At 61.2% G+C, this 57,202-nt stretch carries 54 protein-coding genes (1 of these 54 only partly in view); 24 read left to right on the top strand and 30 right to left on the bottom strand.

Annotation, left to right across the window (positions count from 1 at the left end; genetic code table 11):
* Positions 1–111 precede the first annotated feature (111 nt).
* A complete protein-coding gene (locus tag VC35_RS17700; RefSeq protein WP_046041720.1) occupies positions 112–564 on the top strand; it encodes an Lrp/AsnC family transcriptional regulator in 453 nt (150 codons plus the stop codon).
* A 133-nt stretch (positions 565–697) separates the two neighbouring features.
* On the opposite strand, the gene VC35_RS17695 is transcribed toward VC35_RS17700, so the two are convergent.
* The 3 genes from VC35_RS17695 to VC35_RS17685 form a co-directional block, all read right to left on the bottom strand.
* The gene (locus tag VC35_RS17695; RefSeq protein ID WP_046041719.1) at positions 698–1,303 is read right to left on the bottom strand and encodes a 3'-5' exonuclease; all 606 of its coding nucleotides are present in this window, start codon (positions 1,301–1,303) and stop codon (positions 698–700) included.
* 22 nt (positions 1,304–1,325) lie between these two features.
* Complete coding sequence (locus VC35_RS17690) at positions 1,326–1,805, bottom strand: LabA-like NYN domain-containing protein (RefSeq protein WP_007990686.1); 480 nt, start codon at positions 1,803–1,805, stop codon at positions 1,326–1,328.
* A 124-nt stretch (positions 1,806–1,929) separates the two neighbouring features.
* Positions 1,930–2,712 (bottom strand): DUF2076 domain-containing protein, encoded by a 783-nt coding sequence (locus VC35_RS17685; protein WP_046041718.1) that lies wholly within the window; start codon positions 2,710–2,712, stop codon positions 1,930–1,932.
* 178 nt (positions 2,713–2,890) lie between these two features.
* On the opposite strand from VC35_RS17685, the gene VC35_RS17680 reads away from it, so the two are divergent.
* Both VC35_RS17680 and VC35_RS17675 read left to right on the top strand, forming a co-directional pair.
* On the top strand, positions 2,891–3,565 hold the full coding sequence (locus tag VC35_RS17680) for a YciC family protein (RefSeq protein WP_046041717.1): 675 nt from the start codon (positions 2,891–2,893) through the stop codon (positions 3,563–3,565).
* Positions 3,566–3,631: 66 nt separating this feature from the next.
* A complete protein-coding gene (locus VC35_RS17675; RefSeq protein WP_046041716.1) occupies positions 3,632–4,711 on the top strand; it encodes an endonuclease/exonuclease/phosphatase family protein in 1,080 nt (359 codons plus the stop codon).
* Between the two features lie 44 nt (positions 4,712–4,755).
* On the opposite strand, the gene VC35_RS17670 is transcribed toward VC35_RS17675, so the two are convergent.
* From VC35_RS17670 to VC35_RS17650, 5 genes are all read right to left on the bottom strand, one after another.
* On the bottom strand, positions 4,756–5,589 hold the full coding sequence (locus VC35_RS17670) for an ABC transporter ATP-binding protein (RefSeq protein WP_046041715.1): 834 nt from the start codon (positions 5,587–5,589) through the stop codon (positions 4,756–4,758).
* The gene (locus tag VC35_RS17665) at positions 5,577–6,380 is read right to left on the bottom strand and encodes an ABC transporter permease (RefSeq protein ID WP_007990681.1); all 804 of its coding nucleotides are present in this window, start codon (positions 6,378–6,380) and stop codon (positions 5,577–5,579) included. The genes VC35_RS17670 and VC35_RS17665 overlap by 13 nt, the downstream gene beginning before the upstream one ends.
* Before the next feature lie 8 nt (positions 6,381–6,388).
* Complete coding sequence (locus tag VC35_RS17660; RefSeq protein ID WP_046041714.1) at positions 6,389–7,375, bottom strand: ABC transporter substrate-binding protein; 987 nt, start codon at positions 7,373–7,375, stop codon at positions 6,389–6,391.
* A 395-nt stretch (positions 7,376–7,770) separates the two neighbouring features.
* Positions 7,771–9,141, bottom strand: coding sequence for an aspartate aminotransferase family protein (locus VC35_RS17655; protein ID WP_046041713.1), 1,371 nt, complete (start codon positions 9,139–9,141; stop codon positions 7,771–7,773).
* 21 nt (positions 9,142–9,162) lie between these two features.
* Positions 9,163–10,653, bottom strand: a complete 1,491-nt coding sequence (locus tag VC35_RS17650) for an aldehyde dehydrogenase (protein ID WP_046041712.1) — start codon at positions 10,651–10,653, stop codon at positions 9,163–9,165.
* A gap of 226 nt (positions 10,654–10,879) precedes the next feature.
* On the opposite strand from VC35_RS17650, the gene VC35_RS17645 reads away from it, so the two are divergent.
* Positions 10,880–11,800, top strand: a complete 921-nt coding sequence (locus VC35_RS17645; protein WP_046041711.1) for a LysR family transcriptional regulator — start codon at positions 10,880–10,882, stop codon at positions 11,798–11,800.
* Between the two features lie 129 nt (positions 11,801–11,929).
* Here VC35_RS17645 and hrpB read toward each other — a convergent pair whose 3' ends face one another.
* The gene (gene hrpB, locus VC35_RS17640) at positions 11,930–14,446 is read right to left on the bottom strand and encodes an ATP-dependent helicase HrpB (protein WP_046041710.1); all 2,517 of its coding nucleotides are present in this window, start codon (positions 14,444–14,446) and stop codon (positions 11,930–11,932) included.
* A 109-nt stretch (positions 14,447–14,555) separates the two neighbouring features.
* On the opposite strand from hrpB, the gene VC35_RS17635 reads away from it, so the two are divergent.
* Together VC35_RS17635 and VC35_RS17630 are read left to right on the top strand one after the other, a co-directional pair.
* Complete coding sequence (locus VC35_RS17635) at positions 14,556–14,975, top strand: hypothetical protein (RefSeq protein WP_046041709.1); 420 nt, start codon at positions 14,556–14,558, stop codon at positions 14,973–14,975.
* Between the two features lie 41 nt (positions 14,976–15,016).
* On the top strand, positions 15,017–15,910 hold the full coding sequence (locus VC35_RS17630; RefSeq protein ID WP_046041708.1) for a cation diffusion facilitator family transporter: 894 nt from the start codon (positions 15,017–15,019) through the stop codon (positions 15,908–15,910).
* 53 nt (positions 15,911–15,963) lie between these two features.
* On the opposite strand, the gene VC35_RS17625 is transcribed toward VC35_RS17630, so the two are convergent.
* Entirely contained in the window at positions 15,964–17,010 is a 1,047-nt protein-coding gene (locus VC35_RS17625) for a DUF6515 family protein (protein ID WP_046041707.1), read from the bottom strand.
* 437 nt (positions 17,011–17,447) lie between these two features.
* On the opposite strand from VC35_RS17625, the gene VC35_RS17615 reads away from it, so the two are divergent.
* On the top strand, positions 17,448–17,927 hold the full coding sequence (locus tag VC35_RS17615) for an Lrp/AsnC family transcriptional regulator (RefSeq protein ID WP_007937367.1): 480 nt from the start codon (positions 17,448–17,450) through the stop codon (positions 17,925–17,927).
* A 254-nt stretch (positions 17,928–18,181) separates the two neighbouring features.
* On the top strand, positions 18,182–18,391 hold the full coding sequence (locus tag VC35_RS17610; RefSeq protein WP_007937369.1) for a DUF2788 domain-containing protein: 210 nt from the start codon (positions 18,182–18,184) through the stop codon (positions 18,389–18,391).
* Here the strand turns inward: VC35_RS17610 and VC35_RS17605 are convergent.
* From VC35_RS17605 to VC35_RS17590, 4 genes are all read right to left on the bottom strand, one after another.
* Complete coding sequence (locus tag VC35_RS17605; protein ID WP_046041705.1) at positions 18,386–19,021, bottom strand: pseudouridine synthase; 636 nt, start codon at positions 19,019–19,021, stop codon at positions 18,386–18,388. The genes VC35_RS17610 and VC35_RS17605 overlap by 6 nt on opposite strands.
* A gap of 71 nt (positions 19,022–19,092) precedes the next feature.
* On the bottom strand, positions 19,093–20,592 hold the full coding sequence (gene amn / locus VC35_RS17600; RefSeq protein ID WP_185754805.1) for an AMP nucleosidase: 1,500 nt from the start codon (positions 20,590–20,592) through the stop codon (positions 19,093–19,095).
* Between the two features lie 175 nt (positions 20,593–20,767).
* Positions 20,768–22,417 carry an acyl-CoA dehydrogenase family protein gene (locus VC35_RS17595; RefSeq protein WP_046041704.1) on the bottom strand — a complete coding sequence of 550 codons (1,650 nt, stop codon included), beginning with the start codon at positions 22,415–22,417 and terminating at the stop codon, positions 20,768–20,770.
* A gap of 74 nt (positions 22,418–22,491) precedes the next feature.
* Positions 22,492–24,876, bottom strand: coding sequence for a hybrid sensor histidine kinase/response regulator (locus VC35_RS17590; protein ID WP_046041703.1), 2,385 nt, complete (start codon positions 24,874–24,876; stop codon positions 22,492–22,494).
* A 383-nt stretch (positions 24,877–25,259) separates the two neighbouring features.
* Here VC35_RS17590 and VC35_RS17585 point away from each other — a divergent pair, with 383 nt between their 5' ends.
* From VC35_RS17585 to VC35_RS17570, 4 genes are all read left to right on the top strand, one after another.
* Complete coding sequence (locus tag VC35_RS17585; protein WP_046041702.1) at positions 25,260–26,057, top strand: hydroxymethylpyrimidine/phosphomethylpyrimidine kinase; 798 nt, start codon at positions 25,260–25,262, stop codon at positions 26,055–26,057.
* 30 nt (positions 26,058–26,087) lie between these two features.
* Positions 26,088–26,711 (top strand): thiamine phosphate synthase, encoded by a 624-nt coding sequence (gene thiE / locus VC35_RS17580; RefSeq protein WP_046041701.1) that lies wholly within the window; start codon positions 26,088–26,090, stop codon positions 26,709–26,711.
* A gap of 28 nt (positions 26,712–26,739) precedes the next feature.
* A complete protein-coding gene (gene hemL / locus VC35_RS17575; RefSeq protein WP_046041700.1) occupies positions 26,740–28,023 on the top strand; it encodes a glutamate-1-semialdehyde 2,1-aminomutase in 1,284 nt (427 codons plus the stop codon).
* Between the two features lie 225 nt (positions 28,024–28,248).
* Entirely contained in the window at positions 28,249–28,803 is a 555-nt protein-coding gene (locus tag VC35_RS17570) for a tetratricopeptide repeat protein (RefSeq protein WP_046041699.1), read from the top strand.
* A 183-nt stretch (positions 28,804–28,986) separates the two neighbouring features.
* Here the strand turns inward: VC35_RS17570 and VC35_RS17565 are convergent, their stop codons facing one another.
* Positions 28,987–29,316: a DUF1820 family protein gene (locus VC35_RS17565; protein ID WP_008052403.1), complete on the bottom strand. Its 330-nt coding sequence runs from the start codon at positions 29,314–29,316 to the stop codon at positions 28,987–28,989.
* Positions 29,317–29,452: 136 nt separating this feature from the next.
* Here VC35_RS17565 and miaB point away from each other — a divergent pair, with 136 nt between their 5' ends.
* The 5 genes from miaB (at position 29,453) to lnt (ending at position 34,868) form a co-directional block, all read left to right on the top strand.
* A complete protein-coding gene (gene miaB / locus VC35_RS17560; protein WP_046041698.1) occupies positions 29,453–30,781 on the top strand; it encodes a tRNA (N6-isopentenyl adenosine(37)-C2)-methylthiotransferase MiaB in 1,329 nt (442 codons plus the stop codon).
* Between the two features lie 215 nt (positions 30,782–30,996).
* On the top strand, positions 30,997–32,004 hold the full coding sequence (locus tag VC35_RS17555) for a PhoH family protein (RefSeq protein ID WP_046041697.1): 1,008 nt from the start codon (positions 30,997–30,999) through the stop codon (positions 32,002–32,004).
* Positions 31,997–32,491, top strand: a complete 495-nt coding sequence (ybeY, locus tag VC35_RS17550; RefSeq protein ID WP_046041696.1) for an rRNA maturation RNase YbeY — start codon at positions 31,997–31,999, stop codon at positions 32,489–32,491. The genes VC35_RS17555 and ybeY overlap by 8 nt, the downstream gene beginning before the upstream one ends.
* Positions 32,492–32,496: 5 nt before the next feature.
* Positions 32,497–33,336 (top strand): HlyC/CorC family transporter, encoded by an 840-nt coding sequence (locus VC35_RS17545; protein ID WP_027924283.1) that lies wholly within the window; start codon positions 32,497–32,499, stop codon positions 33,334–33,336.
* An 8-nt stretch (positions 33,337–33,344) separates the two neighbouring features.
* Positions 33,345–34,868 (top strand): apolipoprotein N-acyltransferase, encoded by a 1,524-nt coding sequence (lnt, locus tag VC35_RS17540; RefSeq protein WP_046041695.1) that lies wholly within the window; start codon positions 33,345–33,347, stop codon positions 34,866–34,868.
* 48 nt (positions 34,869–34,916) lie between these two features.
* Here the strand turns inward: lnt and VC35_RS17535 are convergent, their stop codons facing one another.
* Together VC35_RS17535 and VC35_RS17530 are read right to left on the bottom strand one after the other, a co-directional pair.
* Positions 34,917–35,678, bottom strand: coding sequence for a YdcF family protein (locus VC35_RS17535; RefSeq protein ID WP_046041694.1), 762 nt, complete (start codon positions 35,676–35,678; stop codon positions 34,917–34,919).
* A 105-nt stretch (positions 35,679–35,783) separates the two neighbouring features.
* On the bottom strand, positions 35,784–36,104 hold the full coding sequence (locus tag VC35_RS17530) for a hypothetical protein (protein ID WP_046041693.1): 321 nt from the start codon (positions 36,102–36,104) through the stop codon (positions 35,784–35,786).
* Positions 36,105–36,385: 281 nt separating this feature from the next.
* On the opposite strand from VC35_RS17530, the gene leuS reads away from it, so the two are divergent.
* From leuS to VC35_RS17505, 5 genes are all read left to right on the top strand, one after another.
* Positions 36,386–38,992: a leucine--tRNA ligase gene (leuS, locus tag VC35_RS17525; protein WP_046041692.1), complete on the top strand. Its 2,607-nt coding sequence runs from the start codon at positions 36,386–36,388 to the stop codon at positions 38,990–38,992.
* Positions 38,993–39,079: 87 nt separating this feature from the next.
* Positions 39,080–39,685, top strand: coding sequence for an LPS-assembly lipoprotein LptE (locus VC35_RS17520; protein ID WP_046041691.1), 606 nt, complete (start codon positions 39,080–39,082; stop codon positions 39,683–39,685).
* 40 nt (positions 39,686–39,725) lie between these two features.
* Positions 39,726–40,763 (top strand): DNA polymerase III subunit delta, encoded by a 1,038-nt coding sequence (holA, locus tag VC35_RS17515; RefSeq protein WP_046041690.1) that lies wholly within the window; start codon positions 39,726–39,728, stop codon positions 40,761–40,763.
* 210 nt (positions 40,764–40,973) lie between these two features.
* Entirely contained in the window at positions 40,974–41,138 is a 165-nt protein-coding gene (arfA, locus tag VC35_RS17510; RefSeq protein ID WP_046041689.1) for an alternative ribosome rescue factor ArfA, read from the top strand.
* A gap of 61 nt (positions 41,139–41,199) precedes the next feature.
* Positions 41,200–42,522, top strand: coding sequence for a lytic murein transglycosylase (locus VC35_RS17505; RefSeq protein ID WP_046041688.1), 1,323 nt, complete (start codon positions 41,200–41,202; stop codon positions 42,520–42,522).
* Between the two features lie 131 nt (positions 42,523–42,653).
* Here the strand turns inward: VC35_RS17505 and VC35_RS17500 are convergent, their stop codons facing one another.
* From VC35_RS17500 to VC35_RS17440, 13 genes are all read right to left on the bottom strand, one after another.
* The gene (locus VC35_RS17500) at positions 42,654–43,604 is read right to left on the bottom strand and encodes a S66 peptidase family protein (protein WP_046041687.1); all 951 of its coding nucleotides are present in this window, start codon (positions 43,602–43,604) and stop codon (positions 42,654–42,656) included.
* A 173-nt stretch (positions 43,605–43,777) separates the two neighbouring features.
* Positions 43,778–44,776, bottom strand: a complete 999-nt coding sequence (lipA, locus tag VC35_RS17495) for a lipoyl synthase (protein ID WP_162130451.1) — start codon at positions 44,774–44,776, stop codon at positions 43,778–43,780.
* 25 nt (positions 44,777–44,801) lie between these two features.
* The gene (gene lipB, locus VC35_RS17490; RefSeq protein ID WP_046041686.1) at positions 44,802–45,449 is read right to left on the bottom strand and encodes a lipoyl(octanoyl) transferase LipB; all 648 of its coding nucleotides are present in this window, start codon (positions 45,447–45,449) and stop codon (positions 44,802–44,804) included.
* Positions 45,449–45,724, bottom strand: a complete 276-nt coding sequence (locus VC35_RS17485) for a DUF493 domain-containing protein (RefSeq protein WP_046041685.1) — start codon at positions 45,722–45,724, stop codon at positions 45,449–45,451. The genes lipB and VC35_RS17485 overlap by 1 nt, the downstream gene beginning before the upstream one ends.
* Before the next feature lie 87 nt (positions 45,725–45,811).
* Positions 45,812–46,969, bottom strand: a complete 1,158-nt coding sequence (locus VC35_RS17480) for a D-alanyl-D-alanine carboxypeptidase family protein (RefSeq protein WP_046041684.1) — start codon at positions 46,967–46,969, stop codon at positions 45,812–45,814.
* A 336-nt stretch (positions 46,970–47,305) separates the two neighbouring features.
* Positions 47,306–48,316: a septal ring lytic transglycosylase RlpA family protein gene (locus VC35_RS17475; RefSeq protein WP_046041683.1), complete on the bottom strand. Its 1,011-nt coding sequence runs from the start codon at positions 48,314–48,316 to the stop codon at positions 47,306–47,308.
* Positions 48,316–49,326, bottom strand: coding sequence for a lytic murein transglycosylase B (gene mltB / locus VC35_RS17470; RefSeq protein WP_046041682.1), 1,011 nt, complete (start codon positions 49,324–49,326; stop codon positions 48,316–48,318). Before mltB ends, VC35_RS17475 begins: the two co-directional genes overlap by 1 nt.
* 17 nt (positions 49,327–49,343) lie before the next feature.
* The gene (rodA, locus tag VC35_RS17465; protein ID WP_046041681.1) at positions 49,344–50,447 is read right to left on the bottom strand and encodes a rod shape-determining protein RodA; all 1,104 of its coding nucleotides are present in this window, start codon (positions 50,445–50,447) and stop codon (positions 49,344–49,346) included.
* A 31-nt stretch (positions 50,448–50,478) separates the two neighbouring features.
* Positions 50,479–52,374, bottom strand: a complete 1,896-nt coding sequence (gene mrdA / locus VC35_RS17460; protein WP_046041680.1) for a penicillin-binding protein 2 — start codon at positions 52,372–52,374, stop codon at positions 50,479–50,481.
* Positions 52,375–52,384: 10 nt separating this feature from the next.
* Positions 52,385–52,852 carry a 23S rRNA (pseudouridine(1915)-N(3))-methyltransferase RlmH gene (gene rlmH, locus VC35_RS17455; RefSeq protein WP_008052376.1) on the bottom strand — a complete coding sequence of 156 codons (468 nt, stop codon included), beginning with the start codon at positions 52,850–52,852 and terminating at the stop codon, positions 52,385–52,387.
* A 9-nt stretch (positions 52,853–52,861) separates the two neighbouring features.
* Positions 52,862–53,356 (bottom strand): ribosome silencing factor, encoded by a 495-nt coding sequence (rsfS, locus tag VC35_RS17450; protein WP_046041679.1) that lies wholly within the window; start codon positions 53,354–53,356, stop codon positions 52,862–52,864.
* A 72-nt stretch (positions 53,357–53,428) separates the two neighbouring features.
* Positions 53,429–54,118, bottom strand: a complete 690-nt coding sequence (gene nadD / locus VC35_RS17445) for a nicotinate-nucleotide adenylyltransferase (protein WP_046041678.1) — start codon at positions 54,116–54,118, stop codon at positions 53,429–53,431.
* A 1-nt stretch (position 54,119) separates the two neighbouring features.
* Positions 54,120–55,391 (bottom strand): glutamate-5-semialdehyde dehydrogenase, encoded by a 1,272-nt coding sequence (locus VC35_RS17440; RefSeq protein ID WP_046041677.1) that lies wholly within the window; start codon positions 55,389–55,391, stop codon positions 54,120–54,122.
* Positions 55,392–55,580: 189 nt separating this feature from the next.
* Between VC35_RS17440 and VC35_RS17435 the strand changes: the two genes are divergently transcribed.
* Entirely contained in the window at positions 55,581–56,279 is a 699-nt protein-coding gene (locus VC35_RS17435; protein ID WP_046041833.1) for a DNA-3-methyladenine glycosylase, read from the top strand.
* A gap of 194 nt (positions 56,280–56,473) precedes the next feature.
* On the top strand, positions 56,474–57,202 hold the 5' portion of the coding sequence (locus tag VC35_RS17430) for a bifunctional DedA family/phosphatase PAP2 family protein (RefSeq protein WP_046041676.1). It continues 588 nt past the right edge of the window; only the first 729 of its 1,317 coding nucleotides appear in the window; it begins with the start codon at positions 56,474–56,476; the stop codon falls past the right edge of the window.

The following is a 57,202-nucleotide window of genomic DNA, read 5'->3' as shown; positions in this document are numbered from 1 at the left end:
CGGAAAATAAGTTACAAAACCTGTTTAAAGCGCCGGTACACTTTTCAAAACACGGAGTTCAGCGCTATAAACCGTGTTTTCGAAAGTCGGCCATTTTCAGGAGTTTCCCCGATGGATAAGTACGACCGCATGCTGCTCAGCGCCCTGCTGGAAAACGGTCGCGCGTCCTACGCGGACCTGGCGCGCAAGGTCAACCTGTCTGCCCCGGCCGTAGCCGAGCGCGTGGCCAAGCTCGAAGCCAGCGGCGTGATCACCGGCTATCAGGCGAAAGTCGACATGGCCAAGCTCGGCCTGCCGATCCAGTGCGTGATCGAACTGCGCCTGAACCAGCACGGCAACCAGAAAGCCTACGACGACCTGATCAAAATCCCGCAATTGACCGAGTGCCATCGGGTGACCGGTGACCCGTGCGTGATCATGCAAGCGGCGGTGGGCTCGATGCCGGAGCTGGAGGACCTGATCAACCGGATCGCCACGTTCGGATTCAGCAAGACGTCGATTGTGTTGTCGAGTGCGATAGAGAAGCGGGTGCCGTTGGGGCATATCGAGGGGAATGGCAAGTAACCCAAGGACACAGCAGCCCCCCTGTAGGAGCGAGCCTGCTCGCGATAGCGGATTAGAATTCACAGGCGTGTTGACTGACACTCCGCCATCGCGAGCAGGCTCGCTCCTACAGGGATTTGCGGTGTTTGCGGGATCAGCGATAGCGTTTGAGGTGTTCGCCCACTTTCGCCGCCGGGACCTTCTGCAACTTGCACAGCAAGTCATGGGACAGCTCGCGCAAGCCATGCTTCTGGCGCAACTCTTCAGCCAGGTGCGCGGTCAGGTTGGCCGCCATCTCGGCATCGGCCATGGCCCGGTGGGCCTTGCCGGTGTGGGGCAGGTTGGCGAAGGTTGTGAGGGTGCCGAGTTTGTGGTTCGGCGCGGCGGGCATCAGGCGGCGGGCCAGCAGCAGCGAGCAGGCAAAGTTCTGCAAGCGGGTGCGTTTGATTCGCCCGAGTTCGAAGTCCCAGAACTTCTGGTCGAACGCGGCGTTGTGCGCGAGCAACGGGGTGCAGCCGACGAATTCATTCACTTCGTTCATCACCTGCTCCGCCGACGGCGCGGTGCGCAGCATGGCGTTGCTGATGCCGGTGAGTTGCTCGATGAAGGCCGGGACGCGCACGCCGGCGTTCATCAGGCTTTGGTAACGCTCGACGATGCGCCCCTGTTCAAGGATCACCACGGCGATTTCCGTGGCCCGGCAGCTGCTGCTCGGGGAGATCCCGGTGGTTTCAAAGTCGATGACTGCTATGCGTTCCAAACCTGGTTCAACTCCGTAAAAATCAATTCTTGAGCAGCAACGCGCCTTCGATCGGCACGTAACGGCTGGCGGCGCGGATCAGCGAGTTGGCGGTCAGGCCCGGCACGCCGTAGGCCACCGCTTGCACCCCGTGCTTGCTGATGATGCGTTCCAGCAGCATGTCGAAATCACCGTCGCCGGAGGCCAGGACGATTTCATCGACATGGTCGGCGGCATCCATGATGTCGAGGGTAATGCCCACGTCCCAGTCGCCCTTGGCCGAACCATCGCTGCGCTGGATGTACGGCTTGAGCTTCACGGTGAAACCGAGGTTGCGCAGGATCTGCTGGAACTGCTGCTGTTTGCTGTCGCCACGGTCGATGGCGTAGGCGTAGGCTTCGACGATCTCGCCCTGTTTGCTGATGTCAGCCCACAGTGCGGCGTAGTTGAAGTGGCAACCATAGGCCTGACGCACGGTGTAGTAGAGGTTCTGGACATCGGCGAACACTGCGATTTTTTTCACCGGCTTTCCTCAAGGCTGAATCAGGCACCAGGCCCGAAAAGTTGCCCAGTATGCCAGCCCGAAGGATTGTTCCGCGAATAATCAGCTATGTGGCAAGGGAGCAAGCTCCCTTGCCACTGACGTGTCAGACGAAGGAATCGTCGTCGCCGCCGAAGAACGATGAGTTGTCATCGCTGTAATCAGCGTCGCTGAACCCGCCCTGATCGTTGCTGTAGGAGTCGTTACCAGCCATGCGCTGGTCATCGCCCCAGCCATTGTTGCCCTGGTCGTTGACCTGGACGGGCTCTTCCTTGATGACTTCGACGACTTCCGGTTGCTGATTGTGATGGAACAGGCTGCTGATGCCTTGTGCCAGCATTACGCCACCCGCCACGCCGGCGGCGGTTTTCAGTGCACCACCGAGGAAACTGCTGCCGGCCGCTGCCGGAGCCTGTTGCTGGGGTGCATAGCCCTGCTGTGGAAAGTTCTGCGGCGGCGCGCCGAAGTTCTGCTGTGGCGGTTGCGCACCGAACGACGAGCGTCCCGGCTCACGCCAGCCACCGCTCGATGGCGGTGCGCTCTGGGTTGGCGCGGGCTGCGGCTCACGAGAGCTGCCGCCAAAGATGCTCGACAAAAAGCCACCACTACCCGGCGCAGGAGCCGGGGTCGCCTGGGCCTTGGCCTGTTGCAGTTCGGCCTGCAACTGCTGGACTTGCTGGGTCAATTGCCTGTTCTGTTCATCGAGGCTCTTGATCGCCGCCTCTTGCACCAGAATCGCCTGGGTCATGAAATAACCTGCCGCGGGCTGGTGCGTCAGGTGCTCCTTGATCCGCGCCTCTGCCTGGGCGTCGCGCGGGGCTGAGTCCGTTTCGGCCTGTTGCAGCCGGGAAAACAGTCCATCGATCAGGGTTTGTTCTTCGCTGTTCATGGCGACCTCGTAGATTGCCGGGAAAATCGTTGCCTTTATCCAATGAGAATAAGGTGCTCAACCTTAATGGAGGCTGAAACAAGATGTTTCAATGTCCTTTACCGAACGTTTACGTTTGCGTTCCCGAGCGCTTGATCGGTTAAAGTGAGCCACTGCTTCCAACCTGCGATACCAACTGATGAATCCGTTAGATGTTCTGCGTGACTCCCTGTATTTCTTCAAGCGCAATCTGGGCCAGATCGCGCAGCTGTGCCTGCCGCTGATAATGCTTGAGGCACTGTTGCAACAAGTGGTCGACCACTCCACGGAGCCGGACAGTTTCCCCGGCATCAGCGTGATTGTAGGTTTGCTGGTGTACCCGTTGTATACCGCCGCGCTGATCCTGTTTCTCGACGCCCGCAGCCGGGGCGAGTCGCCGCGCAACCGCGACCTGCTGGCGATGGCGGCGAGCCTTTGGCCGCGCTTCGCCTTGCTGACGGCGCTCAATACCGTGTTGATTCTGCTGGGCCTGTCGCTGTATTTCCTGCCGGGTATCTACCTGATGGTGACCCTGGCGTTTGGCGAATACCTGCTGGTGTTGCGCGGCCTGGCGCCGCTGGCGGCCATGAAGGAAAGCCTGCGCATGACTAAAGGTCACTTCCTGCGCATCCTGCTGTGCATTCTGTGTGTGATGGGGCCACTGTGGCTGCTCAAAGGGGCCACCCTGGCGGTGTACCCGGAACCTCAGAACCCGGTGGTTTCAGTGCTGATCGACAGCGCCCACAGCTTCCTGCAGCTGTTTACCAGCGTGGTGCTGTTCCGTCTGTTCATGCTGATCAACCCGTTGCCTGAGAAAAATGACTCACTGCTCTGACCTTGGGCGCGACCATCGCTCTCGGGTATGCTCGGGAACAATTTTGTAACGCTAATAAGCCGAGCCATGACCCGTCTACTGCGCTACACCCTGCTGGGCCTGCTGATCGTGATCGGCCTGATCACCGCGATGATCTACAGCCTGACCTGGCACCCCGATGCCAAAGAAGTGTTGCCTGTCAGTTGCAGTGCCCAGGCCCCCTCCCTGGTCCCCGGGCAGGCGTTGAAGGTGATGACCTGGAACGTCCAGTACCTGGCCGGCAAACGCTACGTATTCTGGAATGACCTGGCCGCCGGCACCGACGAACGCCCCACAGCGGAAGACATGGCTTTCAGCCTCGACGAAGTGGCGCGGGTGATTCGCGACGAACAGCCGGACATCGTGCTGTTGCAGGAACTGGACGACGGCGCCAAGGCCAGCGATTACCAGCACCAGTTCAAACTGCTGCAAGAACGGCTCGCCGACTTGTATCCGTGTGGCATCAGCGCGTTCGACTGGAAAGCAGACTTCGTGCCGAACCCGCACATCTTCGGCAGTGTCGGCCGGCAACTGGCGACCCTGAGCCGTTACCAGATCGAACATGCCGAACGGCTGCAACTGCCCATCACCTCGGGCAATCCGCTCAGCCGCCAATTCAAACCCAAAGACGCCTTGCTGGTGAGTTATTTGCCATTGAGTGACGGTGGGCAAATAGCGGTGCTCAATACCCATCTGGACCGCGCCAATCGAGCCGACAACACCTTGCAGAACCAGGTGAACGCCGTGGCCAAGGCCCTCGATAAATTTGAAAGCCGTGGCACGCCGTGGCTGATCGGTGGGGATTTCAACCTGTTGCCGCTGGGCCAGTATCGACGCCTGTCCGATGCGCAACGCGCGCCCTACTCCGCCGACAGCCCGTTGCACCTGCTGTGGGACAAGTACCCGATGATCCCGAGCAACAACGAAGCCAGTGGTATCGACCGCGAGCGCTGGCTGACCCACTACCCGAACGATCCCGGGCTGAAAGGCCCGGACCGGACCGTCGACTACCTGTTCTACAGTCCGCGGATCAAAGGGGTCGAGGCCATGGTGCGGCAGGATGATACGTTGCGTATCTCCGATCACCTGCCGGTGATTGCGCGGTTCCTGTTGCCGGCTGCGCCGTAGCACCTCACTCAAGCCCGCTCCCACAGGGTCTGTGCAAACCTGACTTAATGCACCTCCTCCAGATCATCATGCAGCAGCCCGAAGATCTCGCGTTTCATCTCGATGAACGAGCGCTCCATGACCATGTCCAGGTTGCGTGGACGTTCGATCGGCACATCCAGAATCTGCTTGATTCGCCCCGGTCTGGCACCCATGACGTAGACCCGGTCGCCGAGCAGGATCGCCTCGTCGATGTCGTGAGTCACGAACAACACCGTCTTCTTGCTGTTGCCCCACACCCGCAGCAACAACTGCTGCATTTGCAGGCGCGTCTGGCTGTCGAGGGCGCCGAAGGGTTCGTCCATCAACAGGATCTGCGGGTCATTGGCCAGTGCCCTAGCGATGGCGACGCGCTGCATCATGCCGCCGGACAACTGCTTGGCGTAGTTGTCGGCAAATCCGCTCAGGCCCACTTCGTTGACGTAGTAATCGACGATGTCCTTGCGTTGCGCCGCCGGCATACCGCGCCGCTTGAGGCCGAATTCGACGTTCTGCCGCACCGTCAGCCACGGGAAGAGCGTGTAGCTCTGGAACACCATGCCGCGATCCGCACCGGGGCCTTCCACCTGCTGGCCGCCGACGTAGATCTCGCCAGAGGTCGGTTCGGCCAGGCCGGCGGTGAGGTACAGCAGGCTCGACTTGCCGCAACCCGAAGGTCCGACCAGTACGGCGAATTGCTGGTCCGGCACCTCGAACGACACTTCCTCCAACGCGGTAAAGGTACCGCCATCGGGTTTCTTGTAACTCAGGCTGACCTTGTCCACCTTCAGCCGAGGCGCGTTCACCGGGGCAGCATGAGGGGCGGTAAAACGATGAGTGGCGGCGGTTACTGAGCCCATGCGGTGATCCTCAGACGTAGGAAACGGAACAGTTGATCGGTGACCAGGCCCAGCAGGCCGATGATCGCGATGGCGAGGAAAATCACATCCACCTGGAAGCCACGCATTGCCTTGAGGCTCAGGTAACCCAGGCCACTGGAAGCGGCGACCAGTTCAGCCACCACCAGGTAAGTCCAGGCCCAGCCCATGGTCACGCGCAGGGTGTCGAGCACACCTGGCAGGGAAGCCGGAGCGATCACATGCAGCACCGCATCGCGGCGGTTCGAACCTAAGGTGTAAGAGGCGTTGATCAGGTCCTTGGAGATGCCTTTGGACACGTCCGCGATCATCACCAGTTGCTGGAAGAACACGCCGAAGATGATCACCGACACCCGCTGCTCCAGACCGATGCCGATCCACAGGATGAACAGCGGCACGAACGAGGTCACCGGCAGGTAGCGAATGAAATTCACCAGTGGCTCAAGGAACGCCTGGACGATGCGGAAGCTGCCCATCAGCAGTCCCAGCGGCACCGCCACCAGGGACGACACGATGAAACCGACCATCACCACTTCGACGCTGGCCCATACATGCTGGCCGAGTGTGCCATCGCGCCCCAGGCGCACGGCGGCCTCGACCACCGCGCCCGGCGTCGGCAGGAACATGCCCGGCACCACGCCACCGTAGGACAAGCCGGCCCATAGGCCGACCAACAGCACCCAGGCCAGGCCGCTCGCGCTCCAGATCACCGAGACTGGCAAACCGGTCTTGGGCGTGATGCAGCGGCTCAGCCATGAATTGCGCTTGAACATGCAGCCTCCTAGAGCGGGGTGACGAAGCGGTTGTCGATCAGGTCGTCATTGCTGACGTTGTAGGGCTTGCCTTGCAGCTCACTGGCGGTCTCGTTGGCCAGTTTGATCAGCGGTGCGCTGTCACCCGGTTTACCCGGCGCGCCCAGGAGTTTTTCGCTCATGGCCTGATCGTAGAAACGCACGCCTTGCGCTGCGGCTTCCAGTTCCTTCGGATCGGCCAGGTAACCGCCGACACCCTTGGCCATGATTTTGTAGGCTTCCTGTGGATGATCCTTGGTGTACTGCACGGCTTTGTACAAACCGGCCACCAGCGCCTTGACGTCCTCCGGCTGCTTTTCGATCACGGTGCAGTTCAGTGCGACCACATCGACGATCACCCCCGGCGTGCTGCTGCTGTCGACCAGCACCTTGCCTTGCTTCTTGTCGCGAACCATCGACAGGTGCGGCTCCCAGGTCACGGCAGCCGGTACGCGACCGGCGATGAATGCGGTGGCGGCGTCGTCGGCCGTCATGTTCTGCACGGTGATGTCGCTCATTTTCATGCCGTTCTTTTTCAGCAGATACGACAACCAGAACTGCGAGGTCGAACCTTCATTCACCGCCACGGCCTGGCCTTTGAGCTCTTGCAGGCTCTTGACGTCCTTGCCTACCAGCACGCCGTCGCCACCATGGCTGTCGTCCAGCGCGGCCACGGCCTTGAAGCAGAATTGCGGACGGTACTTGAGCACCTCGTCGATGGTCGACGCCGAGCCGGACAACTCGCCGGACGCTTGGGCGGCCATGTACATCGCCGCTTCTTCGACCACCGGCAACTCGACGGTCAAACCGTTTTCCTTGAAGTAGCCAAGGTCCTGGGCCAGGTACAGGGTGCCGTAGCCGACCCAGGTGGTATGACCGATGGACAGGGTGCCGGCCTGGGCGCTGGTGGCGACCGTCGCGGCGATGGCGGTGACCGCCAGTGGATGGGCAACGCGGGTAAGCAAGGACTTGATCATGGAGCACTCCCAAAGCTGTTGATTTAGTTTTGTCATGGGCAGTACGGCGAGCCCTGAATCGGCTGCAACCTGTGATCTCTCGGGGACCCTTCGGCGGGCAGCATTCGGCGGGCTGACGAGATCGATGTTGGCCCAAGGGCGGGATTAGGAAAATGAGGAAATATGTGGATGCGAACGATGAAAAAACTGGTTAGCGCGCACTGTGAAAGGGCGCTACGGGCAGGGATGCCCGAGGTGGGTGCAAGACTTGAGAAGTAGTTTGATTCGACAAAAGCAATCGCGAGCAGGCTCGCTCCTACAGGGGGTCTATGTCGCCCTCGTTTCCGATGATCGACACAAATCCAATGTAGGAGCGAGCCTGCTCGCGATAAGGTCCGCAGGACCTTCCAGCAAGATCAGAGCCGGCCGTATTCCTGCGCCGTACGATCCATCGCTTTCAGGGTCTTGCTGATCAGCTCATCAATCTCTTCACGGCTGGCAATCAACGCCGGCGCCATGATCATCCGGCCCAAGGTCGAGCGAATGATCACCCCCTCCTCGAAACCAATCGTACGGCAGCGCCAGGCGATGTCGTTCTCGTTGGCAAAACGCTTGCGAGTGGATTTGTCTTCGGCCAGTTGTAGCGCCGCGACCATGCCGGTGCCCTGGATATCACCCACCAGCGGGTGCTTGCCGAACACTTCGCGCAGGCACTGTTGCAGGTACGGACCGATGTCGTCCTTGACCCGCGTCACCACGCCTTCATCACGCAGGGCCTTGAGGTTGGCAATCGCCACCGCCGCCGCCACCGGGTGCCCGGAGTAGGTCAGGCCGTGGGCGAACACGCCGCCCTGCTCCACCAGCACCGAAGCCATTTTCTTCGACAGGATCAAGCCACCCATGGGGATATAACCTGAGGTCAGGCCCTTGGCGATGGACAGGGTGTCCGGCTCGAATCCGAAGTACTCGTGGGCGAACCATTCGCCGGTACGACCGAAGCCGCCGATCACTTCATCGGCACACAGCAGCACATCGTACTTGCGGCAGATGCGCTGGATTTCCGGCCAGTAGCTTTCTGGCGGGAAGATCATGCCGCCGGCGCCCTGGAACGGTTCGGCGATAAAGCCCGCGACCTTGTCCGCACCCAGCTCGAGAATCTTCGCTTCCAGTTGCTGGGCCGCGCGCAGACCGAATTCAGCCGGGGTCAGGTTGCCTTCGTGGGCGAAGAAGTACGGCTCGTCGATGTGCTCGATGTCCGGAATCATGCCGCCCATTTCGTGCATGAATTTCATGCCGCCCAGCGCCGTCGCGGCCAGGGTCGAACCGTGGTAACCGTTCCAGCGGCCGATCATGATTTTCTTCTCGGGCTTGCCGAGCACCTGCCAGTAGCGACGCACCGTACGGATCAATACCTCGTTGGCTTCGGAGCCTGAGTTGGTGTAGATCGCGTGGCTGTAGTGAGCCGGCAGCAGGCTGAACAGCAGCTCGGACAGCTCGATCACCTGCGGGTGGGTGGTGTGGAAAAACATGTTGTAGTACGGCAGCTGTTCCAGTTGCTGGCTCGCAGCAAAGGCCAGGTCCTTGCGCCCGTAACCGAGGTTGGTGCACCACAACCCGGACATGCCGTCGAGGTAGCGCCGGCCATCGTTGTCCCACAGGTGCAGGCGTTCGCCACGGACCATCACCCGTGGCCCCTCTTCGTTGAGGGCTTTCTGATCGACGAACGCATGGATGTGGTGCGCAGCGTCGGCGGCCTGGTAGTCGCGGGTGTCACGTGATGTGGTCATCGCCAGTTCTCCGTTTTGTTATCAGCGCAATTGAAACCAGGTGGTCTTCAACTGGGTGTATTTATCGAATGAATGCAGGGACAGGTCGCGGCCGAAACCCGACTGCTTGCCACCGCCAAAAGGCACGGTCACGTCCAGCGCATCGACGCTGTTGACCGACACCGTACCGGCCCGCAATTGTCGCGCCACACGGTGGGCGCGGTTGAGGTCGTCGGTCCACAGCGAAGCCGCCAGACCGTAGACACTGTCGTTGGCCAACTGCAAGGCGTGGGCCTCGTCGTCGAATGGCGTGATCGCCAACACCGGGCCGAACACTTCATCGCGAAACAGCGGCATGTCCGGCGTCACGCCGGTGAAAATCGTCGGCTGGATGAAGTTGTCCGAGCCGTTGAAGATCGACTGCCGACCGCCACAAACCTTGGTCGCACCTTGCAGTTCGGCCTGCTGGATGAACTTCATGATGCGCGCGGTCTGACGGCTGTCGACGATGGCCCCGGCGGCGCTCGACGGGTCCAGCGGATCGCCCGGCAACCAGCGTTCGGCCTGGACCTTGAGGCGTTCGACGAACTCGTCATGAATCGAGCGCTGCACCAGTAACCGCGAATTCGCCGAGCAAACTTCGCCCTGATTGAAGAAGATGCCGAATGCGGCTTTCTCGGCCGCCAGATCCAGATCCTGACAATCGGCAAACACCAGGTTGGCGCTCTTGCCGCCGCACTCCAGCCACACCTGCTTGAGGTTCGACTGGGCCGAGTACTGCATGAAATATTTGCCGACTTCGGTGGAGCCGGTGAACACCAGGCAATCGACGTCCGGGTGCAGGCCGAGTGCCTTGCCGGTCTGCTCGCCGAGGCCCGGCAGTACGTTGAGTACGCCTGGCGGAATCCCCGCCTCCAGCGCCAGCTCAGCCAGTCGCAGGGCAGAAAACGGCGACTGCTCGGCCGGTTTGAGGATTACCGAGTTACCGGCGGCCAGGGCCGGGGCGAGTTTCCACGCAGCCATGTCCAGAGGGAAATTCCACGGCACCACGGCAGCCACTACGCCCAAGGCTTCGCGAGTAATGGTTGCCAGCACGTTCTGCGCACTCGGCGCGACCTGATCGTAGAGTTTGTCGAGGCTTTCGGCGTACCAGCGGAACACGCCAGCGGCACCCGGCACGTCGATGTTGTAGGCATCGGTGACGGGCTTGCCCATGTTCAGCGAATCGAGCAGCGCCAGCTCTTCACGGTTTTCCAGGATCAAGTCGGCCAGGCGCAACAGTACTTGCTTGCGTTCGCTCGGCGAGCGTGCAGCCCAGGTGCCAGCCTCGAAGACCTGCCGCGCATTGTGCACCGCCGCGTTCACATCTTCTTCGCCGCAGGCGGCAACGTTGGCCAGGCATTGCCCGGTGGCAGGGTTGATCGCGGCGAAAGTCTGCCCCGATTGCGCCGCGCGGCGCTGGCCGTCGATCACGGCCTGGTCGGGAAACCGCAGGGAAGCGGCCTTGCGTTGCCAATACTCAAGCTCGAACACGTTCAGATGCTCCAGAGGACATTCTTGTGTATTGGATAGTCGCTCAGGCCCGAGCGGTGGAAAACCAGTAAAAATGTGTTCGCAGGCCAAGAAAAAACTACGTAGCCAATCTCCCTTCTGGCGCAGCATGTGGTTATTGTTCAAACACAACAAATCGCTACCCGAGCGGATAGGGGTGGCGCGCAAATTGCCAGGATGCCTGATCCGTTCTCCCCCGAGGTTTGCTGTGGCTGCCTACAATCTGCGTCAACTGAAATACTTCATCACCACCGTCGAGTGCGGCAGCGTTGCCGAGGCCTCGCGCAAGCTATACATCGCCCAGCCTTCGATCTCCACGGCCATCAAAGGGCTGGAAGACAGTTTCGGCGTGCAACTGCTGATTCGTCACCATGCACAGGGCGTGTCATTGACCCCCAGCGGTGCACGCTTCTACCGCAAGGCCCAGGAACTGCTGCGCATGGCCAAGGAGTTCGAACAGAACGCCCTGGCCGACAACGATGTGGTGTCCGGGCAGATCGATATCGGCTGTTTCGAAACCGTCGCGCCGCTGTACCTGCCGCAATTGATTGCCGGTTTTTCGGCGCTGTACCCGGGAGTGGAAATCCGCATCCGCGACGGCGAGCAACAAGAGCTGGTGCAGGGCCTGACCTCCGGCGCTTTCGATCTGGCGATCCTTTACGAGCACGATCTGGACGGCACCATCGAAACCGAACCGCTGATGCCGGCGCAACGACCTTACGCGCTGCTGCCGGCGGATCACCGCTTTGCCCAGCAGGCGCAGGTGTCGCTACGGGATTTGTGCCTGGAACCGATGATTCTTCTGGACGTGCAGCCGAGCCGCACCTACTTCGTCAGCCTGTTCGAGGAGCTGGGCCTGACCCCACGCATCGCCTTCAGCTCGCCATCCATCGAGATGGTGCGCGGCATGGTTGGCCAGGGCTTCGGGTTCTCTATCCTGGTGACCAAGCCGCATTCGGAGTGCACCTACGACGGGCAGAAAGTGGTGTGCGTGGACATCGCCGAGGACGTCACCGGTTCCGGGCTGGTGGCGGCATGGCTCAAGCGTGGGCAACTGACCAAACCGGCGCAGTTGTTTGCTGATTACTGCCGCGAACAACTGACCGCCAAATCCGAAAATCCACAGTAATCCCCTGTGGTGAGGGGGCTTGCCCCCGTTGGACTGCGCAGCAGGCCCTGCTTTTCAGGTGAAGAGTTGGGGCCGCTGCGCGACCCAACGGGGGCAAGCCCCCTCGCCACAATGTCCAGCGTTCAGCCGTTATTTACGGGGTTTGATCCGCGCAGTCGCCTCCGCCACCAGCGGATCATCCGGCCAGTAATGCTTCGGATAACGCCCCTTCAAATCCTTCTTCACCTCGGCATAGGTGCTGCGCCAGAAGTTGGCCAGGTCCTGAGTTACCTGCACCGGCCGGCGCGCCGGGGACAACAGATGCAGCTTGACCACCTGCCGGCCCCCGGCAATGCGCGGAGTCTCGGCCAGACCGAACAACTCCTGCAATCGCACCGCCAGAATCGGCGGCTGTTCGCTGTAGTCCAGACGAATCGACGAGCCCGACGGCACGCTCAAATGATGCGGTGCCAGCTCGTCCAGGCGTTGTGGCAGCGGCCACGGCAGCAGATTGTGGACGATGTTCGACAGGTCCAGGTTGGCAAAGTGACTGAGCCGCGAAACCTTGCCCAGATACGGCATCAGCCAGTGCTCCAGACTCTTGAGCAATGCCGTGTCGCTGACATCCGGCCACTCACTCTCGCCCTTGCCGGCGAGATCCAGTAGCCGCAACAAGGCGACCCGCGCCTGCCACTGACGCAGCTCCGGAGTCCACGGCAACAGTTCCAGGCCTTTGCGCCGCACCAGGTTCGCCAGCGCCTGGCTGCGGGCGGTTTCGTCGAGACCGGTCAGTGGCTCGCGGCTGAGGATCAGTTCACCAACCTTGCGCTGACGCTCGGCCCGCAGCACGCCTTCACGTTCATCCCAATCCAGTTGGTCGACGCAGCGCACCTGCTCGGCCAGCACGGAGTCGAAGAGCGCCGGATCGAAGTCCGTCGCCAGATAAATCCGCTCCTCACGCTGGCCCTGGCGACTGCCCAGATCAGCGATCACCAGCCACGCTTGCTTCATGAGGCTGTCGGCCTCGGCAAACAGTGCGGCACGTCCGTTGGCCAGGCGATACTCCGCACCACCGGCCCGCCGTTGCTGGGCGACGCGGTCGGGATAGGCCAGTGCCAGCAACGCACCGAGCCAGCGCGGGTGATCCGGATCGCTGACCGGCTCCGAGGCTTTGCCGCGCAGGTATCCACGATACTGCCGCGCCAGTTGCCGTGCGCGCTGCACACCGCCCTGGGCACCGCGTGCGGCGCGCTCTTCGCCAGACAGCAGCACTAGTCGGCTGTGCAGATCCGCCCCGGCGCCGCGCAAGATATCGCGCTCGCCGAGCAGTGCCGCGACATCACAGGCCATGTCCGCCAGACCCAGCGCCTGGCCGCGCAACAGCAAATGCGCGATGCGCGGATGCGCCGGCAGTTCGGCCATGGCCTGGCCGTGACGGGTCAGTGCCTCACCCTCCATGGCCCCCAGGCGTTCGAGCAGGTCCTGAGCCTGTGCATAAGCGGCGGCCGGCGGCACGTCGAGCCACACCAGTTGTCCGGGCGTCACGCCCCAACGTCCCAGCTGCAAGGCCAGCCCGGCGAGGTCCGCCGAGAGGATTTCCGCACTGCCATAGGCCGCCAGTTGCTCGTGTTGGTCCTGGGACCACAAGCGATAACACACGCCCGGTTCCAGTCGCCCGGCCCGGCCCGTGCGCTGGGTGGCGCTGGCCTTGGAGATGCGTTGGGTGTCGAGGCGGGTCATGCCGCTGCCGGGGTCGAAACGCGGTACCCGCGCCAGCCCGGCATCGATCACCACCCGCACTCCGTTGATGGTCAAACTGGTTTCGGCGATGTTGGTGGCCAGCACCACTTTGCGTTTGCCCGCAGGAGCCGGATCGATGGCCGCACGTTGCGCGGCCAGGTCCAGTTCACCGTGCAACGGGCACAGTAGAACCTGAGTGCTTTCGCCCAAGGCTTCGGCCAGTTGCTGATGCACGCGGCGGATTTCTGCCTGCCCCGGCAGGAACACCAGCACGCTGCCGGTCTCGTCGTTCAAGGCTTCGAGGATGGTCTGCACCAGACGCGGCTCGATGAATTCTCCGGCCTGGAACGGCCGGCCCCAGCGCATCGCCACCGGGAACATGCGCCCTTCGCTGCGCAGGATCGGCGCGTCGTCGAGCAGCCCGGCCAAGCGTTCGCCTTCCAGCGTGGCGGACATCAAGAGGATTTTCAGCGGCTGATCGTCCCGGAACAGCTCCCTGCCATTAAGGCTCAGGGCCAAGGCCAGATCAGCGTCGAGGCTGCGCTCGTGAAATTCATCGAAGATCAGCAGGCCCACGCCCTCGAGCGCAGGGTCACCCTGCAAACGCCGGGTGAGGATGCCTTCGGTGACCACTTCGATGCGGGTGTTGGGACCGACCTTGCTGTCGAGCCGAATGCGATAGCCCACGGTTTCGCCCACCTTCTCCCCCAGCTCACTGGCCAGCCGTTCCGCTGCTGCGCGTGCGGCCAACCGGCGGGGTTCGAGCATCAGGATGGTCTGCCCGGCCAGCCACGGCTCGTTGAGCAAGGCCAAAGGCACCCGGGTGGTTTTACCCGCGCCGGGCGGCGCTTCGAGCACGGCTTCGTGGCGTGTAGCGAGGGCTTCACGCAGGGCGGGTAAAACTTCATCGATCGGCAAAGAAATCATGCTGGCTCCAAAACAGAGCGGCGAGTATAACGGCGAACTGCGTGGCGTTAATCACGGTCCTAATTCATACCGACGACGTTTCGTTTCGAGATTACCCAGGAGATTTCATATGCATGTTCCCTTTCGCCTGATTGGCGGTGTTCTGGTCGCAACCTTGCTGACTCAAGTGACCGCCTGCGGTTCGATCTTCTACCCGGATCGCCGTGGCCAGATCGAAGGCAAGATCGACCCGGCCATCGCCGCGCTCGACGCCGTGGGCCTGCTGTTCTACATCATCCCCGGCCTGATTGCGTTTGCCGTGGACTTCGCCACCGGCGCGATTTACTTCGAGCCGGGCAAGACCGCCCAGGTCGACCCGCAAAAACTCAAGGACGCCATCGGTCCCGACGGCAAGGTCGATAACCACAAGTTGCAGACTATTCTGGAAAGTGAACTGGGCCGCAGCTTCCCGCTGGATGATCCACGCCTGATCCAAAGCAAAGGCAGTGCCCAGCAACTGGCGATGTTCGGCCTGCAACCCGCCGCATAATCCCTGCGCGCTAAAGGACTCTTCAAGGAACGATGGCCTCCATGACCTCCAGCTCCGAACACGCCCGCCTGCTGCGGCTGGCGACCCGTGCCTCGGTGGCGGTGGCGTGCATCCTGATCGTCGCCAAAGCCATCGCCTGGTGGCTGAGCGGCTCGGTGAGCATGCTCGCCGGGCTCACCGACTCGACACTCGACGGCGTCACGTCATTGCTCAACCTGCTGGCGGTGCATTACGCCCTGCGCCCCGCCGACAATGATCATCGCTACGGGCACGGCAAGGCCGAGTCATTGGCGGGCATGGCCCAGGCGCTGTTCATTGGCGGCAGTGCGGTACTGATCGCGTTGCAGGCCTTTGAACGGCTCAAACATCCCGAACCGATCGGCGCGCCGTGGATCAGTATCGGCGTGATTGTCTTCTCCCTCGTCCTGACCTTGGCCTTGCTGTCGCTGCAACATCGGGTGATCAAGGCCACGGGTTCCAACGCCGTGCGTGCCGACTCGCTGCACTACCGTTCGGACCTGCTGCTCAACGGCAGCATTCTGCTGGCGCTGGTACTGGCCGGGTTTGGCTGGTTTCAGGTCGACGCCTGGTTTGGTCTGGGAATCGCCGCCTACATTCTGTGGAGCGCAGTGCAGATCGCCCGTGAGAGCTTTGCGGTGTTGATGGATGAAGAACTGCCGCCGGAGGTCAGCCAGCACATGCTGGAATTGGCGTGCAGCGTCCCCGGCGTGCTGGGTGCCCATGACCTGCGCACGCGGATCTCCGGCAACCAGTGGTTTGTGCAGTTGCATCTGGAGCTGCCGGGGGAGCTGACGTTATCCGTTGCCCATGGCATCAGCGATCAGGCCGCAGCAGCCATTCACACCGCCTACCCGCGAGCCGAAGTGCTGGTGCACGCCGATCCTGTAAAAGCAGCTTCAAGCTCCAAGCTTTAAGCTGCAAGTTTGAAGCTTGCCGCTTGTAGCTTGTAGCTTGTAGCTTGTAGCTGCTACTGAACCTGATAACCGCGACTGCTCAGGCAGTTGCCCTGGGCCTGTCGGTAGGCTTGCACCACCGACGGGTCTGGCTGGTAGGTGGCGGTTCGTGGATCGAAACCACTCTGCTGCACCGCGTATTGATAACACTCGTAACCGTCCCGACTGACCTGCTCCGGCGACTGACCGTTGGCTGGATAGGCCTCCACGTCATAACCATTGCTGCCGGCGGGTGGTTGCGGTTGCGACTGGCCAACCGGCGGCTCGACCACAACGTAGTCCTGAGTGTTTTCCTGATAGGCGTAATACGAACCGGCAGCGAGGAACAGCAATGCCCCGCCGATCCACACTTGCTGGGCGTAATCGGGCAGGTATCTGACGCGAATCCCGCGCGGTGGCTCTACCACCTCATAACGGGGGCCCAGCGGGCGATACCAGTAGCCACCGGAATAGTAGTAATCCATGCCACGGTAAGGCACGCGGAAGTTGCGCTCGGGGAAGCGGTCGATCACCTGGCCGGGGCGATACCTGGGGCCTGGCCCCCAGCCGCTACCATGGCCATTCGGGCGCCCCTGCCCATGATTGTCATAGGACGGTGCGCCTATGTAGCCATTCCAGTGCTGGTTGTAATCGTTGCGACGCGGCTGATCCTGATAGTAGCCACGCTGCGGCTGCTGGGTCTGGCGCACGGTGTCGGGCCGGGGCTGGATTGGCATGTCAGTGGCCGGCATCTGCGGCGGCGGTGGCGGCGAGCGCACCCGGCTGTTGAAATCCGGCGCTGGACGGTTCTGCCACTGGCCATTGTCCTGATGCTGATTCTGGCCGTTGTGATCGTACTGGCGATTGTCGTTGCTCTGCGCCCGGGGCTGATTCTGCTGCTGGCCGTTTTGCGGATGCGGCTGATTGCTGCCACCATGGCCCTGGTTATCGCCCTGATGCCCACCCTGGCCGTGTTGCTCGCCATCATGACCACGGTTTTGCGGCTCATCGGCCATCGTTTGCGCAGTGACACTGACACACAGCAAACCAACACCGGCCAAACGCCAGATGCGCGATTTCATGCTTTTCCTCATTACGGATAAGGGCCTGTACGTAAGACTGAGAAAGCAGTGGCCGGTTCTGCGACAGGTTATCAGTCACGCAACTTATTTATTGAGGGTCGGGGGGCAAATTCCGCACAAGAAAAAGGGGAGACCCGTCGGCCTCCCCTTAGAGAACTTCGTCCTGGCTCGACACTTGTGGCGTCGGCTCACCTCACGCCGTCTTCTGGACAGTGTGTAGCTCGGGGGTCGGCACATCCCCGGTGGGGGTGGCGACCGCGGCGGGCCTGATTCGGCGAGCCGCACTGGACTGTTTGTCCGAGCAGTGATTCTGGTGATAAGAATAGGCCGGGAGCGCCGGCAGAGGATTGCGAAGATTGCCGAATTAAACATCACTTGCGCAATTTTTAACCCCGGATACATAATCCTTCGCAATAGTTACGACAAAGGACCGTTTGATGAGCAAACTCGACCGTTACGACCTGAGTATTCTGGCGGAACTGCAGCGCGACGCACGCATCTCCAACCAGGAGCTGGCCGAGCGCATCGGCCTGTCGCCTTCGCCGTGCTCGCGGCGGGTGAAGCAACTGGAAGACGACGGCTACATTTCCCGCCAAGTCGCCCTGCTCGACCGCAAGATGCTCGGCCTGAGCCTGACCGCTTACGTGCTGATCGGCATGGACCGCCACACGCCGGAGCGTTTCGAGAATTTCGAAGCGGCCATCCGCACCCTGCCCCAAGTGCTCGAATGCAGCCTGGTGACCGGGATGGATGCCGACTATCAACTCAAGGTCGTGGTGCCGGACATGGACCACTACCAGAAACTGCTGCTGGGGCATCTGACGCGGATTGAAGGCGTGACCAGCGTACGGTCGAGTTTTGTGCTGAATCAGGTGCTCAACAGCACTGAGTTGCCGTTGACTCATCTGCGTAGCTGATCGAGATTGCGGGGCACCAACTGTTTTTGTGGCGAGGGGGCTTGCCCCCGTTGGGGTGCGAAGCAGCCCTGAAATCAGCATGCAGGTTGTATCTGACACACCGTATTTTCTGCGTTTGCGACTGCTTCGCAGCCGAACGGGGGCAAGCCCCCTCGCCACAGGTGCGACACACCGACGCAGGTCAATACAGCGCGAACCCGCGCAGGCGTATACTCCCCGCGCCCTTTTAGCCAAGCCCGCGCTGGAGATGTTCGATGGATCCTGCCGTTTTCGAAGAGTGGATGATGACCGGTCTGGTCAGCATCCTGATCATTTTCATGGGTTTCATCGTCTGGGATCTGGCGAAGAAGTCCAAGGCCGGGCGCTTTGGCTCATTCATTCTGTTCTTCGTGCTGGGCCTTGGCGTGGCGGCGTTCGTGATCAAGAGCGTGGTGATCGGCCTGATCGAATCCGGCACGTTATAAGCGCGCCGGCACTTCCTTCCACTGGCCCTGATCGAGCCCTTCGATCGTCCAGTCACCGATCCTGACTCGCACCAGACGCAAGGTCGGCAACCCGACCGCCGCGGTCATGCGTCGCACCTGCCGGTTGCGCCCTTCGCGAATCACCAACTCCAGCCAGCTGGTCGGCACGCTTTTGCGAAAGCGCACCGGCGGATTGCGCGGCCACAGTTCGGGCTCGTCCAGTTGCCGCGCCTCGGCGGGCAAGGTCATGCCGTCATTCAACTCGACGCCATCACGCAAGCGCTGCAACTGCTCGGCGTCCGGCTCGCCCTCGACCTGTACCCAATAGGTCTTGGCCAGCTTGTGTTTCGGGTCGGCGATCCGCGCCTGAAGCTGACCGTCGTTGGTCAGCAGCAACAAGCCTTCGCTGTCGCGGTCCAGCCGTCCGGCCGGATAGATTCCCGGTACATCGATGTAATCCTTGAGCGTTGCACGCCCTTCCCCGTCGCTGAATTGCGTCAGCACATCGAAAGGTTTGTTGAACAGGATCAGTTTCGGCTCGGACGGCGGTGCCTTGGCGACACGACGCGGGGCTGCAGGAGAGGGTTTCGCGCCAGGGCGGCGGGAAACGGGGCGTTGAGGACGGGACATGGCGACGTGAGCATCTAGCGATCAGGGCTGCTAATGCTAGTGCCCTGACCGCCAAATGACCATGACAACTGTTAGCGGAACGGCGGCTCGTCGAAACTGCGCAGTTTGCGCGAGTGCAACGAGTTGAGTTCGGTGCGCAATAGGTCCACCGCCTCGATACCGATCTTCAGGTGCTGGCTGACCGCGCGCTCATAGAAAGCGTTGGCCGAGCCCGGCAGCTTGATTTCGCTGTGCAGCGGCTTGTCCGAGACGCACAGCAACGTGCCGTACGGCACCCGCAAGCGATACCCCTGGGCGGCGATGGTGCCGCTTTCCATGTCCACAGCCACGGCACGGGACAGGTTGATCAGTGGCCGTTCCTGCGCCCAACGCAGCTCCCAGTTACGGTCGTCGTAGGTCAGCACGGTGCCGGTACGCAGGCGTTTCTTCAGTTCGTCGCCCTTCTCGCCGGTGACGTTGGCCGCCGCTTGCTGAAGCGCGAGTTGCACTTCGGCCAACGCCGGAATCGGAATGTTCGGCGGCACCACCCGGTCGAGAATCCCGTCGCGACGCATGTAGGCGTGGGCCAGCACGTAATCGCCAATGGTCTGCGACTGACGCAGGCCACCGCAGTGACCGATCATCAGCCAGCAGTGCGGACGCAGCACGGCCAAGTGGTCGGTGATGTTCTTGGCGTTGGACGGGCCGACACCGATGTTGACCAGAGTCACGCCGTGGCCGTCACTGGCGATCAGGTGATAGGCCGGCATCTGGTAGCGGTGCCAGACCACACCGGCAGCAATCGCCGAGGCTTCGCCGTGGTCCATGCTCTTGTCGATGATCACATTGCCCGGCAGCACCATGCGCACGAAACGCGGGTCTTTGCGCAGTTGTTCCAGGCCATGGACGATGAACTGGTCGACGTAGCGGTGATAGTTGGTCAGCAGAATCCACGGCTGCACATGTCGCCAGTCGCTGCCGGTGTAATGCACCAGTCGGCGCAGGGAGAAATCCACCCGGGCAGCATCGAACAGCGCCAGTGGCAGCGGATCGGTGTTTTCCCAATCGTACAAACCGTCGGCAATGCCGTCGGTCGCCGCCGACAGGTCAGTGCTCGGGAACACCCGCGCCAGCACCGCGGCGGTGACGCCGGAACCCGCCAGCTCATCTCCCTGCTCGACCACATACGGGTACGGGATGTTCTGCTGGCTGACACCGACTTCCACGGTCACGGTGAAGTCGTGCATCAACGGAACGAGCTGTTCCAGCAGGTATTTACGGAAAGCCGACGGATGGGTAACGGTGACACTGTAGGTGCCCGGCAACTGAACCTTGGCGTAAGCGCGAGTGGTCTGCGGGACTTCGCCCTGGCAGCGGTAGGTCAGGCGCAATTCGGGATAGCGGAACATCGCGCGCTGTTCGGCATCGGGCTCGACGCGATCCTTGAGGTAACGCTTGAGCGCCTGGCTCAGCGCGGTGGTTGCACGATTGTGCAAGAGTGCAAGCCGATCCACGGCTTGCTCGGCGGTTTGAACGACAATAAAAGCTTCGGTCACGATCAGCATCCTGTGTTCTGACTTGCAGACCTTCATCTTGCCTGCATCGTCGCTTCACGGGAACAGTGGCTTTGACTATGTACAGAGAACAACTGTGGGAGCGAGCTTGCTCGCGATAGCGGCGTATCAGTCAACATCACTGTTGAATGTTAATCCGTCATCGCGAGCAAGCTCGCTCCCACAGGGGTTTGCGGTGCCGGGTCACTCGTGATCAGAAGCCTTGTGGAGTCGAGCGGGCGACAATCGCTTCCACATCCAGGCCGCGTGGCAATGCGCCGTACACTCGGCCGCAGCCATCCAGACGACTGGCAATAAACGCATCACTGACCACCGCATTCCCGGCTTCCAGCAACAACTTCGCCTGCAACCCCAGGGCAATGTCTTCGGTCAATTGCCGCGCGCGATACTGAATATCGCTGGTGTCCTTGAAGGCCGCCTGTAACTGGCTGATGTGCGCCGCCAGACGCTTGTCGCCATGGCCATCGCCCAACTCGCTGAACAGCGCATCGAGCACACCCGGCTCTTTCGACAGGGCACGCAGCACATCGAGGCACTGCACGTTACCGGAACCTTCCCACGTAGAATTCACCGGCGCCTCACGGTAAAGCCGCGGCAGGATGCTGTCTTCGACATAACCCGCACCACCCATGCATTCGGCCGCTTCGTTGATCATGGCCGGCGCCCGCTTGCAGATCCAGTACTTGCCCACCGCCGTCACCAGCCGGGCGAATTTGGCTTCCTGCGAATCGTCCAGATGATCCAGCGCCCGGCCCATTCGCAAGCTCAAGGCCAGGGCGGCTTCGCTTTCCAGGGCCAGATCCGCCAGCACGTTCTGCATCAACGGCTGCTCGCTGAGCAGCTTGCCGCCAACGGAACGGTGAGCGCAGTGATGGCTGGCCTGGGTCAGCGCCTGGCGCATCAGCGAACTGGAACCGACCATGCAATCGAAGCGGGTCATGGCGACCATCTCGATGATCGTCGGAACGCCACGGCCCTCCTCACCGACCATCCACGCCAGTGCGCCACGGAACTCCACTTCGCTGGAAGCGTTGGAGCAATTGCCGAGCTTGTTCTTCAGGCGCTGGATATAGAACTGATTGCGCGTGTCGTCCGGACGATGGCGCGGCAACAGGAAACAGGTCAGGCCCTTGTCGGTCTGCGCCAAGGTCAGGAAGGCGTCGCACATCGGCGCCGAGCAAAACCACTTGTGCCCGACCAGTTCATAGGCCTGGCCCGGACCGCTGGCACCGACCGGATAGGCCTTGGTGGTATTGGCCCGCACATCGGTGCCGCCCTGCTTCTCGGTCATGGCCATGCCGATGGTAACCCCGGCCTTGTGGGCCATACCGACGTTGTGCGGGTCGTATTCGGTGGCGAGGATTTTCGGCAGCCACTTTTCCGCCAGGTCCGGTTGCAGGCGCATGGCCGGAACGCTGGCGAAAGTCATGGTCAGCGGGCAGCCACTGCCGGCTTCGGCCTGGCTGTGCAGGTACGACATGCTAGCGCGGGCGACATGGGCGCCGTCCTGCGGGTGCGCCCAGGGCAGCGAGGTCAGGCCGTGCTCGACCGCGGTGCGCATCAATTGGTGATAGGCCGGATGAAATTCCACCAGGTCGATGCGATGACCAAACCGGTCATGGCTGTTGAACACCGGCTTGTTCTGATTGGCCAGGAACCCCGCTTCCATCAACGGGCCACCGGCCAGCGCGCCATAGGCGTCGATCCGCGATTCGGCCCAACCGGCCCCGAACCGCCGCGACCACTCCTGCAACGGCAAGTCGATGCGGTACAGGTTGGCGCCGTCCAGTGACGGTGGCTGGTTGGTGACTTCGTGGGTTTCGGCGAACTGATGCAGGTTCATGACAGGGCTCCTTTGGTCGGCCAAGGAACTTCAGTTAAGCACCGCCCCTCGGCCGATCAAAGTGTCATATCCGCCTAACTGCCGGCGCTTTCGCCCTGCTGTGAACAAAGCACGCGGCGATAGAGCGCGGCCTGCAAGTCTTCGAATTTCACCGGTTTGTTCAAATGATCAATCACCGCGCCGGTCGGGCAGCGCTCACGGTCACCGCCCAGGGCGATCAAGAACAATGGCAGTTCGGCATAACCGGGTAACGCGCGGATTTGGCAGCACACCGACTCACCGTCCAGCAGCGGCAACTGACAATCGACCAGCACCGCGTCAAACACTTCGTGCTGCAAGAGATCGAGCGCGGCATCGACGCTGTCGGCCGTACGTACGCGAAAGCCCAGCTTGAGCAACATGCCGCGCATCACCAACTGGCTGATGCCGTTGTCATCCACCAACAGCACGGCACAATCCTGAGGCAAGCGCAGGCGCGGAAAGTCCCGGGTCATCAATGGCACCACCGGACGCTCTACCACCGGCAACCCGACTTCCACATCCAGCTGAAATCGGCTGCCGCGTCCTGGCTCGGAGCGATGAGTCAGGCGTCCACCGAGCAATTCGACCAACTGTCGGCAAATCGCCAGGCCAACCCCCAGGCCACCGTATTCACGAGTCATTGAGCCATCGAGCTGGAAGAACCGTTGATACATCGTGGCCTCCCCCAAATCGGTGAAACCAATGCCCGTGTCGATCACCGCAAAGTTCAAGGCCAGCCGGTCGGGCTCGATGGTCTTGCCGGTCACTCGCAGGGCCAGGCCGCCGACCTTGGTGAACTTGATGGCGTTATCCAGCAGGCATTCCAGGCACTGCGCGATCTTGACGTTGTCGCCGTGCAAACGATCCGGCACACCTGGCGCGACATCGACCTTGAAGTCCAGCGACTTGCTCGATGCGTTGCCCTCGAACTGCGTGCGCAGTGCCTCGACCACGCCACGCAAGCTGAAGGTGTCGGCCGAGGCCTTGAGTTTGCCGGCCTGCAATTCGGTGAGGGTGAGGATGCCGTTGACCATGCGCATCATGTCCCGCGCCGACCCCGAAGCCGTCTGCTGGTACTGCTCGAGCTCCGGGTCCATATCGACCGTCTGCATCAGCTCCAGCGAACCGATCACACCGTTCATGGGCGTGCGCAATTCGTGGGTCAGAGTGGCAAGGAACTCGTCCTTGAGCTTGTTACTGCGGGCCAGTTGCTGGTTGAGGACTTCAAGCTTCTGGCTGGCGTCGAACAGGGTTTGAGCCTGTTGCTCGCGCATGGCGTTGATGCGGTCGGCCAGTGCCAGGGACAGCAACGCCACTTCGATGGCCGAGCCGATCTGGCTGGAGTACATGGTCAGGAACACATTCGGCAGGTATCCCAGCACCATCAGCGTATTGACGATGCCACCGAGCAAAAACGCCGACCAGGCAATGATGAAATACCGCGCCACCCGCAGGCCCCGCAGCCAGGCAAAGATCCCGGAGGCAAAAATCACCACGGTGAATGTCAGCGCCAGGGCCGTGGCCAGGCGCAAGGCCAGGGCATAGCTGGTCATCAACGACAGGCCGACCACCAGCGCACCGAAGCCAACCAGCACCAGCAACAGGCGGTCGAGCCAGCGACTGTGGGTAGCCATTTGCAGGAAACTGCGGGCGAACTGACTGCCGAACAGCCCCGCACAACCGATGAAAAACGGCGTCGCGGCGTTGGCCCACCATGGATTGTCCGGCCAGAAATACTGCACGGCCGCACCATTTACCGACAGCTGATACAAGCCGAACGAGGCGATATAGAAGATGTAGTAGAGGTAACTGGTGTCGCGCACGCTGAGGTAGATGAACAGGTTATAGACCAGCATCCCCAGCAGCACGCCATAGATCAGCCCCAATACGTAGAGGCGCACGGGCTGTTCTTCGAGGTAGGCGGTGCTAGACCACAAGGTGACCGGCGCCTGGATCGAACCTTCGCTTTGCAAGCGCATGAATACGGTTTCGGCCTGATCCGGCTTGAACGTCAGGTCGAACAGATAGTTGTTCTGACGAATCTCGCGGCTAGCGAAGGGCAAGGCATCGCCGGTCTGCCTGACCAACTGATAGTTGCCGGCCGCATCGGGCAAATAGAGATCGAGATGATCAAGGGGTGGATAGGCCAGTTCCAGCAGCCAGGTCCTTTGCGCCGCCGGATTGGCCGGACGGTAATGCAGGTCGATTTTCAGCCAGAACACCGAACGCGAGTACCCGGCGTTGAGCGTGTCCTTGTGGTGCGGTTTGAAGTTGCCGGCCGCCGCTTGCGCACGGATATCCTCGATGGTCGCCTGACCACCTGCGTCCTCATAGACCTGCAGGGTACGGCCCAAAGGGAGGCTTTGAGTGAACTCATCGAACTCGACGGCGTTTGCCAGGAGGGGCAAACATAACAGCAACATCAGCAAATAGCGCATTGAAGCCCCAGCGTGGCCTGTCCGGTTCTGTCAGGAAGCCCCCCATTCCTTTTGAGCAGACGTAAAACCGGCATCACCTGTTATTGGTTTGGATCCACTCTAGCATAGCCGTTGATGGCCATTAAACACCATTGAAATTTTTCCAGAAAAGGCTCTAGGACGGGCGTTTCAGCGATACCTCTGAACGATTATCAATGGCAGGAAAATCACTGTGGCAAGGGGGCTTGCCCCCGTTCAGCTGCGAAGCAGTCGTAAAACCAGTCGACGCAATGAACGTGAAGGTTTTTTGGGGCCGCTTCGCGACCCAGCGGGAGCAAGCTCCCTCGCCACAATGGAGTGTCGCTGCACCCGAAAAAGAATGTTTGGTGGTAAGCTCGCGCACCATGAATATCTACAGCTCTCGCCCCGTTGTCCTCTGTCTCTCCGGCCACGACCCAAGTGGTGGCGCCGGCTTGCAGGCAGATATCGAAGCCCTGCTCGCTCAGGGTTGCCATGCGGCTCCGGCCGTCACCGCCCTGACCGTGCAAGACACCGTCAATGTCACGGACTTCCGCGTCCTCGACCGTGAGTGGGTACTGGCCCAAGCCAATGCCGTGCTCAACGACTCCGAAGTCGCGGCGGTCAAACTGGGCATGCTCGGTTCTCTGGAAATGGTCGACACCGTGGTCGAACTGCTTTCGGCGCACCCGCACTTGCCGGTGGTCTGCGACCCGGTACTGCGCGCCGGCGGCGGCGGACGCCTGGGCAAGGACGAGGTCGGCTACGCCATGCGCGAACGCCTGCTGCCCCTATCGATCATTGCGACCCCCAACCTTCCCGAAGCCCGCATCCTCGCCGAACTGCCCGAAGGCACCGCGGACGAGTGCGCTGAAAAACTCTTGCCGTTCGTCAAACACCTGCTGATCACCGGCGGCCATGGCGACGAAACCGAAATCCACAATCGCCTGTACAGCCGCGATGGTCTGCGCGAAACCTATACTTGCCAGCGTTTGCCGGGCAGTTATCACGGTTCCGGTTGCACCCTGGCCAGTGCCCTGGCCGGTCGTCTGGCCCATGGCGAAAACCTCGCCAGCGCCGTGCAGACCGCGCTTAACTACACGTGGCGCACACTGCGTGATGCCGAGCAACTGGGCAAAGGCCAGTTCGTGCCGCGCCGCTTGCCGCTGGATTTCTGTTCGTAACTTCTATTTGTATGCGGTGAGGCTTGTCCGATGAAACTACGTGGCCTGTACGCCATTACCGACAGCCATTTGCTGGACGGTAAGTTGCTCAAGTACGTGGAGGCGGCGCTGGAAGGCGGCGTCACCTTGCTGCAATACCGCGACAAAAGCAGCGACGAGGCCCGCCGCCTGCGTGAGGCCGAAGCCTTGCGCGAGCTGTGCGAACGCTACAAGACGCATCTGATCATCAACGATGACGCCGAGTTGGCGGCGCGCCTGAATGTAGGCGTGCACCTGGGCCAGACCGACGGCCCACTGACTCCGGCCCGTGCACTGCTCGGGCGCCAGGCGATCATCGGCTCGACCTGCCACGCCCAGCTCGAACTGGCCGAACAGGCCGCCAGGGAAGGCGCCAGCTACGTCGCCTTCGGCCGCTTCTTCAATTCGAACACCAAACCCGGCGCCCCGACCTGCAGCCTCGACCTGCTCGACCAGGCCCGCAAGCAGTTGCACTTGCCGATCTGCGCGATTGGCGGCATCACCCTGGATAACGCCGCCCCGTTGGTGGCCCATGGCGTCGATCTGCTGGCGGTGGTGCATGGCCTGTTCGGTGCCGAGAGCACGGCTGAGGTGACCCGCCGCGCCCGCGCCTTCAACGAATTGTTTTCTATTTAAGCTTTAAATCTGATTTGAGAGCCCGATCATGTCTCGTTCCGAAACGCTGTTTGCCAATGCCCAGAAACACATTCCCGGTGGCGTGAACTCGCCGGTTCGCGCGTTCAAGAGCGTCGGCGGCACGCCGCTGTTCTTCAAACACGCCGAAGGCGCCTACGTCACCGACGAAGATGACAAGCGCTATGTGGATTACGTCGGTTCCTGGGGTCCGATGATTCTCGGCCACAGCCACCCGGACGTACTGGACGCGGTGCGCAAGCAGCTTGAGCACGGCCTGTCCTACGGTGCCCCGACCGAGATGGAAACCCAGATGGCCGACCTGGTCTGCTCCCTCGTACCGTCGATGGAAATGGTGCGCATGGTCAGCTCCGGCACCGAAGCGACCATGAGCGCCATTCGCCTGGCCCGCGGCTTCACCGGTCGCGACAGCATCATCAAGTTCGAAGGCTGCTACCACGGTCACTCCGACAGCCTGCTGGTCAAGGCCGGTTCCGGCGCACTGACCCAGGGCGTACCGAGCTCGGCCGGTGTACCGGCAGCATTCGCCAAACACACCCTGACCCTGCCGTTCAACGACATCGACGCGGTAGAAACCATGCTCGCCGAAGTCGGCCAGGACGTGGCCTGCATCATCGTCGAGCCAGTGGCCGGCAATATGAACTGCGTGCCGCCGGCACCAGGCTTCCTCGAAGGCCTGCGGACCCTGTGCGACAAGCACGGCGTGGTGCTGATTTTCGACGAAGTGATGACCGGTTTCCGTGTCGCCCTCGGCGGCGCCCAGGCGTACTACGGCGTGACGCCGGACCTGACCACCTTCGGCAAGATCATCGGTGGCGGCATGCCGGTCGGCTGCTTCGGCGGCAAGCGTGAAATCATGCAGCGCATCGCCCCGCTGGGTCCGGTCTACCAGGCAGGTACGCTGTCCGGTAACCCGCTGGCGATGGCCGCTGGCCTGACCACCCTGCGCCTGATCAGCCGTCCGGGCTTCCACGCCGAGCTGACCGACTACACCACTCGCCTGCTCGACGGCCTGCAACAGCGCGCCGATGCGGCCGGCATTCCGTTCGTGACCACCCAGGCCGGCGGCATGTTCGGCCTGTACTTCAGCGGTGCCGACAACATCGTCACCTTCGATGACGTCATGGCCAGCGACGCAGCCCTGTTCGGCCGCTTCTTCCACCTGATGCTCGAAGGTGGCGTGTACCTGGCACCGAGCGCATTCGAAGCCGGTTTCACTTCGATCGCCCACGGCGAAGCTGAACTGAAGCTGACCCTGGACGCCGCCGAGCGCGCCTTCGCGGCCTTGAAGTAACGCTCAAATGCTGACGCTGGCCCTTGCCAGCGTCAGCTTTCGCCTGCATTCCCAGGTTTTTTCCTGCTCATCTGCTGATAATCCCCCGCAAAGTGGGCGATAAATTTCCCGCGCAGCAGAAAAACGAGTAAAGACTTTGTAAGGTTGGCCCTGCTTATTTCATAATGCGCGCTTATTGGATCCCCTCGATGGGTCCGCGCGCCCTTCAGAGGTAAGTCGATTCCCATGAACCGCACCGGCCGCACCCTTGCACTGGGCTGCCTGTTGCTTCTTCAGCCCCTGCTCGCGCACGCACAAGCAGGCGGCAACTCGTTGTTAATCCCAGCGATGGGTCGCTGCACCCTCAATACCCAGCCGCAAGACCTGGAACAGGCGCTCGCCGCCTGCCAGAAAGCGTCGGAAGAAGGGGATGCGCAAGCGCAATACGAGTTGGGTGAGTTCTACTACGAAGGCAAAAACGCCCCGCGCGACCTCAACCAAGCCCTGAGCTATTTCGAAAAAGCCTCGCTGCAAGGCCACGCCCAGGCGCAATTCAAACTCGGCACCATGTTCTTCCACGGCGAAGGCGTGCCGGCCAATAACGTTCAGGCGTACATCCTGCTGAAGATGGCGGCGGTCAATGGCGCCGAAGACGCACTGGACACCGCCGACGAAGTCACCGAAAAGATGCCTCGCGAAGAACTGGAGCTTGCTACCCAGGTGCTCGGGCAAATCTTCCGTAAATATTTGATGGAATTGCAGAGCGCTGACGGGCGTACGCCTTTCGCACCACTGCCCTGAGCACTTCTGACTGCGGGGTGGCTTGTTGTGGCGAGGGAGCTTGCTCCCGCTGGGGCGCGAAGCGGCCCTAAATCCTGCAATCACACTCTGCCTGGCACACCGCGCATTTCGGTCTTGCGACTGCTTCGCAGCCGAGCGGGAGCAAGCTCCCTCGCCACAACAAGCCTCTCTAGCCCTAGCTGCTTACTTCTCAGGCATCGGCATCGGAAACGGCATGACATTGCCGACCGCGCCACGGGCTTCGCTGATTTTCGGTGTTCCCATACGCTCGACTTCGTCGATGCGCACGATCGAATGCATCGGCACAAAACTGCGCACCACGCCTTCGAACTGAGCCTTGAGCTTTTCTTCGCTCGGATCGACGACCACTTGCGTGCGCTCGCCAAAGACGAACTCTTCCACTTCCAGAAAGCCCCACAGATCACTTTGATAGATCTGCTTGGCGTACATTTCGAACACCTGGCCCTGGTTGAGGAAAATCACCTTGTAGATTGGAGCTTCACGTTTGGTCATGGCAGGCGAGCAACACATCGGGGGATAAAAATGAGGGCGCGAACTATAGCATAGCCATCGGACGCGCAGCGGTAGGAACCTGGGTGCATGTTCCCTATAATGCGCGGTTCTTTGAATCACGTGATGACTCTATTCCATGGCCAAGAAGCTTTACATCGAAACCCACGGTTGCCAGATGAACGAGTACGACAGCTCGCGCATGGTCGATCTGCTGGGCGAACATCAGGCCCTGGAAGTCACCGCCCGCGCTGAAGACGCCGACGTGATCCTGCTCAATACCTGCTCGATCCGCGAACGTGCACAGGATCGCGTCTACTCCCAGCTCGGTCGCTGGCGCGAACTGAAACTGGCCAACCCGGACATGGTGATCGCCGTCGGCGGTTGCGTGGCCAGCCAGGAGGGCGCAGCCATCCGTGATCGCGCCCCCTATGTCGACGTGGTCTTCGGCCCGCAGACCCTGCACCGCCTGCCGGAAATGATTGACGCCGCACGCATCAGCAAGCTGCCGCAAGTCGACGTCTCGTTCCCGGAAATCGAAAAGTTCGACCATTTGCCCGAGCCCCGCATCGACGGCCCTAGCGCTTACGTGTCGGTGATGGAAGGTTGCAGCAAGTACTGCACGTTCTGCGTGGTGCCCTACACCCGCGGCGAAGAGGTCAGCCGGCCGTTCGACGACGTGCTTGCCGAGATCATTCACTTGGCCGAAAACGGCGTACGCGAAGTGACGCTGTTGGGGCAGAACGTCAACGGCTATCGTGGGACTACTCATGATGGGCGCCTGGCCGACCTGGCCGAGCTTATCCGCGTAGTCGCCGCGGTCGACGGCATCGACCGCATCCGCTACACCACGTCGCACCCGTTGGAATTTTCCGACAGCCTGATCCAGGCCCACGCCGATGTGCCGGAACTGGTCAAGCACCTGCACTTGCCGGTGCAATCGGGCTCGGACCGCATCCTCGCGGCGATGAAACGCAACCACACAGCGCTGGAATACAAATCCAAGCTACGCAAACTGCGCGCCGCCGTGCCCGGAATCTGCATCAGTTCGGACTTTATTGTCGGTTTCCCGGGCGAGACCGAGAAAGATTTCGAACAAACCATGAAGCTGATTGCAGACGTGGGTTTCGACTTTTCCTACTCGTTCGTCTACAGCCAGCGCCCGGGCACACCGGCCGCCGACTTGGCCGATGACACCCCGGAAGAGTTGAAAAAAGAACGCCTGAACGCGCTGCAACATCGCTTGAACCAGCAAGGTTTCGAGATCAGCCGACAAATGGTCGGCTCGATCCAGCGGATCCTGGTGACCGATTACTCGAAAAAGGACCCGGGCGAGCTGCAGGGCCGGACCGAGAATAATCGTATCGTCAACTTCCGCTGCGACAATCCGACCCTGATCGGCCAGTTCGCGGATGTGCACATCGATGCAGCACAACCGCACTCGCTGCGGGGTTCGCTAATTCAGTAACACCGAAGATCCCTGTGGGAGCGAGCTTGCTCGCGATAGCGTCAGGCCAGACAACTCACTTGTTGAATGTAAGGCCGTCATCGCGAGCAAGCTCGCTCCCACAGGGGCCACGCCGGACACAGGGATCGGATTGCAATATTTAAGAGCTTTCGCACCCAGCCCACTGGCGCTATCCTTGATTCATCACTATTGCCCCAGGGCGGCTAAATACGACCTTGAACGCACCCATAGAACCACATCGTTTCATCCTCGAGCCTTTTGAAGCTCGTCGCTTCGCCAATCTGTGCGGGCAATTCGACGAGCATCTGCGCTTGATCGAACAGCGCCTGACCATCGAGATCCGCAATCGCGGAAACCAGTTCGAGCTGATCGGCGAACCCAAACACACCACCTCCGCGGAAAACCTCCTGCGCCGCCTGTACCGGGAAACCAAGGGTACGGAGCTGTCGCCGGACATGGTGCACCTGTTCCTGCAGGAATCGGCCGTCGAGCAGCTGGACAACCACTCCCCCGCCGAACCGTCCGTGGCCCTGCGCACCAAGAAAGGCATGATTCGCCCCCGTGGCTTGAATCAACTGCGCTACGTGAAGGAAATCCTCGGTAACGATATCAACTTCGGCATCGGCCCGGCCGGTACCGGCAAGACCTACCTGGCCGTGGCCTGCGCGGTGGATGCACTGGAGCGCGAGCAGATTCGCCGCATCCTGCTGGTTCGTCCGGCGGTCGAAGCGGGTGAAAAACTCGGCTTCCTGCCCGGCGACCTTTCGCAAAAAATCGACCCGTACCTGCGCCCACTCTACGACGCGCTCTACGAAATGCTCGGCTTCGAATACGTCGCCAAGCTGATCGAGCGCCAGGTGATCGAAGTCGCGCCACTGGCCTACATGCGCGGCCGCACGCTGAACAACAGCTTCATCATTCTCGACGAAAGCCAGAACACCACGGTCGAGCAAATGAAGATGTTCCTGACCCGGATCGGCTTCGGCTCCACGGCCGTCATCACCGGGGACATCACCCAGGTCGACCTGCCGCGTGGCACCAAGTCCGGCCTGCACCACGTAATTGAAGTGCTCAAGGATGTGCCGGGGATCAGCTTCACCCACTTCCAGCCCAAGGACGTCGTGCGCCATCCGCTGGTGCAGCGCATCGTCGAAGCCTACGAGCGCTTCGAAAACAAAGCGGCCGATGATGCCGCCGCCAAGGATAGCCGCCGCGATGCTTGAGCTTGACCTGCAAATCGCCACCGAAGCCAACGCCCCCAGCGAAGCCGAGTTCCGCCAGTGGTGCGAACTGGCTTTGCGCCAGCGTACCGCCGATTCGGAGATGACCATTCGTCTGGTCGACGAAGCCGAAGGACGCGAGCTGAACCACACCTGGCGGCAAAAGGATTACGCAACTAACGTCTTGTCATTCCCGGCCGATGTGCCGGATGAGTTTCTCGACATCCCGCTGCTGGGCGATCTGGTGATCTGCGTGGCCGTGGTCGAGCGCGAAGCCGCTGAACAGGGCAAGGAACTCAAGGCCCATTGGGCACACCTGGTGATTCACGGCTGCTTGCATCTGCTTGGTTACGACCATATTGATGACGAGGAAGCCGAAGAAATGGAAGCACTGGAACGAACGTTGCTTGCAGAGCTGGGCTTTCCCGATCCGTACGCGGACGACGAAGCAGATGCATCCCCTACCGAAACAACAAAGGATTCAGAGTAATCGCTATGAGCGAAGATCGATCGAGCAACGGGCAGAAGTCATGGCTGGGTAAGCTCACCCAGGCTTTTGCCCACGAGCCGAAAAACCGCCAGGAGCTGCTTGAGCTGCTGCGCGATGCACACCAGAACAAACTGCTGGACAGCGAAGCGCTGGCCATCGTCGAAGGCGCCATCCAGGTGGCTGACTTGCAGGTCCGGGACATCATGGTCCCGCGCTCGCAGATGGTCAGCATCAAGGCGACCCAGACACCCCGCGAGTTCCTGCCTGCCGTGGTCGACTCGGCCCACTCCCGCTACCCGGTGATCGGCGAAAGCCACGATGACGTGATGGGCGTGTTGCTGGCCAAGGACCTGCTGCCGTTGATCCTCAAGGAGAACGGCGACAGCTTCAACATCAAGGACCTGCTGCGCCCGGCCACCTTCGTGCCGGAGTCCAAGCGCCTTAACGTGCTGCTGCGCGAGTTTCGCGCCAACCACAACCACATGGCCATCGTCATCGACGAGTACGGCGGCGTGGCCGGTTTGGTGACCATCGAAGACGTGCTGGAACAGATCGTCGGCGACATTGAAGACGAACACGACGTCGAAGAGGATAGCTACATCAAGCCGCTACCCAGCGGTGACTTCCTGATCAAGGCCCTGACGCCGATCGAGAACTTCAACGAGTTTTTCGACAGCGAATTCTCCGACGATGAATTCGACACCGTTGGCGGCCTGGTGATGAGCGCGTTCGGGCATTTGCCAAAACGTAACGAAATCACCGAAATCGGCCCGTACCGTTTCCGCATCCTGAACGCCGACAGCCGTCGGATTCACTTGCTTCGCCTGACGCCCATTGCTCGCTAAGGATTGAAATGCGCTGGACAACCCGCCCCGGCTGGCCCGGTAACCTGCTGGCCGTGGCGGCCGGTGCAATCACCACACTGGCCCTGGCGCCGTTCGATATCTGGCCACTGGCACTGCTCGCCGTCGGCCTGTTCTATGCCGGCCTGCGCGAGCTGAGCCCACGTCAGGCACTGGGTCGCGGCTGGTGTTTCGGTTTCGGCCTGTTCGGTGCCGGCACCAGCTGGATCTACTACAGCATTCACCATTTCGGTGGCGCTTCGGTATTGCTGGCCGGTTTCCTGATGCTGCTCTTCACGGCGGCGATTGCCTGGTTCTTTGCCCTGCCCGCCTGGATCTGGGCGCGCTGGCTGCGCCGAAATGAGGCGCCGCTGGCCGACGCCTTGGCCTTCGCGGCGCTGTGGGTCGGCCAGGAAGCCTTCCGCGGCTGGTTCCTGACAGGTTTCCCATGGCTGTATTCCGGGTACAGCCAGCTCGACGGCCCGCTGGCCGGGCTCGCCCCCATCGGCGGGATGTGGCTGATTTCCTTCACCCTGGCCCTGACAGCTGCGTTGATCTACAACGGCTTGCGCCTGGTTCGCACGGGGCACAAAGGCTTCATCGCTGCCGGTGCATTGCTGCTGGTCGGTCCATGGCTGCTCGGCATGGCCCTCAAACATCATGCCTGGACCAGCCCGTCGGGCCCGCCACTGAGCGTCGCGGCCATTCAGGGCAACATCGAACAAAGCATGAAGTGGGACCCGGCGCAGCTCAACGCGCAACTGGCGTTGTACCGCGACATGAGTTTCAGCTCCAGGCGAGCCGACCTTCTCATCTGGCCGGAAACGGCGATCCCGGTGCTCAAGGAGTCCGCCGAGGGCTACCTGAACATGATGGGCAGCTTCGCGGCCGAGCGTAAATCGGCGCTGATTACCGGCGTCCCGGTCCGCATGGAGGTCCGCCACGAGAAGCGCTTCTTCAACGGCATCACCGTTGTCGGCGAAGGCGACGGCAATTACCTCAAGCAAAAACTGGTGCCGTTTGGTGAATATGTTCCGCTGGAGGATGTGCTGCGCGGACTGATCGCCTTCTTCGACCTGCCGATGTCGGACTTTGCCCGCGGACCGGCCGACCAGCCGCTGCTGCAAGCCAAGGGTTATCAGATCGCGCCGTTCATCTGTTATGAAGTGGTTTACCCGGAATTCGCCGCCAGCCTTGCCGCCCGCAGCGACCTGTTGCTGACCATCAGCAACGACACCTGGTTCGGCACCTCCATCGGCCCGCTGCAACACCTGCAGATGGCGCAGATGCGTGCGCTGGAGGCCGGCCGCTGGATGATCCGCGCCACCAACAACGGCGTATCCGGCCTGATCAACCCGTTCGGTCAGATTACCGATCAGATCCCGCAGTTCGAACGCGGCATCCTGTATGGCGAAGTGGTGCCGATGCACAACCTCACGCCGTATCTGGAATGGCGTTCATGGCCATTGCTCATTCTCTGCGTGTTGTTGTTTGGCTGGGCGTTGATTGCGAGCCGGATGGCCAAGACTGTCTGAAATCATTTGTGGCGAGGGAGCTTGCTCCCTCGCCACAAGGTTTAGCTCTCAGCGATAGAACAACGAATAACCGATCTGCCCCACCGCCTCGTTCATCAACTGCCCGTTCTGCCAGATCGCCTTGAACTCCGGCATCCAGCCACCCAGTGGCCGCGCATTGTCGCCACCCAGAAACCCTACCGGCGCCGGCACCACCTCAAACCCGGCCTTGCGGAAACTCCAGACCGCTCGTGGCATATGCCCGGCATGAGTCACGAGCACTACACGCTTGATGCCCTGTGGCAGCAACACCAGGGCACTGAACTGCGCATTTTCCCAGGTCGTACGGCTGCTCCCTTCCTGCCAGCGCACGGTCACACCAAAATCGTCGCGCAAGGAGTCAGCCATCATCTGCGCTTCGCTTGGCGGAGTGCCGTAATGCAAGCCGCCGCTGGTCAGTACCGGCAGGCCGGACGCCTTGGCCAGCCGCGCGGCAAAGCGCTGGCGTTCCAGGCCGATGCCCGTGGGCTGGTCGGCACCCCAGGCCACGTCACCACGCTCGCGACCGGAACCAAGGACAACGATGGCGTCCGCGCGCTGCCCCAGCCCCGCCCATTCCTCGCGGGCCAGCGGTGGCTCACGCTCGAGCAGGCCGGCACTCCACTGCACCACAATCGGCAGGCTCATCAGCCAAAGGCCTCCCAGCCCCAGTACAAAGCACACACCGGCAAGCCTTGGCCTTGAGCGGCGCAACCACCAGGCAAGCAAAAGCAGCAGCAATAGAATGCCGGGGGGCAAAAGAAGTTGTTTTAAAAAGTAACGAAAAGGCATCAAGCATCTCCCGGAGATGCCCGAAGCCTAAGTGGGTTAGCGCAATGCGACAATCAATACAGGAGGACTATGCTTCAAAAAAACCATGGAGCACCGCTCTGCGTCTTATTTGAACTGCAAAGACCGGACCTTTACCGCGTCTCTGCCGGGAACTTTGTCCTTGAGCCAGATGATCTTGGCCGAACGTGGTGCATCGAGTTGCTTTACCGCCTCTGACAAGCATCCGTGTGTCTCACGCTCACTGCGATCCAGATACGCCTTGACCAGTGCAAACTCTGCGGGGCTCAGGCCACGCAGTTCCAGTTCCAGAGGGCGTACGTCGCGCAACCGGTCAGCAGTTCTTGCCGCTTCCAGGGCCAGGGCCAAACGATCGATCAGCCTTTCGTACAGCTCCGGTTTTGTAGCTTTTTGCTGTGACTCAACCATCCCTCACCTCATTGGAAGATAAGACTTACTCCCCAGTTAGAGCTTAGCTTCCATGAACAAACCGGCTGAACGCCGCGACCAACGGCCCTCGCAGCGGTTTTTGCGAGACGCGCGGCAGCAATCAGGGTTTCCCTCGGTAGAGCGCGGTCATGTATGCTACGGCGCTTCCTGTAACTCCACTTCCAGCTCGGCTGGACATCGAAAACGCCAATGCGGCGTGATCAGCGTCCAGCGTTGCATTGAAGAGGATTAGGCCACCCCTATTCAGTTCAAAAGTAGCCATGCACGAACAATATCAGCCCCGTGAAATCGAAGCCGCCGCCCAGTCGTTCTGGGATGAGCAAAAGTCCTTTGAAGTCAGTGAACAGCCAGGCAAGGAGACTTACTATTGCCTGTCGATGTTCCCTTACCCCAGCGGCAAGCTACACATGGGGCACGTGCGCAACTACACCATCGGCGACGTGATCTCCCGCTACCAGCGCATGCAAGGCAAGAACGTTCTGCAACCCATGGGTTGGGACGCCTTCGGCATGCCGGCGGAAAACGCCGCGATGAAGAACAACGTAGCGCCCGCCAAGTGGACCTACGAAAACATCGCCTACATGAAATCCCAGCTGCGCAGCCTGGGCCTGGCGGTGGACTGGTCGCGCGAAGTGACCACCTGCAAGCCCGATTACTACCGCTGGGAACAATGGCTGTTCACCCGCCTGTTCGAAAAAGGCGTGATTTACAAGAAAAGCGGCACCGTGAACTGGGACCCGGTCGACCAGACCGTCCTGGCCAACGAACAAGTGATCGACGGTCGCGGCTGGCGTTCCGGCGCGCTGATCGAAAAGCGCGAAATCCCGATGTACTACTTCAAGATCACCGCCTACGCGGATGAGCTGCTGGAGAGCCTCGACGAACTGACTGGCTGGCCTGAACAGGTCAAGACCATGCAGCGCAACTGGATCGGCAAATCCCGCGGCATGGAAGTGCAGTTCCCGTACAACGTCGATTCCATCGGCGAAACCGGCGCGCTGAAAGTCTTCACCACCCGTCCGGACACCCTGATGGGCGCGACCTACGTCGCCGTCGCCGCCGAACACCACTTGGCCACCCTGGCCGCACAGAACAATCCTGAGCTGCAAGCGTTCATCGCTGAATGCAAGGGCGGCAGCGTGGCCGAAGCCGACGTCGCCACCCAGGAGAAAAAAGGCCTGCCGACCGGCCTGTTCGTCGAGCACCCGCTGACTGGCGAAAAGCTGCCGGTCTGGGTCGCCAACTATGTGCTGATGCACTACGGCGACGGCGCGGTGATGGCGGTTCCGGCCCACGACGAGCGCGATTTCGAATTCGCCCACAAGTACAACCTGCCGGTCAAATCGGTAGTGCGCACCAGTTCCGGTGACAGCAACCCGGCGCCATGGCAAGACGCCTACGGCGAGCACGGCACGCTGATCAATTCCGGTGAGTTCGACGGCCTCGACTTCGCGGGCGCCTTCGACGCCATCGAAGTCGCGCTGATCAAGAAAGAGCTGGGCGCCTCGCGCACCCAGTTCCGCCTGCGCGACTGGGGCATCAGCCGCCAGCGTTACTGGGGCTGCCCGATCCCGATCATCCACTGCAACACTTGCGGTGACGTGCCGGTACCGGAAGATCAACTGCCTGTCGTGCTGCCGGAAGACGTCGTACCCGACGGCGCCGGTTCGCCACTGGCGCGCATGCCCGAGTTCTACGAGTGCAGCTGCCCTAAATGCGGCCAGCCTGCCAAGCGTGAAACCGACACCATGGACACCTTCGTCGAGTCCTCGTGGTACTACGCCCGTTACGCCTCGCCTCACTTTGAAGGCGGCCTGGTGGAAAAATCGGCGGCCGACCACTGGCTGCCGGTGGATCAGTACATCGGCGGTATCGAACACGCGATTCTTCACCTGCTCTACGCGCGCTTCTTCCACAAACTGATGCGCGACGAAGGCCTGGTGAGCTCCAACGAGCCGTTCAAGAACCTGCTGACCCAGGGCATGGTGATCGCCGAGACTTACTATCGCCGCGAAGCCAATGGCGCTTACACCTGGTTCAACCCGGCGGACGTCGAGCTTGAGCGTGACAGCAAAGCCAAGGTTATCAGCGCCAAATTGAAATCTGACGGCCTGCCGGTGGAAATCGGCGGCACCGAGAAGATGGCCAAGTCGAAGAACAACGGCGTCGACCCACAGTCGATGATCGACCAGTTCGGTGCAGACACCTGCCGCCTGTTCATGATGTTCGCCTCGCCACCTGACATGAGCGCGGAGTGGTCCGACTCCGGCGTAGAGGGTTCGCACCGTTTCCTCAAGCGCGTCTGGCGCCTGGCTCAAGCCCACGTCACTCAGGGCCTGCCGGGCAAACTGGACGTCGCCGGCCTGAATGACGAGCAGAAAGCCGTTCGTCGCTCGATCCACCTGGCCATCAAGCAGGCCAGCCAGGACGTCGGCCAGAACCACAAATTCAACACCGCCATCGCTCAGGTGATGACGCTGATGAACGTGCTGGAAAAAGCCGCGCAAGGCACCGAACAGGACTGCGCACTGATTCACGAAGGCCTGGAAACCGTGACGCTGCTGCTGGCTCCGATCACGCCGCACATCAGCCACGAGCTGTGGAATCGACTGGGTCACGCTGAACCTGTGATCGACGCCGGCTGGCCGGTGGTGGATGACAGCGCTTTGGTTCAGGACAGCCTGCAACTGGTGATTCAGGTCAACGGCAAGCTGCGTGGCCACATCGAAATGCCGGCCAGCGCCACCCGTGAAGAAGTCGAAGCCGCCGCCCGTGCCAACGAGAACGTGCTGCGCTTCGTCGACGGTCTGACCATTCGTAAAGTGATCGTAGTGCCCGGGAAACTGGTCAATATCGTCGCCAGCTAATTGGATCAGGCGCCAGGTGAGCCTGGCGCCGAGTAAAACCTTTCGGGCCGCTTGATCGGCCCACATGGTTTCAAGGGGAGCAACAAGATGATCAAACGCAATCTGCTGGTGATGGGCCTCGCGGTTCTGCTGAGCGCCTGCGGTTTCCAGCTGCGCGGCACCGGCACCAATGAACTGGCGATCAAGGAACTCGACCTGAGCGCCCGTAACGCTTATGGCCCAACCGTTACCCAGTTGCGTCAAATACTGATTGGCAGCGGCGTCAAGGTCTATACCGGCGCTCCTTACAAGCTGGTGCTGACCAATGAACAGGAAAACCAGCGCATCCTCAGCTACGCAGGTGCCGGTCGTGCCGGCGAGTACCAGATCACCACCGTGCTGAACTACGACATCCGTGGTCGCGGCGATCTGCCACTGATGAGCGACAAGATTGAAGTGCAGAAAATCTACATGCACGACGGCAACAACCTGGTGGGCTCTGACCAGGAAGCTGAAACGGCCCGCACAGAAGGCCGCCGGGAGATGGTCCAGCGCATGATGCTGCGCCTGGAACAACTGAGCCCGGCCCAACTGGACCAGTTGCAGCAGACTGCCGAAGCCAAGGCCAAGGCGGATGCCGCGGCACTGGAAGCGGCAAAGAAGGCTGAAGCGGAAACCCCGCGTCAGTCGCCTATCGAACTGCCGCAGCAGTAAGACTTACGGGGCGCTCGGGCGCCCCGTTCGCCCCCCTCTTATGAAGCTCGCCCCCGCCCAACTCGCCAAACACCTGCAAGGCACCCTTGCGCCGGTCTATATCATCAGCGGCGACGACCCGTTGTTGTGCCAGGAGGCGGCCGACGCTGTTCGCGCTGCCGTCCGCCAGCAGGGATTCGATGAACGCCAGGTGTTTGCCGCCGACGCCAGTTTCGACTGGGGGACGCTGCTGCAAGCCGGTGCCAGCATGTCGCTGTTCGCCGAAAAGCGCCTGCTGGAACTGCGCCTGCCTTCCGGCAAACCCGGCGACAAGGGTGCCGCCGCGCTGATCGAGTACTGCTCGCGCCCGGCCGACGACACCGTACTGCTGATCAGCTTGCCGAAACTCGATGGCAGCGCGCAGAAAACCAAGTGGGGCAAGGCGTTGGTCGAAGGACAGCAGACCCAGTTCGTGCAGATCTGGCCGGTCGATGTCGCCCAGTTGCCAAGCTGGATCCGCCAACGTTTGTCCCAGGCCGGGCTTTCCGCCAGCCAGGACGCCGTTGAGCTGATCGCGGCACGGGTCGAGGGCAATCTGCTGGCCGCCGCCCAGGAAATCGAAAAGCTCAAACTGATGGCCGAAGGCGGCCAGATCACCGTTGAAACCGTGCAGGCTGCGGTGGCCGACAGTGCGCGCTTCGACGTCTTCGGCCTGACCGATGCGGTGCTCAATGGTGAAGCAGCCCACGCCTTGCGCATGCTCGAAGGGTTGCGCGGTGAAGGCGTCGAGCCGCCGGTGATTCTCTGGGCCCTGGCCCGGGAGTTGCGCCTGCTGGCCAATATCTCCCTGCAATACAGCCAGGGCACGCCACTGGACAAGGCCTTCAGCCAGGCCAAACCTCCGGTCTGGGACAAACGTAAACCGTTGGTGAGCAAAGCCCTGCAGCGCTACTCGGCCCAACGCTGGGCGCAGCTGCTGCTCGAAGCGCAGCGCATCGATGCCCAGATCAAGGGCCAGGCAGCTGGTTCGCCGTGGATGAGTTTGAGCCGGTTGACGTTGTTGATGGCCGGGCAAAGATTGTCGTTACCTGCCGAGTAAGGCTTTCTGTGGCGAGGGGGCTTGCCCCCGCTGGGGCGCGAAGCGGCCCCCATTCGTTACTGAGTTCTTCCAGGCACACCGCACACTCCGGTTCTACGGCTGCTCCGCAGCCGAACGGGGGCAAGCCCCCTCGCCACAAGGGACTAGACATCCCCCCAACTTCGGCCGATGATTTGCCCCGCAAAAACCACTCACTTGCGAGGCTTCATCATGAGCAAAAAGCCATCAACGCATGGCCCCAACAAGGCCAAATCCATCATCGCCCAGCCATTGTTCCGTAGCCGCCAGGTACGCCCGGCCAAGGGCAAAGGCAGTTACCGCCGCGAAGCCTTCCAGTCTGACAGCTGGGAGGCTTCTTACTTTCTGGCTGCGTAAAGCAGAACACCCCTTTGACATGGTAAGGTCTGTACCTGATTCGTATTCCCTGGACCCGTGCATGCCCTTTTGTCTTCCCCGTCGTTGGCACTTACGCCAATTGATCGCTGCCTCCAGCCTTGTTTTGCTTGTCGCCTGTGCGGAAAAACCGACCGCAGCCGACGCTCAGCCGCTTCAGACACTTCCTGTCGCTACCGCCCCGGCGGTTGTTCCGCCTGTGGTTCCGACCGGTGAGAACCTTGACATCCAGCCAACCCAGACCTTCGCCGAATGGCAGGCGGGTTTCCGCAAAGATGCCCTGGCCGCCGGCATCCGCGCCGATCTGTTTGATCGCGCTTTCGCCAATGTCAGCTTCGACCCCAGTGTGATTAATGCCGATCGCAGCCAACCGGAGTTCGCAAAACCGGTTTGGGAATACCTCGACGGCGCCTTGTCGCCGCTGCGGGTACGCAAAGGCCAGTCGCTGATCATCCAGTACGCCGACATCCTGCAAAACATCGAGCAGCGCTACGGCGTCGACCGCCAGGCACTGGTGGCGGTGTGGGGCATGGAGAGTAACTTCGGACAGTTCCAGGGCAGCAAGTCGGTGATCAACTCCCTGGCGACCTTGGCTTACGAAGGCCGCCGTCCCGGCTTCGCCCACGCGCAATTGATCGCGGCCTTGCAAATCCTGCAACAAGGCGACATCGAACCCGAGAAGATGCTGGGTTCCTGGGCCGGCGCCATGGGCCAGACCCAGTTCATCCCGACCACCTACAATACCCACGCCGTCGATTTCGACGGCGACGGCCGTCGCGATATCTGGGGCAGTTCGGCTGATGCCCTGGCCTCGACCGCGCATTACCTGCAAAGCTCCGGCTGGCAGAGAGGTCAGCCGTGGGGCTTTGAAGTCCAGCTACCGAGCGGTTTCAACTACGTACTGGCCGATGGCACGATTCGCAAGAGTGTCGCCGAGTGGCGCCAACTGGGCGTTACGCTGCCCAACGGTGGCCAGGTCCCGGCAGGCTCGGAACAACTGTCTGCGGCACTGCTATTGCCGGCTGGCTACCGCGGCCCGGCCTTCCTGGTGCTCGACAACTTCCGCGCGATTCTCAAGTACAACAACTCGTCGTCCTACGCCCTGGGGGTGAGCCTGTTGTCCGAACGCTTCAATGGCGCTGGCTTGATCAGCGGTACGTGGCCAAAGGATGACCTGCCTCTGAGTCGTACCGAGCGGATCGAGCTGCAGAACCTGCTGAGCGGGCAAAACTATGACGCCGGCACCGCCGACGGGATCATCGGCGCCAACACCCGCAAGGCGATCCGTAGCGCCCAGCAGTCGTTTGGCTGGCCGGCGGATGGGTATCCGACGCACAAGTTGCTGGAAGGGTTGCGGAACCGCTAAAAGCTTCGCGGGCAAGCCCGCTCCCACAGGTTCAGGGGCGTTCACATGATTTGTGTACGACGCGAACACTGTGGGAGCGGGCTTGCTCCGGGCGGCGTTCCGACGAAGACTGACTGACAGGCGATAAAAATCTAACGCCCGACCACCACATCCTGCTCCAACACCAACTCCTTGTTCCCAGCATCCAGCCTGACCAACGCCCCCATGGGCAGCGTCAGGTTCGGGTCGCAATGCCCACTGCGCCACCCGGACAGCACCGGAATCTTCAATGGCTCGAAGGTCTGCTTGAGCAACCTGTCCAGCGCTGCTACCTCAACCCCCGCCACATCCCCGACCAACACGCCGCGCAGCTTGTGCAACGTGCCAGCCAGCCGCAGTTGGGTCAGCAACCGGTCAATGCGATACAGCGGCTCGTTGATGTCCTCGATCAACAGAATGACGCCCTCGGCGTCCATCTCGTAGGGCGTGCCCATGGTCGCGGCGATCATGGCCAGATTGCCTCCGAGCAAGCGCCCATGTGCCACACCCGGCTCGATCGTGGTCAGCGGGTAAGCCACCGGATGAGCCAGCACCGTGCCCGCCCTCACCTGCCCGCGCAGCATGTTGAAGAACGAAGACTCGGTAGGTATTTGCTTGTCACCCAGCAGGTCGGCATTGAGCAACGGACCATGAAAGGTCACGAAGCCGGCATAACGACTGATCGCCAGATGCAGCGCGGTGATGTCGCTGTAGCCGACGAACGGCTTGGCGTTGTCACGCAGCAAATCAAAATCGATGCGGTCGAGCAGCCGGGGTGTGCCGTAACCACCGCGCAGGCAGATAATCGCATCCACCTCGCTGTCGGCGAACGCTGCGTGCAGATCGCCAAGTCGCACTTCGTCGCTACCGGCCAGGTAGCCGTTTTTTTCGTAGACCCCGGGAAACACTTTCAGTGAATAACCCCGGGCACGCATCCATTGCACCGCCTTGTCGGTGTCCAGCGGCGCGGGACCGGCGGGTGCGATAACGCCGATCATGCCTTCCGACGGCAGTGCCGGGACGGGAGCATGAGGGCAAAGGGTGTGGGTCGGTCGAGCGGTCATCCGTGAATCTCCCTGCGTGAAATCTTCAGCACACAGTAGTCAGGAACGGGAACAAACAGAAGAGGTACCGTTGCCCCGCAGGTTGCAGAAAAAACAGCCATTGCCATGGGCCAGGCAAAAAAACGCCCGCGAGGCTGGATGCCGTGCGGGCGTTTTTCATTTCATTGCGTCGATCAGGACGACATCAGCTCGGCCTTGACCAGCTTGGCCTGCTCGTCGGCGTGATACGAGGAGCGTACCAACGGACCCGAGGCAACGTTCTTGAAGCCCATCTTGTAGCCTTCCTCGGCGAACCAGGCGAAGGTGTCCGGGTGCACGAAACGCTGTACCGGCAAGTGGCTGCGGGACGGTTGCAGGTACTGGCCGAGGGTCAGCATGTCGATGTCGTGCTCGCGCATGCGCTTCATGACTTCGATGACTTCTTCGTCGGTCTCGCCCAGGCCCAGCATCAGGCCGGACTTGGTTGGAATGTGCGGCATCATCTGCTTGAAGCGTTGCAGCAGGGTCAGCGACCACTGGTAGTCCGAACCCGGACGTGCAGCCTTGTACAGGCGCGGCACGGTTTCCAGGTTGTGGTTGAACACATCCGGTGGCTCAGCGGCGGTGATTTCCAGCGCGATGTCCATGCGGCCACGGTAGTCCGGGACCAGGGTCTCGAGCTGCACGTTCGGCGACAGCTTGCGGATTTCACGGATGCAGTCGGCAAAGTGCTGGGCACCGCCGTCACGCAGGTCGTCGCGGTCTACCGAGGTGATCACCACGTACTTCAGGCGCAGGTCGGCGATGGCAATGGCCAGGCTTTCCGGCTCGTTGACGTCCAGTGGCTTCGGACGGCCGTGGCCGACGTCGCAGAACGGGCAACGACGGGTGCAGATGTCACCCATGATCATGAAGGTCGCGGTGCCACCGGAGAAGCACTCGCCCAGGTTCGGGCAGGATGCCTCTTCGCACACGCTGTGCAGCTTGTGTTTGCGCAGCAGGGCCTTGATGCGGTCGACTTCCGGCGAAACCGGGATGCGTACACGAATCCAGTCCGGTTTCTTCGGCAGTTCGGTGGTCGGAATGATCTTCACCGGGATGCGTGCAACCTTTTCGGCGCCGCGCAGCTTGACGCCGGCTTCAACCTTGGGACGCGGGGCCGGGCGCTCGGAAACATCGAGCGTCGGGATCATGGTTTGCACTGCATCAGTAGTCATATCAGTCGATTCCGCCCGTCAGGGTCGTCTGCTCAGCATAGTCGAGGTGTTTGACGAGCTGCGCGCGCAGCCGGGCACTTACCTCGGCAAATTCAATCGATCCTGCGTGATCGCTCAGCTGGGTCATCGCCAGCCCGGCATAGCCGCAGGGATTAATCCGTCGAAACGGTTCCAGGTTCATGTCCACGTTCAAGGCCAGGCCATGAAAGGAACAGCCGTGGCGGATCCGTAGACCCAGGGAGGCGATTTTCGCCCCATCGACGTAGACACCCGGTGCATCGGGCTTGGCCACGGCGGTGACACCGTAACTGGCCAGCAGCTCGATCAGGCATTGCTCCATCCGGCTGACCAGATCGCGCACGCCAAACCCGAGCTTGCGCACGTCAAGCAGCAGGTAAGCCACCAGCTGGCCGGGGCCGTGGTAGGTCACCTGACCACCACGGTCGACCTGCACCACCGGAATATCACCGGGAAGCAGCAGGTGCTCGGCCTTGCCAGCCTGGCCTTGGGTGAACACCGCAGGGTGTTCCACCAGCCAGATCTCGTCGGCGGCATCGTTGCCGCGTTCGTTGGTGAAGCGCTGCATGGCATGCCAGACCGGCTCGTAAGCCATCTGGCCGAGCTCGCGAAAACCCAGCACACCGGACATCACAGCACCATGTGCACGAAACCGGTTGCCCGCAGTTCGCTGTTGATGTTGTACAGCTGGTCCTGGTCGGTCGCGACGATGTGCAACTGAATGGTGGTGTATTTGCCGTTGCTGCTCTGGCGCTCGTCAACACGCTCATCGTTGATCGTTGCATATTTGCGGACGATGTCGATGATTCTGTCCTTGTTGCCCGCGCCGGTGTCGCTGATCACCTTAACCGGGTAATCATTGGCAGGGAACTCGATCTTTGGCGCCTTTACTTCGGTATCGGTCATGGCGTAACGGCCTCGTAAGCGTAAGCCGTGGCGACGGGCATGGCTGCGCGCCAGATCAGCGCGGAGCCATGCAGGTGCACACTAAATTCAGTTGAACAAGCCGTAGAAGAATAGACGGATGCTATCCCACATGCGGCGGAAGATACCACCTTCCTCGACAGCGTCCAGAGCGATCAGATCGGCGCTGTGCACCACCTTGTCGTCCAGTTTCACTTCGACTTTACCGATCACGTCGCCTTTGGCGATTGGCGCGACCAGTTGCGGGTTCATGGTCATGCTGGCAGCGAGCTTTTTCAGCTGGCCTTTTGGCAGGGTCATGGTCAGGTCTTCAGCCAGACCGGCTTTGACCTGGTTGGTGGAGCCTTTCCAGACCGGAGCCTGAGCCAGCTCGGTGCCCTTCTGGTAGAAGGTCTGGGTTTCGAAGAAACGGAAACCGTAGGTCAGCAGCTTCTGGGTTTCGGCGGCACGGGCCACTTCGCTGTTGGTGCCGAATACCACGGCGATCAGGCGCATGCCATCACGTACGGCCGAGGACACCATGCAGTAGCCGGCTTCGTCGGTGTGGCCGGTTTTCAGACCATCGACGGTCTTGTCGCGCCACAGCAGCAGGTTACGGTTCGGTTGCTTGATGCCGTTCCAGAAGAACTCTTTCTGCGAGTAGATCGCGTAGTGAGCAGGGTCTTCGTGGATGATCGCGCGAGCCAGCACAGCCATATCGTGAGCCGACGAATAGTGCTCAGGGTTCGGCAGGCCGGTCGGGTTCATGAAGTGGGTGTTGGTCATGCCCAGGTCGGCGACGGTCTTGTTCATCAGGTCGGCGAAGGCGTCTTCGCTACCGGCGATGTGCTCGGAGAGCGCGACGCTGGCGTCGTTGCCCGACTGGATGATGATGCCGTGCAGCAGGTCGCTGACGGTGACCTGCGAGCCGACCTTGATGAACATCCGCGAACCACCGGTACGCCAGGCGTTTTCGCTGACGGTCACCGGATCGTTTTCGCCGATCTGGCCACGACGGATTTCCAGGGTCGCGATGTACGCGGTCATCAGCTTGGTCAGGCTGGCCGGTGGCAGACGCTGGTCACCGTTGTTCTCGACCAGCACGTTGCCGCTGCTGGCATCCATGAGCACATAGGCCTTGGCGGCCAGTTGTGGTGGCGAAGGCATCATCTCGACCGCGAATGCGGCAGGTGAGAGAAGCAGCGGGACTAGCAGGAACAGGCGTTTGGCAAAGGTGGTGATGTTCATCCGTCTCTCGAAATCGCTAATGGAAACTGCCCAAGGGCAAAACTAATCAAATAACCTTCAGGCTTTGCCCGAAAACTGCCTGCGCGACGATCATGCTGCGTTAAAAACAGGCTCGGAATGCTCATGTAGGCCCCTACACTCCGCTTCCTCGCCTGTTTTTGCCTTGCCTGATCACCGCTCGGCGAGTTTTCGAACAAACCCTACGAGTCATCGCGTGTTCAGCTGTTCACTCAGTCACCCTTGCCGGGCTTTTGTTCTTCAACGAGTCAACAACCTGGTTCGCCCCCCAATACCGCAGACGAACCGTCAATCAAGCTCTACGTATTACTTCGTGGCTTACTCGGTCACAACACTCGGTGAACCGAGATTGGCCAGGCGCACACTGTTCTGCACCTGCTGAATTTCACCCGGCGATCCGATCGGGCCCAGGCGAACCCGATGCAGGGTCTGCTGATTGCGCACGATCGAGCTGATGAACACCGGAGCGCTCACCATCCCGCTGAGCTTCGATCTCAGGAGTTCTGCAGCGTCCGGGTTGGCGAACGCGCCCACCTGCAGATACTGGCCAGAGGCTGGTACAGAAGCGTTTTTTTTTGCATCAAGCTGCACTGGCACCATCGCGGCGGCGTGTTGCTGCGGCGGAGGCGTCCATTGTTCGACGGTGCCGGCCGAAGCCGTGATCACCGGGGCGCTATTCTGCGCGACTTTAGGTTCGTTGAGCATTAATGGTGCCGGACGGCCCTTGGCGGCCCACCATTGCTGCGGGTCGATACCTTCGACCTTGACCCGCGCGGTGCCGGTTTCGGCGTAACCGAGTTTCTTGGCGGCAGCGTAGGACAAGTCGATGATCCGGTCCGAGTAGAACGGTCCGCGGTCGTTTACTCGCAGGATCACGCTCTTGTTGTTGTCCAGGTTGGTCACCCGGACGTAACTTGGCAGTGGCAATGTCTTGTGCGCGGCACTCATGCCGTACAGGTCATACACTTCGCCGTTGGCGGTGTTCTGACCGTGGAACTTGGTGCCGTACCAGGACGCCGTACCCGACTGCACGTAGGTCTTGGACTCTTGCAGCGGGAAGTAGGTCTTGCCCAGCACGGTGTACGGGTTGGCCTTGTACGGGCCGGTGTGCAGGGTCGGCGTGGCGTCCGGGATACGCGAAACATCGACATCCCACCATGGCGCGCCATCCTTGTGGGCACGGTTGATGTCCAGCCCCGGCGTCGAGCGCACCGCGGTGCTGCTGGTTTTCTGGGCCGGCGCGCGGCTGGTCGAACAACTGGCGACCAGCACTGCCAGCGCGGCGAATGCCATCAGCTTCAGGGGTTTATTGATAGGCAATGCCCGCATTACTTGACGCCCCGTGCTTGGACCAGCTGTTCAGACAGTTGATGTACGGCCATGGCGTACATCACGCTGCGGTTATATCGCGTGATCGCGTAAAAATTCTTCAGGCCCATCCAGTACTCGGGGCCATTGTCGCCTTCCAGGCGGAACGCAGTAACCGGCATATCATCGCGCAGCGCATCATGACTTGACCACCCCAGGGCTCGCAACTCCCCGACGGTTTTCGTCGGTTCGATACCTGCGGTCAAACCTTCGTCGACCTGATCGCCACGGACATCGGCGCGGCTGACCACCGGTTCGCCGGCGACCCAGCCATGACGCTTGAAGTAGCTGGCGACACTGCCGATGGCATCGTCCGGGTTGGTCCAGATATTGATATGGCCATCCCCGTCAAAATCCACCGCATAGGCGCGAAAACTGCTTGGCATGAATTGCGGCAATCCCATTGCGCCGGCGTAGGAGCCTTTGAGCGTCAACGGATCGACCTGCTCTTCGCGGGCCAACAGCAGGAACTCACGCAATTCCTTGCGGAAAAACTCGGCACGGGGAGGATAGTCGAAACCCAGGGTCGACAAGGCATCGATCACCCGGAAATTTCCTGTATTACGGCCGAAAAAGGTTTCAACGCCGATGATCGAGACAATCACCTGGGCCGGCACGCCGTATTCCTGCTCGGCACGGGCCAACACCGCTTCGTGCTGACGCCAGAAATCCACACCCCGGGCGATGCGCGCATCGGTGATGAACATCGGGCGATATTCGCTCCACTGCTTGACCCGTTCGGCGGGCTTCGAGATGGCGTCCAGAATCGACTGCTTGCGCTCGGCTTCGCGGAACACGCCCATCAATTGTTCACCTGCGAAACCGTAGTCGCGGGTCATTTCACCGACGAACTCGGCCACTTGGGGTGAGCCTTCGTAGTCGCCGGCCAACGCTTCCTGCATGGTGCCAAGGATGCTTACCAGGCCGACCCATGGCGCGTATCGAGTCGCCCAGCCACGCATTACTTGCATTGAAAATTTCACCTTATTCAAACCTGCGCGATCCACTTGCGATGGGTATGGATCGACATCAAAACCCCAAACGCTGACAGTAGCGTCACCAGCGAAGTTCCTCCGTAGCTAATGAACGGCAACGGCACCCCCACCACCGGCAACAGGCCACTGACCATACCGATGTTGACGAAAACATAAACAAAAAACGTCATGGTCAGGCTGCCCGCGAGCAACTTGCCGAACAATGTCTGCGCTTGGGCGGTAATCACCAGGCCACGGCCGATCAATAGCAGGTAGATCAGTAACAGCGCGCAGATCCCCACCAGGCCGAACTCTTCACCCAATACGGCAATGATGAAGTCGGTGTGGCTTTCCGGCAGGAAGTCCAGGTGCGACTGGGTGCCCAGCAACCAGCCCTTGCCAAACACACCACCGGAGCCGATGGCGGCCTTGGACTGGATGATGTTCCAGCCCGTACCGAGCGGATCACTCTCCGGGTCGAGGAACGTCAGGATTCGCTGCTTCTGGTAGTCGTGCATGATGAAAAACCACATGGCAATCGCCACGGGAACAGCGGCGGCCAGCACGCTGAGGATCCAGCGCCAGCGCAGGCCACCCATGAACAGCACGAAAGCGCCGCCGGCCAGGATCAGCAGCGACGTACCGAGGTCCGGCTGACGCACGATCAGAATGAACGGCACCCCGATCAACATCAGGCTGATACCCACATGCTTGAGTTGCGGCGGCAATGTGCGCTTGGACAGATACCAGGCGATGGTTGCCGGCATCAGGATTTTCATGAACTCCGAGGGCTGGAAGCGCACGACACCAGGGATATTGATCCAGCGCGTGGCGCCCATGGCGTTGTGGCCCATGACATCCACCACCACCAGCAACAGCACACCGATCACATACCCGACCGGCACCCAACGGGCCATGAAGCGCGGCTCGAACTGCGCGATGACGATCATCGAGACCAGACCGATGCCGAACGAAGTAGCCTGCTTGGCCAGCAGGTCCCAGCTCTTGCCACTGGCCGAATACAGCACGAACAGACTGCCGGCGGCCAGGGTCAACAGCAAAATCAGCAACACGCCATCGATGTGCATGCGTTGCAGCAGCGTCGCGCGACGACGCATCACATCCTCACTGGAGAGCATGCGATCAAAATTATTCATCACGGGCCGTGGCCTCCGCGCTATTAGGGCTGGCGTATTCGGCTTTGAGGTGCCCGTTCTGGTCGAGCAACCAGGCGTCCATGATCTGACGCACCACTGGCGCGGCGACGCCGGAGCCGGACTCACCGTTCTCGACCATCACCGACACCACGATCTGCGGATCGTCCGCCGGGGCGAAGCCCACGAACAAGGCGTGGTCGCGATGGCGCTCCTGAACCTTGGAGCGGTCGTACTTCTCACCCTGCTTGATCGCGACCACCTGGGCCGTACCACTCTTGCCGGCGATGCGGTACTGCGCACCGATCGAAGCCTTGCGTGCCGTACCGCGGGCGCCGTGCATCACCTGCTGCATGCCGTGGTTGACCTTGGTCCAGTCAGATGGATCGCGCAGGATAATGTCCGGCATCGGGTTCTGATCCACCGGTTTCTCGCCTTCGATGGTCTTGGCCAGGTGAGGACGGTTCCAGATGCCTTTGTTGGCCACCAGCGCCGTGGCCTGGGCCAGCTGCAACGGGGTCGACTGCATGTAGCCCTGACCGATCCCGAGAATCAGCGTTTCGCCCGGGAACCATGCCTGGCGACGGGTCGCGCGCTTCCATTCGCGGGTCGGCATCAGACCCGGCGATTCCTCGAACATGTCCAGGGAAACCTTCTGACCGATACCGAACTTGGACAGATACGACGACAGCCGATCGATCCCCAGCTTGTGGGCCAGGTCATAGAAGTAGGTGTCGTTGGAACGCATGATCGCCGTGTCGAGGTCGACAAAACCATCACCGGTGCGGTTCCAGTTGCGGTACTTGTGATCGTAGTTGGGCAGCATGTAGTAGCCGGGGTCGAACACCCGGGTCGAGGCAGTCACCACACCCGAATCCAGGCCGGCAATCGCCACGGCAGGCTTGATGGTCGAACCCGGCGGGTACAGACCGCGCAGCACGCGATTGAATAGCGGCCGGTCGATGGAGTCGCGCAGTTCGGAATAGGCCTTGGAGCTGATGCCGGTGACGAACAGGTTCGGATCGAAGCTCGGCTGACTGACCATCGCCAGCACCTCGCCGGTTTTCGGGTTCAGGGCCACCACCGCACCACGACGACCGCCGAGCGCGGTTTCGGCGGCTTCCTGCAATTTGATGTCCAGGCTCAGGACGATGTCTTTGCCGGAAACCGGTTCGGTGCGCTTGAGCACCCGCAATACACGGCCCCGAGCGTTGGTCTCGACCTCCTCGTAACCCACCTGACCATGCAGCTCCGGCTCATAGAAACGCTCGATGCCGGTTTTGCCGATCTGATGGGTGCCGCTATAACTGACCGGGTCCAGAGACTTGAGCTCTTTCTCGTTGATCCGCCCCATGTAGCCCACCGAGTGCGCAAAATGCGCGCCCTGGGGATAGTGACGAACCAGTTGGGCGACCACTTCCACCCCCGGCAGGCGGAACTGGTTCACGGCGATGCGGGCGATCTGCTCTTCGGTCAGCTCGAACAGGATCGGCACCGGTTCGAACGGTCGACGCCCCTGACGCATGCGCTTCTCGAAGATCACCCGGTCCTCGGGCGTCAGCTCCAGCACTTCGACGATCACGTCGAGCACTTGCTGCCAATCGCCAGAACGCTCGCGGGTCATGCTCAAGCTGAAGCTGGGCCGGTTGTCGGCAATCACCACGCCATTGCGGTCGAAAATCAATCCACGAGTGGGTGGAATCGGCTGTACATGGACGCGGTTGTTTTCCGACAGGGTCGAGTGGTACTCGTACTGGATCACCTGCAGGAAATACAGGCGCGCGATCAGTACGCCAATCAGCGTGACCACCGCAATTGCCCCGAACACGACGCGGCCACGCACCAGACGGGCGTCTTTTTCGTGGTCCTTGATGCGGATCGGCTGGGACATGAGGGCAGAACTACTTGTGGTAAGGGTGACCGGACAGCACGGTCCAGGCACGGTACATCTGTTCGCCGATCAGGATCCGCACCAGCGGGTGCGGCAAGGTCAGCGGCGACAACGACCAACGCTGGTCAGCCCGGGCACAGACTTCCGGCGCCAACCCCTCGGGGCCACCGACCATGAAGTTGACCGTGCGCGAGTCCAGCCGCCAGCGATCGAGCTCGACCGCCAGTTGCTCGGTGCTCCAGGGCTTGCCATGGACTTCGAGAGTGACAATCCGCTCGTTCGGCCCGACCTTGGCCAGCATGGCTTCGCCTTCCTGGCGGATGAAACGGGCCACGTCGGCGTTCTTGCCACGGGTATTGAGCGGTATTTCCACCAGTTCCAGCGCCAGCTCGGACGGAAGACGCTTGGCATATTCATGCCAGCCTTCTTCCACCCACTTGGGCATGCGTGAACCGACGGCGATCAGTCGCAGTCGCACAGCGGTCCCTTATTCCTGGTCTTTGTTGAGCTTGTTGAAATGCTCGTGACCAACTTCAGGGCTGTGGTGCTTGCCATCGGCCGCACGGCTCTGCTCGGCACCTTTCCACAGGCGCTCCAGGTCGTAGAACTGGCGGGCGTTGGAGGTCATCATGTGGACGATCACGTCGTCCATGTCCAACAGCACCCAGTCGCTGTCGCCCTTGCCTTCTTCACCCAGCGGCTTGATACCCAGGGCTTTGACGGCCTCGCGAACCTTGTCCAGCATCGCGCCGATCTGGCGGTTGGAGGTACCGGTGGCGATGATCATGTAGTCAGTGATGCTCTGCTTGTCGCGAACATCAATCACCAGCACGTCCTGGGCCTTGACGTCTTCCAGGGCGGCTACGGCGATCTTGACCAGCTCGTCGCCTTTAGGCGGCTCGGCGGCGAGGACCTTTTCCGGCAGTGGGGCACTCTTGAATGTGCCTTTGCGTTTTACTTTGCTTACGTCGTTGCTCGTCATATAAAACTCGTTTTGCTCGTTTGTTCGGGCGCTTCAATACACGTTGTTGCCACGTGCCTGAGGCACTCCTATTCAGTTCGACGCACGGTAGAGTCCGTGCGCATCGATGTAGGCCAGGACCGCGTCGGGCACCAGGAAACGTACCGACTTACCGCTGGCCAGCAGTTGACGGATCTGGGTGGCGGATACCGCGAGCGGTGTCTGCCAGACGAATGCAATCTGTCCGCTCGGCCCTTTGAGGGCCAACGGGTCGCTCACCGAGCGCGCTGCCAGCAGGTTGCGCAAGGCATCCGGCGGTTCGCTGTCGGCATCCGGGCGTTGCAACACCAGGATATGGCAATGCTGGAGCAACTCTTCCCAGCGGTGCCAAGTGGGCAGGCCGCAAAAAGCGTCCCAGCCCAAAAGCAGAAAAACCTGGTCATCCGCGGCCAGTTCGGCGCGCATCAGTTCCAGGGTATCAATGGTGTAGGACGGTTTGTCCCGCTGCAATTCGCGGGCGTCCACCACCAACGGTGCCACACCGGCCACCGCGCACTCGACCATCGCCAGACGGTCTTTTGCCGACACCTGCGGCTTGTCCCGATGGGGCGGCCGGGCACTGGGTGTCAGGCGCAGTTCATCGAGCGCCAGTGTTTCGGCGACTTCCAGTGCACCGCGCAAATGGCCGATGTGCACCGGGTCGAACGTTCCGCCCAGCACGCCAATGCGGCGAGGGGCTGGCTCGCTGACGGTGACCGGGGCTGACGGGTCGAAGTCGCCCAAGTCAGACCGGCTCCTGTCCGCGCAACTGCCCGTCACCGACCACGATGTACTTCTCGCAGGTCAGTCCTTCGAGGCCCACCGGGCCGCGGGCGTGCAGCTTATCAGTAGAAATGCCGATCTCGGCACCCAATCCGTATTCGAAGCCATCGGCGAAGCATGTCGGGGTATTGATCATCACCGACGAGGAGTCGACTTCAGCCACGAAACGCCGGGTGTCGCCCTGATGTTCGCTGACAATCGAATCGGTGTGATGGGAACCGTAATGATTGATGTGCTCGATGGCTTGGTCCAATCCGTCGACTACGCGGATCGACAGAATCGCCGCCAGGTACTCGGTGCTCCAGTCTTCCTCGGTGGCCGGCACGGCATCGATGATCGCCCGGGTGCGCTCGCAACCGCGCAGTTCGACGCCTTTTTCGCGGAACTGGGCCGCCATCGCCGGCAGGAAATCCTTGGCGACGGTTTGATCCACCAGCAACGTTTCCATGGCACCGCAGATGCCATAACGGTAAGTCTTGGCGTTGAACGCAATGCGCTGGGCCTTGGCCAGGTCGGCGCGCTCACTCACATAAACATGGCAGATGCCGTCCAGATGCTTGATCACCGGTACACGGGCGTCACGGCTGACACGCTCGATCAGACCACGGCCGCCGCGCGGCACGATGACATCGACGTATTCGGGCATGGTGATCAGCGCGCCGACGGCAGCACGATCGGTGGTTTCGACCACTTGCACTACGGCAGCCGGCAAATCGGCCTCGGCCAGGCCACGCTGAATGCAGGCGGCGATGGCGCGATTGGAATGAATGGCCTCGGAACCGCCACGCAGGATGGTCGCGTTACCAGACTTCAGGCACAGGCTCGCGGCATCGATGGTCACGTTCGGCCGCGACTCGTAGATGATTCCGATCACGCCCAATGGCACGCGCATCTTGCCGACCTGAATACCGGACGGACGGAAGCTCATGTCGCGGATCGCGCCGACCGGGTCCGGCAGCGCTGCTACCTGACGCAGGCCGACGATCATGCCGTCGATACGCGCCGGGGTCAGTGCCAGGCGCTCAAGCAGGGCCGGCTCAAGACCATTGGCGCGACCAGCGGCCAAATCCTGTTCATTGGCCGCCGTCAGCTCGGCGCGGGCAGCGTCCAGCGCATTGGCGGCGGCCTGCAGGGCGCGGTTTTTCTGCGCGGTACTGGCACGGCCGATCACGCGGGAAGCTTCGCGGGCAGCGCGACCCAGGCGGGTCATGTAGTCAAGAACGGACTCAGTCATGGTCTGGCGTGGTCTTTGATTAGGTCTTGGTAAAGAGTAAAGCGACAGATTATAGCTGTCGCGCCCACTGACTAACAGCGGTGACGGGCGGATGGTCGAAATGGAGGGCAATTTGCCGATGTTCAGCCGGGATTAAGCTGCAAATTGTTATCATCACGACTCATTCAGCCCTGACAAATGCCGGTCATCATGTCCAACCTGACTGTTCGAGCGTCCGCCGTGAGCCTGCCCACGGGCCTCCCGGACGCGTTTTTCGACCGTGACGCGCAAATTCTGGCCCGGGACTTACTGGGCAAAGTCATTCGCCATCGGGTTGGTGACCTGTGGCTCAGTGCCCGGATCATCGAAACCGAAGCCTATTACTGCGCAGAAAAGGGTAGCCACGCGTCCCTCGGCTATACAGAAAAGCGTAAAGCTTTGTTTCTGGATGGCGGCCACATTTATATGTATTACGCCCGGGGTGGTGATTCGCTGAATTTCAGCGCCCAAGGGCCGGGTAACGCCGTGTTGATCAAATCCGCCTACCCGTGGGTCGATCAATTGAGCGGGCCGGGCAGCCTGGCACAGATGCTATTGAACAATCCCGATGCCCAGGGCCGCCCTCGCCCGTCACAAAAACTCTGCGCCGGGCAAACCCTGCTGTGCAAGGCACTGGGCCTGAAAGTGCCGGCATGGGACGCCAAGCGCTTCGATCATGAGGTGCTGCTGGTAGAACACGTCGGCCAGACCCCTGCCCACATCATCCAGAGCACGCGCCTGGGCATTCCCCACGGACGCGACGAACACCTGATGTACCGTTTTGTCGACGCTGCCTACGCGGCTTATTGCACGCGCAACCCGCTACGACGGGGCCAGGTCGAAGGTCGCGATTATTTTGTGCTGTCCTGAGACTGACCCGGATTTTGAAACTGAAGGAATCCCCTGTGGGAGCGGGCTTGCCCGCGAAGGCGGAGTGTCAGGCGACGTCGATATCGACTGAAAGGGCCTATTCGCGGGCAAGCCCGCTCCCACAGGGGTCAGTGGCGCATTCAAAGTTGCACTTATCCCCTGGAAGCAATTGAACATTTGATGGAGTGGTTTTTATGGGCCTATGGCTCGATAGCGTGACCGGTTGGTTGACGGTCAACCCGCAATGGCTGGCGGCGGCAATATTCCTGGTGGCCTTTGTGGAATGCCTGGCGATTGCCGGGCTGATCGTCCCCGGCACGGTTTTACTGTTCACCGTTGCGGTGCTGGCCGGCAGCGGTGCGTTGCCGCTGAGTGAAACCTTGTTGCTGGGCTTCCTCGCCGGTGTGTTGGGTGACGTGGTTTCGTATTTCCTTGGACGGCATTTTCATCAGAACATCCGGCGCCTACCAGGCTTGCGCCATCATCCGGAGTGGATCGCCGGGGCCGAGGCCTATTTCCAGCGCTATGGCACCGCCAGCCTGCTGGTCGGGCGTTTTATCGGACCATTGCGGCCGATGCTGCCCATGGTCGCCGGCATGTGCGACATGCCCTTCCCACGTTTCATTGCCGTCAGTCTGCTGGCCGGTGCAGGCTGGTCGGTGGCTTATCTGCTGCCAGGCTGGGCTACCGGGGCGGCCATTCGATTGCCATTGCCTGAAGGTTTCTGGACCCAGGCCGGGATCGTTGCCGGCAGCATTGCGGTGATGGTGGGGTTGAGCGCCACCAGCAGCTTGCGCCAGCATCGCAGGTCTACAGCGTTGATCGCTGGCATGAGCTTTCTCATTCTGACGGGGTTGTTCATCGGCTATCCGCACCTTGGCGCCCTCGATCAAGGGTTGATGACCCTGGTGCAGGAGCATCGC

It is taken from the genome of Pseudomonas fluorescens, assembly GCF_000967965.1.
In the GTDB taxonomy this organism is placed as follows: domain Bacteria; phylum Pseudomonadota; class Gammaproteobacteria; order Pseudomonadales; family Pseudomonadaceae; genus Aquipseudomonas; species Aquipseudomonas grandcourensis.
Note: the sequence above shows the minus strand (reverse complement) of the source record. Positions and strands in the feature narration are given on the sequence as shown.

Bases quoted from the DNA above. Each gene is read 5' to 3' on its own strand.
- VC35_RS17700 (WP_046041720.1), top strand. From the start codon at position 112: ATGGATAAGTACGACCGCATGCTGCTCAGCGCCCTGCTGGAAAACGGT.
- VC35_RS17685 (WP_046041718.1), bottom strand. From the start codon at position 2,712: ATGAACAGCGAAGAACAAACCCTGATCGATGGACTGTTTTCCCGGCTG.
- VC35_RS17680 (WP_046041717.1), top strand. From the start codon at position 2,891: ATGAATCCGTTAGATGTTCTGCGTGACTCCCTGTATTTCTTCAAGCGC.
- VC35_RS17675 (WP_046041716.1), top strand. From the start codon at position 3,632: ATGACCCGTCTACTGCGCTACACCCTGCTGGGCCTGCTGATCGTGATC.
- VC35_RS17670 (WP_046041715.1), bottom strand. From the start codon at position 5,589: ATGGGCTCAGTAACCGCCGCCACTCATCGTTTTACCGCCCCTCATGCT.
- VC35_RS17665 (WP_007990681.1), bottom strand. From the start codon at position 6,380: ATGTTCAAGCGCAATTCATGGCTGAGCCGCTGCATCACGCCCAAGACC.
- VC35_RS17660 (WP_046041714.1), bottom strand. From the start codon at position 7,375: ATGATCAAGTCCTTGCTTACCCGCGTTGCCCATCCACTGGCGGTCACC.
- VC35_RS17655 (WP_046041713.1), bottom strand. From the start codon at position 9,141: ATGACCACATCACGTGACACCCGCGACTACCAGGCCGCCGACGCTGCG.
- hrpB (WP_046041710.1), bottom strand. From the start codon at position 14,446: ATGATTTCTTTGCCGATCGATGAAGTTTTACCCGCCCTGCGTGAAGCC.
- VC35_RS17635 (WP_046041709.1), top strand. From the start codon at position 14,556: ATGCATGTTCCCTTTCGCCTGATTGGCGGTGTTCTGGTCGCAACCTTG.
- VC35_RS17630 (WP_046041708.1), top strand. From the start codon at position 15,017: ATGACCTCCAGCTCCGAACACGCCCGCCTGCTGCGGCTGGCGACCCGT.
- VC35_RS17625 (WP_046041707.1), bottom strand. From the start codon at position 17,010: ATGAAATCGCGCATCTGGCGTTTGGCCGGTGTTGGTTTGCTGTGTGTC.
- VC35_RS17615 (WP_007937367.1), top strand. From the start codon at position 17,448: ATGAGCAAACTCGACCGTTACGACCTGAGTATTCTGGCGGAACTGCAG.
- VC35_RS17610 (WP_007937369.1), top strand. From the start codon at position 18,182: ATGGATCCTGCCGTTTTCGAAGAGTGGATGATGACCGGTCTGGTCAGC.
- VC35_RS17605 (WP_046041705.1), bottom strand. From the start codon at position 19,021: ATGTCCCGTCCTCAACGCCCCGTTTCCCGCCGCCCTGGCGCGAAACCC.
- amn (WP_185754805.1), bottom strand. From the start codon at position 20,592: ATGAAGGTCTGCAAGTCAGAACACAGGATGCTGATCGTGACCGAAGCT.
- VC35_RS17595 (WP_046041704.1), bottom strand. From the start codon at position 22,417: ATGAACCTGCATCAGTTCGCCGAAACCCACGAAGTCACCAACCAGCCA.
- VC35_RS17590 (WP_046041703.1), bottom strand. From the start codon at position 24,876: ATGCGCTATTTGCTGATGTTGCTGTTATGTTTGCCCCTCCTGGCAAAC.
- VC35_RS17585 (WP_046041702.1), top strand. From the start codon at position 25,260: ATGAATATCTACAGCTCTCGCCCCGTTGTCCTCTGTCTCTCCGGCCAC.
- thiE (WP_046041701.1), top strand. From the start codon at position 26,088: ATGAAACTACGTGGCCTGTACGCCATTACCGACAGCCATTTGCTGGAC.
- hemL (WP_046041700.1), top strand. From the start codon at position 26,740: ATGTCTCGTTCCGAAACGCTGTTTGCCAATGCCCAGAAACACATTCCC.
- VC35_RS17570 (WP_046041699.1), top strand. From the start codon at position 28,249: ATGAACCGCACCGGCCGCACCCTTGCACTGGGCTGCCTGTTGCTTCTT.
- VC35_RS17565 (WP_008052403.1), bottom strand. From the start codon at position 29,316: ATGACCAAACGTGAAGCTCCAATCTACAAGGTGATTTTCCTCAACCAG.
- miaB (WP_046041698.1), top strand. From the start codon at position 29,453: ATGGCCAAGAAGCTTTACATCGAAACCCACGGTTGCCAGATGAACGAG.
- ybeY (WP_046041696.1), top strand. From the start codon at position 31,997: ATGCTTGAGCTTGACCTGCAAATCGCCACCGAAGCCAACGCCCCCAGC.
- VC35_RS17545 (WP_027924283.1), top strand. From the start codon at position 32,497: ATGAGCGAAGATCGATCGAGCAACGGGCAGAAGTCATGGCTGGGTAAG.
- lnt (WP_046041695.1), top strand. From the start codon at position 33,345: ATGCGCTGGACAACCCGCCCCGGCTGGCCCGGTAACCTGCTGGCCGTG.
- VC35_RS17535 (WP_046041694.1), bottom strand. From the start codon at position 35,678: ATGCCTTTTCGTTACTTTTTAAAACAACTTCTTTTGCCCCCCGGCATT.
- VC35_RS17530 (WP_046041693.1), bottom strand. From the start codon at position 36,104: ATGGTTGAGTCACAGCAAAAAGCTACAAAACCGGAGCTGTACGAAAGG.
- leuS (WP_046041692.1), top strand. From the start codon at position 36,386: ATGCACGAACAATATCAGCCCCGTGAAATCGAAGCCGCCGCCCAGTCG.
- VC35_RS17520 (WP_046041691.1), top strand. From the start codon at position 39,080: ATGATCAAACGCAATCTGCTGGTGATGGGCCTCGCGGTTCTGCTGAGC.
- holA (WP_046041690.1), top strand. From the start codon at position 39,726: ATGAAGCTCGCCCCCGCCCAACTCGCCAAACACCTGCAAGGCACCCTT.
- arfA (WP_046041689.1), top strand. From the start codon at position 40,974: ATGAGCAAAAAGCCATCAACGCATGGCCCCAACAAGGCCAAATCCATC.
- VC35_RS17505 (WP_046041688.1), top strand. From the start codon at position 41,200: ATGCCCTTTTGTCTTCCCCGTCGTTGGCACTTACGCCAATTGATCGCT.
- VC35_RS17500 (WP_046041687.1), bottom strand. From the start codon at position 43,604: ATGACCGCTCGACCGACCCACACCCTTTGCCCTCATGCTCCCGTCCCG.
- lipA (WP_162130451.1), bottom strand. From the start codon at position 44,776: ATGATCCCGACGCTCGATGTTTCCGAGCGCCCGGCCCCGCGTCCCAAG.
- lipB (WP_046041686.1), bottom strand. From the start codon at position 45,449: ATGTCCGGTGTGCTGGGTTTTCGCGAGCTCGGCCAGATGGCTTACGAG.
- VC35_RS17485 (WP_046041685.1), bottom strand. From the start codon at position 45,724: ATGACCGATACCGAAGTAAAGGCGCCAAAGATCGAGTTCCCTGCCAAT.
- VC35_RS17480 (WP_046041684.1), bottom strand. From the start codon at position 46,969: ATGAACATCACCACCTTTGCCAAACGCCTGTTCCTGCTAGTCCCGCTG.
- VC35_RS17475 (WP_046041683.1), bottom strand. From the start codon at position 48,316: ATGCGGGCATTGCCTATCAATAAACCCCTGAAGCTGATGGCATTCGCC.
- mltB (WP_046041682.1), bottom strand. From the start codon at position 49,326: ATGCAAGTAATGCGTGGCTGGGCGACTCGATACGCGCCATGGGTCGGC.
- rodA (WP_046041681.1), bottom strand. From the start codon at position 50,447: ATGCGTCGTCGCGCGACGCTGCTGCAACGCATGCACATCGATGGCGTG.
- mrdA (WP_046041680.1), bottom strand. From the start codon at position 52,374: ATGTCCCAGCCGATCCGCATCAAGGACCACGAAAAAGACGCCCGTCTG.
- rsfS (WP_046041679.1), bottom strand. From the start codon at position 53,356: ATGACGAGCAACGACGTAAGCAAAGTAAAACGCAAAGGCACATTCAAG.
- VC35_RS17440 (WP_046041677.1), bottom strand. From the start codon at position 55,391: ATGACTGAGTCCGTTCTTGACTACATGACCCGCCTGGGTCGCGCTGCC.
- VC35_RS17435 (WP_046041833.1), top strand. From the start codon at position 55,581: ATGTCCAACCTGACTGTTCGAGCGTCCGCCGTGAGCCTGCCCACGGGC.